Raw genomic sequence first — 53,182 nt, 5'->3', positions numbered from 1 at the left:
GGGCTGGGTGCTCGCCGCCGCCCCCCCACCCGGCGGCGCGCGCCCCCCGGCGCCGGCGGCCCGCCCGCCCCCCCCCCCCCCCCCCCCCCCCCCCCCCCCACTTCACTGTGTGGGTAGGGCTAGGCGTCGCGCAGCGGTTCGTGGGCGCGGTCCTTGACCGTGCTGACCGCGATGAGCGTGCCGAGCGCGGTAATGACTGCGTAGAAGGCCGGCATGTAGATGTTGCCGGTGCTGCCGATCAGCCAGGTCATCAGCAGCGGTGCCGTGCCGCCAAAGAGGGCCGAAGAGATGTTGTAGCCGAGGCCGTAAGCGGAGTAGCGGACACGGGTGGGGAACAGTTCGACGATCAGGATGTGGATGACGGCGGTGTGGCCGGCGAAGACGATGGCCATGATGCAGGCACCGAGGATGGCCAGGCCCATCTCGCCGGTGGCAATCAGGGCGTAGGACGGGATTCCAAGGACTGCCATGGCGATGGCCGAGCCGGCGATGACCTTCTTGCGACCGACGCGGTCGGACAGGGCTCCCATGAACGGGATGGCGATGCAGATGACAACCAGGCTGCAGGCGGTGACCAGGAGGGCTTCACCGATGGTGAAGTTCAGTTGCTTGCCCTTGAGGAACGTGGGCATGTAGGAGAACAGGACGTAGTAGCCGGAGCCATTCATCAGCGGGATGAAGAGGGCCAGGAGCATTGCGCGGCGGTGCTCCTTGGACTGGAAGGCTTCCTTGAGCGGGTTCTTGGAGAGACCGCCCTCTTCCTTCAGCTTCTCGAAGTTGGGGGTGTCGCTGATGGCCTTGCGGATGTACCAGCCGATGATGCCCATGGGGATGGCGACCAGGAACGGGATGCGCCATGCGAACGAACCGAACCCTCCGCCGTCGATGGCTGCCTGGGTGAGCCAGGGAGACATGGAGAAGGCCACCAAAGTGCCGGTAAGCAGAGCTGCGAAGGAGGCGATCTGTGCGTAGGAGGTGATGATGCCGCGCTTGCCCTCAGGGGCGTGCTCAGCGAGGAAGGTCATGGCGCCGGCAGCCTCGCCACCAACGGAGAAGCCTTGCAGGAGGCGCAGGAGGACCAAGAGGATGGGCGCCGCGACGCCGATGGCCGCATAGGGAGGCAGCAGGCCGATACCGGCAGTGGCCACACTGATCAGGAGGATGACAAAGACGAGAAGCTTTTGCCTGCCGATCCGGTCTCCAAGGTACCCACACACCACAGCGCCAAGCGGGCGGACGAAGAACGACACCGCGTAACCGGCGAACACGAAGAGCAGGGCGTTGTCCGGGTTGCCCGGCGCGAGAAAGACGAGGGCCAGTGTTCCCGCCATGAAGGCGAAAATGCCGTTGTCGTACAGTTCCACGAAGATGCCAACACAACCTGCGGTGACAACCTTGCGGGTTTGGCGGCTGGTGAGCCGCTCATGCTGCACTGGCGCAGCGTTGGTGCTTGCGGTCATGACTTTTCCTTACTGGGATGAGCGTAGCAACGCCTACTGGTCTGACGACAGGGTTATTAGCTGCATGCCGCAACTGGTAGGTCCTGCCACTGGGGACGGCATCCGATGCCGAGGAGTCCGAAGACGGTGTTGACGGATTCGCGGAGGGTTTCAAGTTGGGCCCGCGAGCGCCTGTGGGTGGCAGTTGCTTCTGCCACTGTGGTTTTCCGAAAACGGACTTTGTCCCCTGGCCTCGCTTGGGCCAGGACATCCAGTCCGGTGCTGGTAACTACTGCGAGTACGGGATACCCGGCGGTGACGCCGCGGCCCCGGTGCAGTACCAGCAGCTCTTCCCTTGAAGGAACCTCGACGGCGCCCACTGGCACTCCGCGGGAAAGGACTTCGCCGCTTGAGGTTCTTTCCGGAAGTTCCCCGCCGAGCCGCAAACCGATGTGGTTGCTGCGGCCACTGACGGCGTATTCCGAGGTAAAGAGCAACTCGCCGGATTCACCAAACTCGGCGACGTCCGGCCCGTCGGTCACGTCGACCAACAAGTCTGAGTCCATGCGGGGCCGTTCAAGGCCCAGCCGGAAGAGCGGAAGATCAAAATACGGCTGACGAACGGGGCCAACACTCTTGCGGGCCAGGAGGCTGGTCCCTTCTTTGAGCTGAAGCCCGAAGCCCACCACGGTGTCCGGGGCGACGCTGCCCAGCAGTGTTTCTGCCTCGATCGAGCCGTGGACGGCCAGGTACGCGCGGAGGCCGTGGTGGATCCCCCGGATGGACACTGTTTCACCTGCACGGACCGAGACGGGTTCCCACTGGGTGGAGGGGCGCCCACCAATAGTGAGCGTGAGCGGAGCACCAGTGACGGCGATCAGGATGTCGGTGGTGGCCTTCATCCGGAAGTCGAGGGCGGTGATCTCTACCAAGGGATGGTTGTCCAGGTTGCCGGCCAGGATGTTGGCGGCACGGGCCGAGTACTGGTCCAGGGCACCGTTGACGGGAAGTCCGAAACGGGGGCCGCGGGTCCTTCCAAGGTCCGTGACAACCGAATTGCCGGGCTGCTGGATCAGGATTTCGCCGCTCATGGCAGGGGCTCCAGTTCCATGCCCACGAAGTCGCTGAAGTCCTCGGAGCGGATCTGCCGGAACCGCAGGATGTCGCCCGGCTTGTAAGGGACCAACGGTTCACGACGGATGTTCAGGACTGACAGCGGGGTCTGTCCAATGACGCACCAGCCTCCGGGGGCCACCGCCGGAGCGATGACAGCTTGTCGCCCGGCTACGGCCACTGCACCAGCGGGAACGCTGAGCCGTGGGTCCTTGAGGCGCGGCACCGGTTTGGGGAACGCGGGGCCATCCATCATGGGCGAGCCTGCGGGCGCGCCCAGGCAACGAACGGTGTAGGTCTTTTCAGTGTGGAGGCGGATGACTTCGTCCGCAGCAATCCCTTGGTACTGCGCAACGCGCTCCAGGTCCGGACCGTACTCGCCGCCATAGGCCACGGGAACGTCGAACTCGCGGGGTGCGTTGGCTGTCTCGCCGGAATGGGCGATTTCCAGGAGACCGAGTTTGACGAAGGCGCGCACCTGGCGTGCCGAAACGAGGATCGGATCGAATTCAACCAGCACGGAGTCATAGGTAGGAACTGCTCCGTGCAGGCCTTCAGCGCCGCAGCTTTCCAGCCAGTCGGCCAGTCCGTGCACGGTCAGCCAGTTCTGTTCGCCCGCTTCGGAGATAGCAACCACACGCAGTGCGGAGTCTCCGGATTCGTAGATCTCGGTGGGAGCCGCTGTGAGCACGGGCATCTCAGGCCGCCTTCCTCTTGGCGTCCATGACCTCCGTGAGGGGGGAGATGGTGACGCCGGCGGAGATGAGTGCGGAACGGATCCGGCGGGCCAGTTCCACGGCGCCGGGGTTGTCCCCGTGCAGGAGGAGGGTGTCGACGTCGATGTCCAGGTCCACACCGTTGGCGCAGCGGATCTTGCCCTCAACCACCATGCGGAGCGTGCGCTCAACAATCTCCGTGGGATCGTGCAGCACAGCACCTGGCTGGCTGCGGGGAACCAGCGTGCCGTCTTCCTGGTAGGCACGGTCCACGATGCCGACGATTGCGACGTCGAGCCCGGCGTTGCGTGACGCTGCAGCCAGTTCGCCTTCCTGGGCCACCACGATGAGCTCGTTGTCCACGCGGGCCGCAGCGTCAGCCACAGCCTGGGCGTAGTCGGCGCGGACAGCGACGAGGTTGCCGAGCCGGCCGTGTGGAGCGATGTGCGTGACCTTGGTGCCGTGGAAAGACGCGAAGCCGTTGAGGGCACCCAGTTGGTACAGGACATCGTTCTGAACCTCGCTGGCAGAAAGTCCCATGTCACGCCGACCAAACCCACGCAGGTCCGGGAAGCTCGGGTGAGCCCCGATGCCTACTCCGCGGCGAACGCATGCGGCAACAGTGGCGGCCATGATGTCGGGGTCACCGGCATGGAACCCGCATGCGATATTGGCACTTGTTACGATCTCCAGGAGTTCGGAGTCGTCGCCAATGGTGTAGGCGCCAAATCCCTCTCCAAGATCCGCTACAAGATCAATTGTCGGGTTCACGTGGTTCTCTTTCCGTGGGTTTTTTCATTGGAATTTAATTCCGAGGAAACGGCAGGCGCTCCTGGAATCCCAAAGCGTCGCCTGAAGTTCTTTCCAAAAGTCTCGCATCGGTCAACCACGTTGCACAAAGACCTAATAGCTATCCCGTGATAGCTCTCCGTTATGACCTGCACCACCCTGTACTGTGTCTTGGGTCCCACAGGCGCCCGGATAGAATTTCCCTAACGCATGCCACCCGGGGACGTGGCCCTCCAGGAAGGCAGACCGATGGATACGCGCAAGCTCTCATACTTCGTGCAGATCGTTGATTCAGGCAGCATCACCAAAGCCGCGGCCGCGCTCCACGTGGCCCAGCCGGCCTTGAGCCAGCAGGTATCAGCACTGGAGAACGACCTCAAGCAGCGCCTGCTGATCCGTAGCAAACAAGGCGTGGAACCCACCGCTGCCGGGCACACGCTCTACCGCCACGCACAGTCGATCCTGCGGCTGGTGGAACAGGCCAGGCAAGACGTCGCATCCTCGGGGGCCGCACCCTCCGGCCGCGTCTCCATAGCGATCGCGCCTTACAGCATGGCCTCCAGCCTGACACCCCAGATCATCAGCGAAGTTGGCCGGCGCTACCCGGACATCGTGGTCCATCTGACGGAGATCTTCGGCGGCGTATTGAGCGAGGCCATCAAGAACGGCCGCCTGGACATGGCACTGATCTACGAGCCCGGGAAGATCCGTGGGGTTCAGTTCACCACCATGATCGTGGAAGACCTCCACTTGGTGGTGCACCCTGATGTGGACATCGACCACGGCAGGGACACCATCACCCTTGCCGAAGCCAGCACCGTGGGGCTGTTCCTCCCGGAAAAGAACCACACCCTGCGCCAGCTCATCGAGAAGGGTTTGGCTGATCAGGACCTGCCGTTGAAACTGGTGGGCGAAGTGGAATCCGTCCCCTCCCTCACCCGGCTCATCCGCGCCAACCTCGGCGGCACGGTGTTGCCCAAGTCGGCCGCGGATGCGCTCTTCCCGGACCAGGACTTCAAGGTGCTGCGGATCGTGGAACCCGGACTGCAGAGCAAAATCGCCCTCTGCACCCCGGACCACGAGCCACTGTCCGAGGCTGCCTCTGCCGTGCTGCTGGTGGTCAAGGAGATGCTGCATCAACAATTGATCAACAAGTATGGGACCGACCCCGTGCAACTCCCGGCCCATCCATAACAAAGCCTTATCCGGACAGACGGCTTTGGTCTTATTCAAGACCGTATTAATTTCCTAATATCGAATTAACAAACAATTCGAAACCAGCTCACGGATTCCGCGGGCAAGTTCAAAGGAAACAACGGTGAAAAAGATCAGCACAGCCGGATGGGTATCAAATCCAACCCGCGGAACGGTCAGCGCACGGACCGGATTCCATTGCCCCCGGAATGGTTTTTGGCGTCCGCTCGGAGGGATCGGCGAGCCGCTGTTCGTCTTTGAAGGCAGCCTGATGCCCACGCACGCCGGCAACAGCATCGAATGGCATTTGGTGGACACACGGCCCGGGCACTCCGGACTGGACTGAGCCAGCCCCCGCGACCCGGCCACCCGTCGTCGAACGTCAAGCAGAGCTGCAGCATCCTAAGGCGCCATGCCCCCCGTAGAGACCTAAGAGTCCTAGTGACCCAGGAGTCCTAGTGACCCAGGAGTCCGGGCAAGGCGCCTTTCCCATGCCCAAAAACATGCTGGGAGGCACGCCGAAAGGGCCGGCCCCGCGCCCTTCAAGACGCGGAGCCGGCATTGGCGCAAGAGCCTAGTCTTCGACCAGGAGGCCCTTCTCCTTGAGCTTGTCGGTGAGGCCGCACAGCTCGATGGTGTTGCCACCGTCGTGGTAGAGCTTGATGAGTTCGCGCTCGTGGTCGTCGCGGGCCTGGGACAGTGCGATGACTTCCTCCGCCTCCTCGCGGCGGACAACCACCACGCCGTCAGCGTCACCACGAAGGATGTCGCCGGGATAAATGATTTCGTCGCCGAAGACGATCGGGTGGTTGATGGGGCCGAGGGTTTCCTTGACAGTGCCCTTGATGCTGACGCTGCCGGAGAAGACGGGCAGGCCGAGTTCAATCAGGTCCTGGGTATCGCGCACGCCGGAATCAGTGACCATCGCGGCGATGCCCTTGGCCTTCATGGCGTTGCCCAGGACGTCACCGAACGTGCCGGCTTCCGCCATTTCCTGGGCGCCGACCAGCACCACGTCGCCGGCCTGTGCGTAGTGGATGGCGACCTGGAGCATGAGGTTGTCCTGGGGTGCGCAGGCGACCGTGACGGCGGGACCGCAGAAGGACATGGAACGGTCGATCGGCTTGATCCTGGAACTCAAGGCGCCACGGCGGCCCTGTGCTTCGTGGATCGTGGCGGAGGAAAAGGCCGCGAGGCGGCTGACGACGTCCGCATCGGGGCGCTCGAATTTGGTCTTGACGTGGATCATGGTCTGAATCTTTCTAGTTGAGGGCGTTGACGGCATCGCGGATGGAGTCCACGCCGGCGTTGATGGTCTCCAGCGAGGTGGCGAAGGAGATCCGGAAGTACGGGCCCAGGCCGTAGGCCGAGCCTTGGATGACGGCCACGCGTGCGGCGTCCAACAGGTAGAGCGTGAAGTCCTGGTCGTTCTCGATGACCTTGCCGTCGGGCGTAGCCTTGCCGATTACCCCTCCGCAGTTCACGTAGGCATAGAAGGCGCCTTCAGCCGGCGCGACGGACAGGCCGTTGATGGCGTTGAGACCCTCGACGGCGGTATCCCGGCGCTTGCGGTACACCTCCACGCTGTCGCGGACGAACGACTGATCACCGTTCAGCGCCGCCACTGCGGCGGCCTGGCTGATGGACGACGGACACGATGACGTCTGGGATTGCAGCTTGTTCATGGCCGCAATCAGGGGAGCCGGTCCCACGCCGTAGCCGAGCCGCCAGCCGGTCATGGCATAGGCCTTGGAGACGCCGTTGACCAGCAGGATGCGGTCCTTGAGCGCCGGCACCGCCGTGACCAGGCTGGTCACGCGGCCGTCGCCGAAGTGGATTTCGTCGTAAATCTCGTCAGTGAGGATGAAGACTTGCGGGTGCTGCTCAAGGACCGCACCGAGTGCCTGCAGTTCCTCGCGGGTGTACACGGCGCCGGTGGGGTTGGACGGCGCGTTGAGGATGAGCCACTTGGTGTTGGGGGTGATGGCCTTTGCAAGGGCATCCGGGGTGAGCTTGAAGCCCGTATCTTCGCCGCAGGCAATGATCACAGGAGTGCCGTCGTTGGCGAGAACCATGTCCGGGTAGGAAACCCAGTACGGCGCGGGGACGATCACTTCATCGCCCGCATTAAGGGATGCCATCAGGGCAACGTACAGGACCTGCTTGGCTCCGCCGCCGATGGTCAGCTGGTTGCGCCCATAATGGTGGCCGGTGTGGCCCTCGATTTTGCGCAGGATGGCGGTCTGCAGCTCCGGCGTGCCAGTCACCGACGTGTACTTGGTCTCGCCGTTGTTGATCGCCTCGATGGCGGCGGCTTTGATGTGGTCCGGGGTATCAAAGTCCGGCTCGCCGACGGTCATGTCGATAATCGGGATGCCTTCGGCTTTGAGTTCGCGGACGCGGGCGGCCGCGGCGACGCTCGCTGAGGACTTGATGCGGGTGACCCTCGACGCCGGCAGGTAGTCGGACATGTCTCCTCCAGGAATGTGGGACTCAGGACGCGCGGATTCGCGTATCCCCTTTTTCGAGACTAGGGATCCGTGGGCGCTGTGGATAAGACCTAATGTGCGTGGATCTATAAGGGGGTCTTATGACGTGGATCCCGCTGTGGGGTTTCTGCAGGCATTAGCTGGACAGAATCCGCACAGACGCGCCTTGGGACACTTCTTCCATGCACCTTGCTTATGGGTTCACGCGGTATTGGTATTTCCTTGCACCGGTGAACAGTGCCTAGATTCGAAGGGTCAGAAGCGCTGTTCCGGAACCGAAAGGGAGCCAATGCCGGCCCAAACCAGCTCAGCCCGCGGCGTTTCACTGCAAGGTCGCGCAGCCACCGGACGGTACGCCTACCGGGCGAAGGCAACGCGACCGCAGGCCCCGGACCACGCTGAACGTGCCAAGCTCGCGCAGGCCTTAGGGATCCATCGGCAGGTCCTGTCCCACGCAACGGCCGCCATCCGCACCCTTACTGCTGCCCGAAACGAGCTGATGGCCCAGGCGATTGAGGACGGGCTCACCATCGCCACTGTTTCAGCGGTCACCGGGGAAAACATGAAATCAGTCAGGACCATCGCTTTGGCTTATGACGATCTCCATCCGAGCGGCCTCCCCCGCAGCACGCAGGTGGCTGCGTTGAAGCAGAAAAGCGGGGAACTCAGGACAGCCGAACGGCATCGTGACCAGATCACGGAACGCCGCGGGGCACTGATGGTGATCGCCCTCCGAAACCAGGTCTGCGATGACTTGGAGCTCGCCTCGCTGACCGGACTCACTCCTGACCACATCCGCCGGGCAACGCGGGGAATCGCCCGGCCGGCCTAGTGTCTCCGGCCCTCACCGTTGAACCCGCCGGCCCCGGAAGGTAGAACGGGTAGATGAGCAATGATGTGAATTCCTGGATGGACAAGTACGAACGCGCCTGGACGTCGAATGAGCCCGACGACATCCGGGCGCTCTTCACGGAAGATGCCGTCTACAACGACCGGCCCAACACCTCGAAACCCTGGAACGGCCACGAAGAGATCGTCAAAGGGTGGGCCGACGCCGGTGACCAGCCCGAGGATTGGACCTTCGAGTGGACGCTCCTGGGCAGGGAAGGCGATACTGCCTTCGTCCAAGGCCTCACCACGTATCTGAACGGGGACCCCACCTACGACAATCTGTGGGTGATCCGCTTCGCTGAGGACGGCCGGGCACGCGAGTTCACGGAATGGTACATGGCCCGCAAATAGCTAGCGGGGTTTGTACAGGAGGTTGGGGTGGACCTGGGTCCATCCGTCGTATTTCGACTGGCCGGCATCCACGCCGTCGTTGATGAGCTTCGCTTGTGAATCGTCAAAGTTAGTCAAGGTGACGATGTCCTCACCAGTCGCTACCGCTGCGCACCCCGCCCTCCACCGCCCCGGGAGTCCTACAGGCACCGTAATCAAGCAGGCAGACCCACCAGTGGAACTCTTGGCCGCGAAGTACTCCACATCGTCGTGGGTGGCCAGCAATCGGGCTGACCCCGCTTTGATGTCCGTATCCACACTGATGAGGCTCACGGTCTCCGGAAGCTCGTCCTCGGCCGTCGCTTCCCGCGCCAGGACATCCGGGCCAGTCGGCGACGAACAACCGGCCAGTCCGAGCACGGCAACAACGGACGCTACAGCTACAACACGACGATTCATGGCACTGCCCCCTCAGGCTCTCGTTCCGTCGAGCCTAGCCCACCGTCTACCGCGGACAAGAACAGGTCAGTAGCTTTCGCGCTCAGCCGTTTCAGACACGGGAATGAACGTTGACGCGAACCCTTCCGACGCGCGGGCCAGCACCGCGACATCGGCGCCGACCAGCACAAAGGAGGCACCGGCGTCGAGATAGGCCCGGGCGGTTGCCTCGTTGAAGGCGTTCACGCCGGCCGGTTTCCCAGCCGCTTTCGCGGCTTCAAGGCAATGCTCGACGACGGCCCTCACCATGGGATTTTCCTGCTGTCCCAGCAGGCCCATGGAGGCTGCGAGATCCGAGGGGCCCAGGAAGATGCCATCCACGCCGTCGACGGCCAGGATCTCCTCCACCGCGGATGCTGCGGCTTCGGATTCGATCTGGACGGTGAGGCTGATGGTCTCCGAGGCGGTAGCCAGGTAGTCCGGGACGCGGTTCCAGCGTGCGGAACGGGCCAGTGCGGATCCGACGCCGCGAACACCGTGCGGCGGGTAGCGGACAGCGGCAACCGCAGTTGCGGCGTCAGAGGCCGAGTTCACCATGGGGATCATCAGGTTCTGCACACCGAGGTCCAGGTACTGCTTGATGACCACGGTGTCGTTGACCGGCGGGCGGACCATAGCCTGCACGGGGTAACCGCTGACGGCATGGAGTTGGGCGAGGATCGACTCGAGGCCATTGGGACTGTGCTCGGCGTCGATCAGAACCCAGTCCAAGCCTGAACCGGCGCAGATCTCGGCGACCAGTGGGCTGCCGGAGCAGACCCACATGCCCGCCAGGGGCCGGCCGGCCCCGGAGAGTGCCGAGTAGAAGGTGGGGCTTAGTCGAATTGGCATGTCACCACTCCCAACGGTCCGTAATCCGCGTGCACGGTATCCCCTTTGTACACCCACAGCGGGCGCGTAAACGAGCCCGCCAGGATGATGTCTCCGGCCTTCATCGAGTCCCCATGCGCGGCGATCTTGTTGGCCAGCCAGTGGACACCGTTGGCCGGGTGGTCGAGTACCCCGGCGGCCACTCCGGTCTCCTCCACGGTCTGGTTTTTGTACAGGATGGCGGAGACCCAGCGGAGGTCGACGGCGTCCGGCCGCACCGGACGTCCGCCCACCACCATGGCGCCCATCGCGGCGTTGTCCGAGATGGTGTCCACGATGGTCCGGCCCTCCATCTCGATCCTGGAGTCCAGGATTTCGAGGGCCGGAACCACGTAGTCCGTGGCGTTAAGGACGTCGAAGATGGTGCAGCCTGGCCCCTTGAGGCCGGACTTCAGCACGAAGGCCAACTCCACCTCAACCCGGGGATGCGTGTATTTGTCCCACTGCACCGAACACCCGGTATCCAGGACCATGTCATCGAAAATGGCTCCATAGTCCGGCTCAGTGATTCCCGTAGCGGCCTGCATGGCCTTGGACGTCAGGCCGATCTTGCGCCCCACCAACGTGCGCCCGGCTTCCTCATTCCGCCGACGCCACAACTGCTGCACGGCGTAGGAATCCTCCACCGTCATATCGGGGTAGCGGGCAGTCAACCGAGGAACCGGCGTACGGGAGCGGCCGGCCTCGAGGAGCTCGTCGGCAATGGCTTCGATCGTCTTCGCGTCCAACATGGTCCTAGACCTGCGCCCCGAGCTTGAATCCTTCGGCAGCCTCGCCGGACGCCGCGTCCGGGCGGGTGTAGGAGAAGCCGTCGGCGCCCACGGTGACGGCCATTTCGGATTTGTCCTCGCGTTCGATGATGGGCTGTGGGTTGCCGTCGAGGTCCAGGACCAGGGAGGCCTCGGTGTACCAGGACGGGACCACGGGGTTGCCCCACCAGTCGCGGCGCTGGTTGTCGTGGACGTCCCAGGTGACGGTGGGGTTGTCGGGGTCGCCGGTGTAGTAGTCCTGGGTGTAGATCTCCACGCGGTGGCCGTCCGGGTCCAGGATGTAGAGGTAGAACGCGTTGGACACGCCGTGGCGTCCGGGGCCGCGTTCGATGCGGTCGGAGATGCGCAGGGCGCCCATCTTGTCGCAGATCTGGATGATGTTGTGCTTCTCGTGCGTGGAGAACGCGATGTGGTGCAGGCAGGGTCCGTTGCCGCCGGTCAGGGCGGTGTCGTGCACGGTCTGCTTGCGGTGCATCCACGCGGCGTAAGTGACGCCGTCGGAATCCTTGATGTCCTCTGAGACGCGGAAGCCGAGGTCCTCCAGGTACTTGCGGCCGCGCGGGACGTCCGGGGTGACCTGGTTGAAGTGGTCCAGGCGGACCAGTTCGCCGGCGGAGTAGAGGTCGTAGCGCTGGGTGAGGCGTTCGACGTGCTCTACGTCGTAGAAGAACTCGTACGGGAAGCCCAACGGATCTTCCACGCGGACGGAGTCGCCCACGCCCTTGGTGAAGCCTTCCTTGCGGCGCTCCACCCGGCAACCCAGCTCGCGGTAGTACGCCTCGGCGGCGTCCACCTCGGCCGGGGACTTCACGCGGTATGCGAATGCTGCTGCTGCGGCCACCGGGCCCTTGCGGAGCACCAGGTTGTGGTGGATGAACTCCTCGAAGGAGCGCAGGTAGATGGTGTTCTCGTCTTCCTCGGTGACGTGCAGGCCGAGGAGGTCCACGTAGAACGCGCGGGATTTGGCGAGGTCCGTGACCACGAGTTCCAGGTAGGCGCAGCGGACGATATCCGGTGCCGGGACCGTGGGCGTGGGGATGGGGCCGGTGAAGTTGCTCATGGGATTCTCTCTTCGTTGAAAGGGGTCATTTGGATGGAGTTTTTGTACAGGTACGGCCCTTTAGAACGGGTTTTAGGGGCGTTATCTGTACAAAAACTCCGAGTTTAGGCGCCGAATTTGGGGGTATGAACGGATCCGAGCGTGATGTGCACGGCCTGCTGGTCGGTGTAGAAATCGATGGAGCGGTAGCCACCCTCATGGCCCAGGCCGGAAGCTTTCACGCCACCGAACGGGGTCCGGAGGTCGCGGACGTTGTGGCTGTTGAGCCACACCATGCCGGCCTCCACGTTTTGGGAGAAGTTGTGGGCCCGCGTCAGGTTCTGGGTCCAGATGTAGGCCGCCAGGCCGTACTTGGTGTTGTTCGCCAAGGCGAGGGCTTCGTCGTCGTTCTCGAAGGGCGTGATGGCCACGACGGGACCGAAGATTTCCTCCTGGAAAATCCGCGCGTCAGGCGCGACGTCGGCAAACACCGTGGGTGCGATGTAGTTGCCTTCGGGCAGGTGGTCGGGTCGGCCGCCGCCGGCCAGGAGCCGACCTTCAGACTTGCCGATCTCCACGTAGGACGCCACCTTGTTGTAGTGCTCCGGGTGAACCAAGGCACCAACCTGGGTCTTGGGATCGTGGGGATCGCCCACCACGATGTTCTTAGCCCGGGCGGCGTACTTTTCACAGAATTCGTCGTAGATGGCCCGCTCCACCAGGATGCGGGAACCGGCCGTGCAGCGTTCGCCGTTGAGGGAGAAGACCCCGAACAATGCCGAATCGATCGCGGCATCCAGGTCGGCGTCAGCGAACACGACGCACGGGGACTTGCCGCCGAGCTCCATAGACAGGCCCTTGAGGTTGGCTGCGGCGTTGCGGAAGATGGTCTGGCCCGTGGTGGTCTCGCCGGTGAAGGAGATCAACGGTACGTCAGGGTGCTTCACCAGGGCATCGCCGGCTTCTTCGCCCAGGCCGTTGACCAGGTTGAATACACCGTCGGGCAGGCCGGCGTCCTTGAAGATCTGCGCCCACAGGGACGCGGACAAGGGGGTGAACTCAGCAGGCTTGAGCACCACAGTGTTGCCCGTTGCCAAGGCCGGGGCGAGCTTCCAGGACTCCAGCATGAACGGGGTGTTCCACGGGGTGATGAGGCCTGCGACGCCGATCGGCTTCCGGTTCACGTAGTTGATCTGCGAGCCCGGGACCTTCATGGCGTCGTCGAACTGGGCCACGATCAGGTCCGCGAAGAAGCGGAAGTTCTCGGCTGCTCGGAGCGCCTGGCCCTTGGCCTGGGTGATCGGCAGGCCGGTATCGAACGTTTCGAGTTCGGCGAGGCGGGCTTCCTGGGCCTCCACGGCGTCAGCGATCTTGTTCAGCACACGGGCACGTTCGCGCGGCTTCATCTTCGGCCACGGGCCATTGACGAAGGCTTCGCGTGCCGCGGCGACAGCGAGGTCAATGTCTTCCTTCTGGCCTGCAGCCGCGGTGGCGTAGTTGCCGTTGGACACCGGATCCAGGACATCGAAGGTCTTGCCGGACACGGAGTCAACGAACTCGCCATTGATGAAGTGCTGGATGTGGGACGGCAGGTTCTCGGGAATGTAATGCTTGGCGGTCTCTACAGAGGTCGTCATCGTTGAAGTCCTAACTGGTGATCAGTGTGGCGGTTTACTGTTTGGCTTGCGCCAAGTACGCGTCCAGGGTGGCGGCGCGGTGCTGGCGGGCTGCTTTTTCAATGGTGTCGGCGTCGGCCGCACTCTCAATGAGCTGCAGCAGCGCCTCGTGTTCGCGCACCGATTCCTGCGCGCGGCCGGGGACAAATCTGAAGGTTGAGGAGCGAAGCGAGGCCAGCCTGTTCCAGCCCCTGTGGACGAGGTCAAGAATGTGAGGGTTGGGGCAGTGCTCAAACAGGACACTGTGGAAGTCCTGGTTCAAGGCCGTGAAGCGGACGGGGTCGAAGTGCTCCAGGCATTCGCGCATCTCCTCGTTCACCGCACGCGCCCGGGCAATGGAAACCGGATCAATCAGCGGAGCGGACAACGCCGTGGCCGCACCCTCCACGATGCTCAACGTCTGCATCGTGTACAGGTACTCCGTGGGGTCGATCCCGGACACCGTGGCGCCCACGTTCCGTTCGAACTTCACCAGCCCCTCGGCCTCCAGCCGACGGATCGCTTCCCGCACGGGAACCACGCTGAAGCCCAAATCCTCGGCAATTTTCGCGAGCACCAGCCGGTAACCCGGCGTGTACGTCCCTTCAATAATTCGAGCCTTCACGGCGGCATACGCCTGCTGTGACTTGCTTTGGGAGGCACTTTCGACGGCGGTACTTCCGACGGCGGTTTCAGTCACTGTGGGCTCCTTCCCCGGTTTGCCGGCGAGCGGACCATTCCGCGTACCGTGCCTGCCATTCCGCGTTCATGGGGTAGAGCCCATCCACGCTGTTGCCTTCCTGGACCATCTGGAAGATGAACGTCTCTTCCTTTTCCTGGGCGATGCAGTCATCCACCAGTTCCTCGGCGATGGCCGGCGGGATCACCAGGATGCCGTCGGAGTCGGCCACGATGATGTCGCCGGGCTGCACGGTCGCTCCGCCGCAGGCGATGGTGATGTCCGTGTCCCACGGAATGTGCCTGCGTCCCAGCACTGCCGGGTGCGGGTTTGCGAAGTAGGTGGGCATCTCCAGCTCGGCCACCGCCGAGTAGTCGCGGACGCCGCCGTCGGTGATGATCGCAGCAGCTCCCCGAACCTGGGCACGCAGTGCCAGGATGTCCCCCACAGTGCCAGTGCCCTTCTCGCCGCGGGCTTCCATGACCAGGATTTCGCCGTCGTTCACGGAATCGATCGCGCGCTTCTGGGCATTGAATCCGCCGCCATGGGTCTTGAAGAGATCCTCGCGGTTGGGCACATAACGCAGGGTCCTGGCCAGGCCCACCACCTTGCGGTCCGGGCGGGTGGCCTGCAGGCCGTCGATGCTCACGTTGTTCAGCCCGCGCTTGCGGAGCTGGGAAGAAAGGGTTGCCGTGGCGACGCTTTCCAGCTTCGCCTTCAGTTCCGGAGTCAGGACACTTGCGGCAGCGGCCGGTTCAGAAGGCAGTCCTGCCGCTTCCCTCGATCCGTACGCCTCTTCCCGCTGGGTGTCATCGGTCTGGGGCCGGGCACCAAAGTCCGCGAACGGCGTCGTACCTTCCGTGACTTTGGTGGCGAGGCGTCCGCTGCTGAAATCACCGCCGGTGACCTCAATTTCGACGACGTCACCCGGCTTGGCGACCGACGCACCGGCGGGGGTGCCGGTGAGGATGATGTCGCCCTCTTCGAGCGTGAGCAGTTGCGAGAGGTCGGCGACGAGCTGCGCGAACGGGAAGAGCAGATCCTCGGTGGTGTCGTCCTGGACGAGGTCCCCGTTGTGCCAGGTGCGGATCCGCAACTGGGTGGGATCGACAGCGTCGGCCGGGATGAGCGCGGGTCCAACGGGGGTGAAGCCGTCGCCGCCTTTGGACCTGACGTTGGAGCCCTTGTCTGCGTAGCGGAGGTCGTAGACGCCGAGGTCGTTGGACGCAGTGACCCATTCGACGTGGCTCCATGCATCGTCAAGGCCAACGCGGCGGGCGGACTTGCCGATGACCAAGGCGATTTCGCCTTCGTAGCCCAGCAGTTCACAACCCGCGGGACGCTCAACGGCGCCGGGAGAATCAGCGGAGCCGAGCGCCAGAGACGAGGACGGCTTCAGGAAGTACGACGGCTGCTCAGGAGTACGCCCGCGCTGTGCCGCACGGCTGGGGTAGTTGATGTGGACCGCAATAACCTTGCGCGTCCGGGCCAGCATGTCCTGGCTCAGTTCCTGGGTCCGGAACTCCAGTGTCACAGCGCCTCCTCTTCGTCGAGCTGCATCAGGTACGAAATCGTATACGATAACTATGACCCGCGATCAGCGTCCCGTCAACCCCCTCCCGGAACCCACCTGAGTCGCAACAGAACGCGTTTTGAGCGCTCATAACACCCTCTGCTGCGACCTACTTGGGGGATGCTGGTAGTGGGAAAGGGAGGTCCACGGTGGAGAAGAACGAGCCCGAGCTGCTGAGGTTTGCCAGCGGAGCAGACTGGGAGGGCTGGCTGGCTGTACACCACGACACTGAAGCCGAAGCCTGGCTGATAATCGGCAAGAAGAACTCAGGCGCCGGACTCATCAGCATCGAAGACGCCCTGGACGGCGCACTCTGCTTCGGTTGGATCGACGGCCAACGCCGCGGAAACGACGAGAAAACCTTCCTGCAGCGATACTCGCGTCGCCGGGCCCGCAGCTCGTGGTCCCAAGTCAACGTGGGAAAAGTGGAGGCCCTGATCCAGGCTGGACGCATGCAGCCGGCGGGCTTCGCCGAGATAGACGCCGCCAAGGCTGACGGGCGCTGGGAAGCAGCGTACGTTTCGCAAGCCAACGCCGAGGTTCCCGAGGACCTGGAGGCCGCGCTCGCAGGAAATCGCGCCGCCAAGCAAGGTTTCGAACGGCTGGGTAAGACCGGGCGCTACCTCATCATCCTGCAGGTACTCAAGGCCCGCACCCCGGAGTCCCGCGGCAAGATCCTGGCGAAGGTTGTGCAAAAGCTGGCCGACGGAGACTAACGGCCCCTACAAACTGTCGATGGGCTCCCGTAGGGTACCCGCATGGACATCATCCTTGTACCCGGTTTCTGGTTGGACGCCTCGTCATGGGAGGAGGTGACTCCCCCGCTGGTGGCCGCAGGACACACGGTTCATCCGCTGACGCTCCCTGGGCTGGAATCCGTCGATGCCTCCCGCGCCGGCATCGGCCTGCGCACACACATAGATGCCGTCGCGGCGAAAGTTGACTCCCTGGACGGCAAAGTCATCCTTGTAGGCCACTCAGGTGGCGGCGCCATCATCCATGGCGTGGCAGATGCCCGCCCAGACCGGGTGGCCCGTGCCATCTATGTGGACAGTGGCCCTCTCGGTGAGGGCGGGGTCATCAATGATGAATTGCCCGACGACGGCGACGACCTCCCGCTGCCGCCGTGGGAAGCGTTCGAGGACGAGGACCTGGTGGACCTCACCGATGACCTGAAGGAAGCTTTCCGCGCACGCGCCATCCCCGAACCCAAGGGCGTTGCCTTTGACCAGCAGCAGTTGAGCGACGTCCGGCGCTACGACGTTCCTGCCACCATCATCGCCTGCCAGTTCCCGTCGTCATTGCTGAAGGAGTGGATGGACGCCGGCCATCCCTTTACCGCCGAGCTCGCAAGGATCCACGACGTGGACTACATCGACCTGCCTACAGGACACTGGCCCCAGTTCACTAAGCCCAAGGAACTGGGAGAGGCAATTTTGACGGCCGCGAACCGCAGCATCTAGCTGGGAACTAGGGACGGGGCGGAGTATTCGTGGCTGGTCCTTCCGGCGCTGCGCCGCCCTCGTCCGTCCAGTCACTTCCGGTGGTGTCATCGAGGGCAGGATCCGACACTACGTCTGACTTGATGGTAGGGACGGTGGTTGCTGCCGGTTCATGCGTGGACGAACCCGTCCGCTGGCCCTCCTTCGGCGAGGTGATTCCAGGGAACATCGCCTCGGCCCTTTCCATCAGCTTTTTGCCGGCCTCATAGAGGTTGTCCAAGACATCCGGCACCGACTCCTGTACAGCTTCGGTGGCCTGGTGTACGTTCTCTTGGACGTCAGGGTTCTTCCAGAGCTTTTCCGTGCCTCCACGTACCCGCCGAAACACCTCCGGCCAGGACTTCGATCCCCATACGTAGCCGACGGCCACTCCAACGGCGAACAATGCTTTCCCTTTCACAGGAATCACTCCTTTCGAGGCGTTATTCCTCGACACTATCCCCGTAGCCTGCGCGCTGTCACCTGCGCATTGATCGCAGGCCGACCAACAAAGATTTGCTGGAATGGGACAAACGCCTAAAATAATGCGCCAAGCGGCGGATAATCGCCGGCGGCCCCCGAACCACGACCCGAGGAGTGAAAACCATGGGACTGGATGACTGGATGATGAATACTGCTGAGGAATCAGTTGGCAGGCCAAGGAGGCCGCCAAGGAAGTCGGAGACTCCCCGTGGATGACCAGCAGCCCCGTAATCCGGCCAGCTCGGGGCTCCATCCAAGGGCAAGTAGATAATCAGGTTACTTGCTACTGGTTCCCGGAGCGGCTAGCGTTGCAGTTGTAGTACTGAGCCCGACCCCCCATCGGCAGGAGTGCTTTACTGGCTGCATTTAACAAATTCATCGGGTTGCATTGGCTTTTCCGTTCCCGTACATCGCGCGGCCTCCAAGGGCCGCATTTCGGCGCCTTAAATGCGGAAAAGGCGCCCGATGAAGTGACCGCTTCAACACGTTCATGGAATTTCCATCGACAAAGAAAGTAGGAGCAAAAATGGGTTTCTTTGGTTTTCTTCTGCTCGGTCTTTTGGCCGGTGCCATCGCAAAGCTTATTCTTCCCGGACGCCAAGGAGGCGGCTGGTTCATAACCCTCTTGCTAGGCGTGGTCGGCGCCTTGCTGGGCGGCTGGATCGGCGGCCTGATCTTCGGCGAGGGACTAACGGAGTTCTTCGCCATCCGAACCTGGCTCCTGGCTATCGGCGGCTCACTCATCGTGCTGCTGGTCTACGGGCTGGTCACCAGCCGCAGGACGCACCATGGCTGATCACCCGAACCGCGACGCCAACGGCGACGAACTCGAAGGCCAGTACTCCGAGGGCGATTACGGCGAAACCGGAGTGTCCCCTGAGACCCTGAAGGACGACGCCGGCGGCGACTACACAGAGGGCGATTACGCCGAGAAGACTGTTCCCTCGGCCGACGCCGAACTCGACGAACACAATACGGAAGAGACCCCTGCGGACCGGCCCTTCTCATCCGAACCTGATGACGAGGCGTCTGGCTCCAGCCGGCCGTAGTACCTGAACGCCGGCTCCTCCACGAGATCCAGGAACCCGGAGTGCTGCGACTGCAGCCTCCGGGTTCTTGCGTTGTCCGGAGCCTGATAATTTCGGGCAAGGATTGTTGGGCCATCACCGCTGTGGCCCGCGTAGCGTCGGTGCAAGGAATGGAGGCGACTGTGCACGAATGGAACAGGGCCGTGGAGCTGATCGAGCATGACCTGACCGCGACCGTGGAGGTGAGCACCCTGGCCCGGACCGCGTTGACGTCCGAATATCACTTCCGGCGGATGTTCTCCTCCCTGGCTGGCCTCCCCATCTCGGAGTACATCCGCAGGAGGCGGCTAACGGCGGCCACTGCGGAAATCCTTGAGGGCGGAACAGTCCTGGACGTTGCGGTCCGCTACGGATACGGCTCAGCTGAAGCGTTCACCCGCGCCTTCAAGGCCATGCACGGGCTGACGCCGTCTGAGGCCAGACAGCCTGGCGCCGTCCTCCATTCCCAGCCTCAGCTGAGGTTCCATCTCCGAGTCGAAGGGAATACCGATATGAAGCACCGCATTGAGGACAGGCCTGCTTTCCGCCTTATTGGAATGAAAGCCCGCGTCCCCCTGGTCCACGAAGGACCCAACCAGGCCATCATCGATTTTCAAAGGGGCCTGGACCCCAGTGTCACCCAGCGCATGCTCGGGTTCGCAGACATGGATCCTGCCGGCCCGCTGTCTGTCACCGACGCCATCGATGAGCAGCGCACCGAGGGAAGCGAACTGGACTACTGGCACGCCGTGGCATCCAGCCAGGCCGCACCGGCAGGTTTGGACGCCCTTGAAGTGCCGGCAGGTCTGTGGGTCGTTTTCGAAACCGAGGGGAAGTTCCCGGAGGTCCTGCAAAACATGTGGGCGGACGCAGCAACGGAATGGTTCCCGGCCAACCCGTACAGGTGGGCGCCTGGACCTGAAATGCTCAGCGTCCAGGTGGAGGCAGGCGGCACGCACGGACGTGGGCAGTTGTGGATCCCCATCGAGAAGGAAGAAGCAAGGTGATGCGAGTCCACGTAGAAGCTAAGTCCGGAGCGTCCGTGCTTTGACCATCAGGAACAGGCCGTAGGCGATGAGCCCCAGCGCAACAGCTGCCAACAAGTACACCCCATACGGCTGTTCCCGCAGGGCTTTCAAGCTGCCATCGAGTCCGGTTGACTGCTCAGGCTCGGCACGGACCGTAGCGATAACCACCAGCAGGCCCACCAGGAAAAGGGCGATCCCCTTGGCTATGTAGCCCACCACGCCAACACCGAGCTGGAATTTGCGCACGGATTGGTGGGAGGACAGCGAGAGGTCCTTGGTGAATTTCTGCCGAAAGCCCCGCACTGCGAACACAATGCCCGTGATCGCGATGCCGGCACCGATGGCGATCAGCAGGAACATCCCGAACGGGGCCTTCATGAGTGTGACGGTGTAGTCGCTGGTGGACTCTCTGCTGTTCTGGCCCTTGCCAGCGACGAACGAGACGATGGTGGCGGCAAGGCCGGCGAAGACGATCGCCTGCCCTACGGCGGAGAGTCTCTTGGTGAGCTTGTTGCCCACACCGCCCCGGAAGCCGAGGATCGCGTTACCAAGTTGCCATAATGCCAGCGCCGCGCATGCTGCGAAGCAGGCCCAGAGCAGGAACGGACCGGCCGGTTGGCGGGCCAGCTCCGTCACCGCTCCGCTGACATCGGCCTCACCGCCGCGGCCCACTGCCAGTTGCAGGGCGATGACACCGATCAGCAGGTGCAGCAGTCCACTCACCACGTAGCCGGCCCGGGCAACAGCGGCAAAGGTACGCGAATTCGCGGCTTCCTCGGCCACACCAGCGGCCTTCCTCATCTCTTCCTTGATGACAAGCCTCCTTATTTTCGAGCTGGACTCCATCGTCGCTTAAACGACGCCGGGGGGGGGGGGGGGGGGGGGGGGGGGGGGGGGCGCCCGGCGGGGGGGGGGGGGGGGGGGGGGGGAGAGCGCGCACCGGCCCCCCCCCCCCCCCACCCCCCCCCCCCCCCGCCCGGTTCAAAGTTGTTGGGCCCTAGAACCCGACGACCGATTGCGGCCAGATGCTCCGAAGCCCCACGCCAAGGGGGTTGAACTGCTCACGAACGGCCACCACGGCACGGTTCTGGCCCAGGACCTCCCCAGCATGGCGGACTGCCTCGGCAGTTCCCGACAGGGAATCGCGGGCAATGCCGGCGTTTGCGGACTTGGTGGAGATCTGGTCAGTCATTTCGGTGGTCCTTCCTGGAAGCTCCCATCAGCAGATTGGCTGATGTTTCAACCATCGGATGGACTGCTCAAGAAGGACGCCGGGTCATCTCAAGATTCGCTCAAGATTCGCTCCCGCGCCTCAGAAGGCGAACGACACCTCCAAAACCTGTCCCGAACCCAAGGCAAGGCGCGCGCCGATGCGGCTGTCGTCGTCGAGCACGTCAAAAACTGGACGCCCGACGGCGGGAGGAACCCAGGCAGGAGGCTCACCACCGAGGTACACCAGTGAAGCGAAGCAGCTGCGTTTGCCGGACAGCTGGCCTTCCAGATAGCCGCATGCGGCCAGCTCGCCCAATGGCGACGCGCCTTCCGCCCGGTAGGTTCCGACGCCCGTATAGCCGTAAAGGGGCCATATGGCGGTGTGAAGCCGGCCGTCGCTGAGCACGCCATCCCGGTTCTCCACGGGGCGGCTACCGGCCAGCGCGTAGCCGCCATCGCGGACGGCCAGGCCAGAGGCAACATGGGACACCACGGCGTGGACCCGAAGTTCGTACCCGCCTGCCGCGGCCGTTCCCGTCGCGACCCGCCAGGGTGAATCGGCGGGGTCGTCGGTGTCATCCCACACGGGGGCATGCCAACTGGCTGCCTGTTGATGCCAGGCCTTGGGGCGGTGGGTCTTCGCCCGGCGGCTGGGCGTGCCGGAGTCATTGAGGACAGCGAAGTGGTTGTCGACCGGGTGCGTGGTGAATAGTGGCGCCGTGTGGCTTGAGTAGGCGAGGCGGCGGTACAGGGGATCGTCCGGACCCGGCGCGTAGTACTTGTCGCTGCCGTGGTTGAGCAGACGGGCAATGCCGTCAGCGGCAGTGGAGTGGAGCAGGTAGTTGGGCGCCTCTGCGTGCTTCAGGCCGTCATCCCCCTCGAACGGAGATGGTTCCTCGACGGCGGTCCACACCGGGTGGTCGGCGGGCAGGAGCAATCCTACGAACGCCTTGGACGTCCAGTACGGCGAGGCGGGGCCCGAGTATCCCTGGGTCATTGGCTCGAAAGCGCCGAACCACCCAAGTGACGGCAGGCCGTCGTCGTAAGCGCCGCCGTCGAGGAAGTACTTCGCCGCGCCGCTGGCGATCCTACGGGTCTGGCCGGGGTTGAGCGGCGTCGCGGCGATCGCCTCACCCATGAAGAGGGGCGCCACCGCGGCGTAGCGGTAGATCAGCGAACGGCCTTGGAAAATCGGGGCGCCGTTGGAACCGAAGAACCTGACGTGGTCCTCCAGGAAAGCCGCGAGCCGGGTCCGATAGAGGTCCAGGCGGCGGTCGGCTTCAGGGTACCGGCCGGCAGCGAATTCGGCCCACAGGATGGGGTAGAGGTGCATGGCCCAACCGCAGTAGTAATCGAAGAAATCGCCGGTACCGCCGTTGTCCCCGTCCCTGTACCACCCTCCGCCGGCGTACCAGTCCTCCAGGCGCTGCAGGCCGTGTTCGATCTGGCGTTCGTTGTGCTCGAACCCGGCACCGGCCAGGAACTCGGCGATCATCACTTGGAAGAGCACCCAGTTGTTGTCCACACAGGTGCTGCGCGAGGAGCCCTGCAGCCAGGCGGCAACCTGCGCCTGTTCGTCGCCGCCGAGGGTGTCCCACAGCCAGGCCTTGGTGATCTGGAGCCCAAGGACGATGGATGCAGCCTCCACCATGGGTTGCGAGCGATCAGTAATCGGCAACCACGCTTCAGGTCCGTCCCCTTGGGTCCCCTGAAGCAGGCCCTCGCGGTAAAGGTCCACATGGCCGTGGGGGTCATCGCCGCCCTCGCCCGCCACGCGGAAAGCCGCCAGCAGGAACGTTCGGGCGAAACCTTCCAGGCCGTCGGACACAACTCCCGACGACGACGGGCGGCCGCTCAGCCGGATTGTCGCCTTGCGGGGTGAAAAGTAGGGGCGAACCGCGAGCAACTGCTGATCCGCGAGGGCCAGCCAGTGCTCCCGCGTCCATCCAGTGATGGGGCTGAGGTCGAAATCCGGGGCGGGCATGGTGAAGCCGATGGCCATGAGTCTCCTGCGGGGGCGTAGTTCCAGCTTCATTACAGTAGGTTGTCCGCAGCTGGATCGGAGTGAGTTGAACAATAGTGAACGACTAAAGAGTGATGCAGCTCACACAAAAGTCACCGTGAGGATCCTTCACTTCGTTGCGTCCTCTTCATGACGGCGCAAAAGAACGCCGCACACAACGGACAGGAGTGATTGCCATGACGATCCAGACCCACACCCCCGCAGACGTCCCCGCAAAGAACACCCCGGCGCCCATCCAGGACAAGCCAATCCAGGACAAGGGCAAGGACGGCCGTGGCGCCACCACAGTGGCCGACGGCGTCGTAGCCAAGATCGCCGGCATCGCCATCCAGGAAATCCCCGGCGTCCATGCCCTGGGCGGCGGCGCGGCCCGGGCCATCGGCAACCTCCGCGAAAAGGTTGGCCAGAAGGACCTCACGCAGGGTGTCAGCGTAGAAGTTGGCCAAACCCAGGTGGCCGTGGACGTCACCCTGGTTGTTGAATACCCCCACCCGCTCCAGGAAGTCGCAGACAACGCCCGCGACGCCGTTTACACGGCCATCGAGGACCTGGTGGGCATGGAAGTCACCGAAGTGAACGTCACCATCACGGATATCCATGTGCCGTCCGAGGATTCCGACGCCGATGATGCCACGCGTGAGCCGAGGGTCGCATGAGCCCCACAGTTACGGGCATGGCCGTAGGAGCGGTCCTGGCACTGGCCGGCTTGGCCTTCGGATTCTGGGGGCTGCTGCTGACGGCGTTGTTCGTAGGAATCGGAGCCGTGCTGGGCCGCTCCGCCGAGGGAAAGCTTGACCTGGGCGGGGTGCTGGATGCCCTGCGGGGCAAGCGCTCCTCCTCATGATCAGCGAAGCCGGTGGCCCGGCACCGGAGAACAACGCCGGGAACGAAGCCGGGCACAGGGCCGGGCACAGGGCCGGGCACACCCGAATTGCCCGGACCGCGCTCCGCAAAACGGTGGAAACCATCACGGCCCGCGCTTTCCAGGTAGGCGGGAGCAACGTCACGGCTGAACTGGACGACGACTCCGGCAGGCTCGGCGTCAGGGTTTCAGTCCAGCTTGCGCTCCCGCCCCTGTTGGGGCCCCGGCCGGATGCGGGCACAGCCCTGGACGGCAAAGCAACGCATGGCACCGTGTTCGAGAAGGCCCAGGCCGCGCGGACAGAGCTGGTGGCCCGCAGCCTGGAACTCACCGGCATGGAACTTGGCCGCGTCGACATCCGGCTCACTGGATCCAAGCAGGCACAGTTGAAGGAAAGTCACTCCACGGAAAGGAGGGTGCAGTGAAGCAGGACCGAGTCATCCGGCGCATGATCCGCAGGGACACACATTCTTCAAGGTCCATCCCGTCCGTGGTGGCGGCCTCCCTTCTTCTGATCACGTTCCTCTGGCTGGCGCTGGAATCCGTGCTGTGGCTGCTCAAGGACCAGCCCTTGCTTGCCAGCCCCGCCCAGCTGCGGAAGTGGCTGCTTGACCTTCCCGCCAACACCATCCCGGCGGGCATGACCGCAGCTGGCGTTGGCTTGGGAATTCTGGGGCTGCTGATCATCGGCATAGCGGTCGGCAAGGGACGCCGCCCCAGGCGCGCCCTGGCCAGCGACCGCACGGCAACGGTTGTCGATGACGATGTCATCGCCGCAGCCGTGTCCAGCAAGGCCCGGCTTGCCGCGGGCTTGGCGCCAGGGCAGGTGACCACCACCGTCGGCGGACGGTCCGTACGCGTCCAGGTCCGTCCGACGTCGGGCGTTCCCCTGAACCTTGAGTCCATCAAAACAGCGCTCGACGGCGAACTGGCCGCCTATGCGCTGGATCGGCCGGTCAAGCACAGCGTACGGGTATTGAACGAAGGAGCAGTGGGGCAATGAGAAGGACCAACCGTGCAGTGAACCGCATCCTGCTCACCGTGGTGGGGCTGGCCCTGCTGGGCACCGGAGCCGCACTCATCGCGGCCGGAACCCTGCCGGGAGCAGCGGATACCTGGCGGGCCATTGGTTCTACCCTGACGGATCAAGCCCGCACCCTCTCCAGCACCGCTCTCTTACCTGAACCGGCGAGAAGCTGGTGGCTGGTGGCCGGCGTTGCGGCGCTGCTGCTGGGCGCCGTACTCAGCGCCGCTTGGCTGGCATCCCAGGGCGGCGGCCGGACACCCCGCCTGGCAGAGCAAGCCGACGGGAGCAACGGCCGAACCGTGGTGGACGTTGGACTCATCTCCGCAGCAGTCCACCAAGCCCTGAACGGCAACAAGAACGTCCTGGCTGCTTCAGTCTCCGCTTGGGAATCACGGAGCGGGACGGCGCTGCGGCTCCGCATGCAAGCGCGCAAGGGAACCTCACCCAGGGAGCTTGCCGACACCGCCGAAGAACTCATCCAAGGAATCGACGCCTGGCTGGGCCATCCAATACCGGTCCTGGTCCGAATCACCAGCGGCGCCCGGACCCGGGTGTCCGGTTCCCGTCGTACCCGGTGACCGTCTCTCATCAGTCACCGCAGTGAAACAGCTTTCCACCGAATAAAAACCGGCACGGCCCTCAAAGGCCGCGCACAACAAGAAAAGGGAACACCATGGGTATCAACGACAAGATCAACAACGCAGCCACCGAGCACCTCGGTGCCGCCAAGGAAGGCGCAGGAAAGCTCACGGGCGATCAGGCGCTGGAGCGCGAGGGCCAGCAGGACCAAGCACAGGCCAAGCTCCAGCAGGCCGGCGAAAAGGTCAAGGACGCTGCAGCGGACATCAGCGAAAACATCAAGGATGCCGCCCAGAAGCTCAAAGAGGGTTTCACCAAGAAGTAAGACCGGGTCGGGACGGTTCCACCGGCATACGGAACCGTCCCGAACCTACCGCCTCGATTCACTATCCAAGATTCAGACTCAAGTCCACCGTGTACTGGGAAGGCAGGAAACGTGACTGGTTCACCCGCGGCGCAGCACCAACTGGACCTGGTTCCCGATGCTTTGCTGGCAGGCAGGGCCGCAGATGGTGACACGGCCGCTTTCGAGGCCCTCGCCAGACGCCACGGCCCCCTGATGCGGGCCACGGCCCGTCGGTTGACCGGCTCACTGGCCGACGCCGACGACGTCGTCCAGGAAACACTCGTCCAGGCCTGGAAACAACTGGACAGCTTGCGGGACCCGGCTGCGGTAAAGGGTTGGTTGCTTCGCATCGTTGGCAGCCGCAGCATCGACCATCTCCGGAAGCGCCGCAACCACGCGGACCTTGGCGACGTGGAAAACACAGTGGATTCCAATTCCCCGCCCAGGAACAAGGACCCGGAAACCAACGCCGTCAACAGCTCCCGAATCGAGGCCCTGAAGGCGGCGCTCTCCAAGCTTCCAGAGGAGCAGCGGCGTTGTTGGGTGCTCAAGGAGTTCAATGACCAAAGCTACGAGGAAATTGCGCTGACACTGAACATCAGCCCAGCCAGTGTCCGCGGCCGCCTGGCCCGGGCACGGATCACTCTTGCGCGCACCATGGAGGAATGGCGATGAACACCACCAGCGACACCCTCGAATGCGGCCACAGCCTCGCGGAGCTGAGCGCCTACTTGGACACTGGACAGATTGCAGATCCGGTCCACCTGGAAACATGCCCCGAATGCCAGGCCGGCTTGGCCTCGCTGCGTCACCTCTCCGAGCTGGGACGTGAACTGCTCAGCTCCGACGTGGCGGATGCCGGCTCCGGCACGGACGACTGGATGCAGTCCATCCTGGACAACCTCCGGCTGGAGTTGCGGCCGGGACGGAGCATTCCTTTGCAGTCCGGGAACCCCAACGACACTCTGTGGGAAACGGAAGGATCCATCTCCGCACTCATCCGTTCCGTAGCCGACGCCCTTCCGGGTACAGCCGCCGGCAAATGCCGCCTGCACGGAGACGTCACCACACCTGGAGCCGGGATCACCGTGGACGTGGAAGTAGCAGTCGTTTACGGACACCCCATGGAAGAACGTGCCGCCACGCTTCGCCAGGAGCTGGCAGAAACCCTGGCCGCCCATACTGAACTGACCATTCAAGCCATCAACATCACTGTCACCGATGTGCTGGAGCCGCCCAAGCCAGCAAGCCCTGCAGATGCCACTACCCCTGCAGATCCCATGACCGAGGAGCAGCCATGACCGAGCCTTTGGAAGTCGGGGATGCCGCCCCCGCAAGTGTTTCGGGCACCTGGGCAGAGTTGGGCGGTTTGGCCGAACAGCTGCTCGGAGTGGTTCAGGCGGTGGAAGGTGTCAACGCGGTCTACCCTGCCCAACCGCTGTGGCAGTCCATTGCCGGCGCCGCGTTGTCCGCCTTGACCGGGGAGACTCCTTCTCTGATCAGCCTCACTGACGATGCCGGGGTGCTCGCAGTAAAGATGCGGATCGCGGTGGCCACGTCCCGTCCGGCCCCGGTTGTGGCCCGCGAAGTAGCCGAAGCCGTGCGGCGGCACCTGCTCCCCCGGCCGGCCGCCGTCGAGGTCTCAGTGGTGAAGGTCGGCACATAAGGCGTCGTCGATCCGCGTCCGCACTCTGTTCTGGTTCATAATGAACAAACTGAACATAAGTGAACTTGATAGGCGGAGACCTGCATGCTGTCCGAGGATCGTCAACAGCTCATCCTGAGGGAGCTGGCTCTGCATGGCTCCCTCAATGCCGGGGAATTCGCGGCCAAACTGGGGACATCGGGGATGACTGTCCGGCGTGATCTCGCTGTGCTCGCCGAGCAAGGCCTGCTGGAGCGTGTGCATGGCGGCGCTGTCTCCACCGGCGGTAAGCCCGCTGGCCCCGCGGCCCCGCAGTCGACGTCGTGGCGTCCCGGCGGAAGGCGTCCGTTGGCGACGATCGGCATGATCGTTCCATCGGCGTCGTACTACTTTCCGGGCGTGATCCGCGGCGCCGAAGCCGCCGCGCAGGAAGCCGGCGTGCGGTTGGTGCTGGGGGTTTCCAACTACTCGGCTGCCGAGGAGCGACGGCAGCTGCGGCGGCTCTACGATCACGGGGTCGACGGAATCCTCATCACCCCCAGCGAGCAATCGTTGGCCAAAACCGAAACGCTGGACCTCTTGGCGGAATCGGAGGTGCCAGTGGTGGTGGTGGAGCGGTCCATCGACGACGCACTGGACTTCGGCCGGCTCGAATCAGTCCGGAGCGACCATGTGCGCGGCTCGGAGATAGCGGTGAACCACCTGCTGGGACTCGGCCACCAGAGGATCGCCATCTGCCTGCGCGAGAACAGTCCTACCGCGTCGCAGCTCATTGATGGATTCCACATCGCCATGCAGCGCGCCGGACACCCCCACGACGACTCGATGGTGCGTGCCATGTCCCGTGCGCAGAATGATCCGCAAGCCCATCGTGAGCTGATGAACGGGATCCTGGATTGGTGCGCCTCGACGGGAGTGACGGCCGCTGTTGTCCACACCGATGAGGATGCCCTCCAGTTTGTGAGCGCATGCCTGGAACGGCAGGTCCGAGTGCCGGAAGACTTCGCGATCGTTTCCTACGATGACGAGATCGCCGCGCTCGGGGCCGTCCCGCTCACCGCCGTGGCACCGCCGAAATACGACGTCGGCCACCAGGCGTTGGTGATGTGCCTGACCCGGATAGGGGGAAGGCGTGGGAGCACTTCAGCGCTTCAACGCGTGAACCTGTCCCCCGCCCTGGTGGTGAGGGACTCAACGCAGGCCTAGTCCCCGCCAGGACGGCGGGCTCAGGATTGTTTACTTCTGTTCACTTCATTGCTGATGTTCATTTTTGTGGATTTCATGGTGCGTAGTCCAAAGGTGCCCCAGAGCACACCACGACTTCGCATCGTGAACTTCAAAGGAGAACAGAATGAAGCGTCGCCAGCTTCTACTCGGAGCAGTCAGCCTGATGGCAAGTGCTGCCCTCATCACCGGCTGTGGCAGTTCCCCGGCCGCCACACCAGCCCCCACCGAAGACCCCTCCGGCACCATCACCTTCTGGTCGTCCATGGCGGGCATGGACAAGGTGGCCGAGGCGTTCAACGCCAGCCAGAACAAGATCAAGGTCACCTTCGAAACCATCCCCAACGGCGGCGCTGGCGGCTACGCCAAGCTCTCCACCGCCATCACGGCAGGCAACGGCCCGGATGTTGCCACGATCGAATACCCGCAACTGCCCCAGTTCGTCAGCAATGGCCAACTGCAGCCTTTGGACGGCTTCATCAACAAGGCCGAAACCGTAGACAAGCTCACTGACGAGACCAAAGCTTTGGTCCAGTTCGGCGACGCAACCTACGCACTCCCTTACGATGCCGCGCCCATGATCATGTGGTACCGCAAGGACATGCTGGACAAGGCCGGTGCAGGAGTCCCCAAGACCTGGCAGGAATTCGAAGAAGCCGGCAAGAAGATCAAGGCCGTAGCACCGGAAGCGCACCTCGCCAGCTTCAACCCGAACGAAGCCGCGCTGACCGCAGCCCTGTCCTGGCAGGCCGGCGCCAAGTGGTTCGGCACTGAAGGCGACAGCTGGAAGGTAGGCGTCAATGACGAAGCCACACAGAAAGTGGCCAACTACTGGCAGAAGCTGATCGACCAGAAGATCGTCAAGGTCCAGCAGTCCTTCAGCGACGAGTGGTCGGCAGACTTGGCGAGCGGCGCCGTCGTCGGCGTCCTTGGTGCCAACTGGAGCGCAACCGGCATCCAGAAGCGCACGGAAGCCAGCGGCCAAAAGGGCCAGTGGATCGCGGCCGAGGTGCCCAACTGGGGAACACCGGCAGACGCTTTCTACGGCGGTTCCAGCTTCAACATCACCAAGAGCAGCAAGAACCCGGCCGCTGCGGCCAAGTTCATCGAGTTCCTGGCCACCAGCAAGGACGCCATCACAGCCCGCGGCAACACCGGCTCCGCGTTCCTTGCCTTCCCGGGCCTGACGCCAGTAGCGCAGAAGGCGTTCGATTCCAGCTACTTTGGCAACGACATCTACTCGGTCTTCGACAAGGCCTACGCCTCCATCACTCCTGGCTGGCAGTGGGGCCCCAACTGGGACATCACCAACACCGCCCTCAAGGACGCCTACGGAAAACTGACCAGCGGCGGCAAGGTCCTGGAAGCCGTGGACACGGCGCAGAGCGCCACGGTGGCCGGACTCAAGCAGAACGGCCTCTCCGTCAAGGAGTAGGCCCGCACGGTGGGGCGGCTTCGTGACTGCGATGCCGCCCCGCCAGCGAGGAGATTAATCATGGTCACCCAAGCACCCACCAAGCCGTCCATCACCGGCCAACCCAAGGTTCGGACACAGCGTAAACCCCGCGCCATGTCCGGAACCGGGGGCCGCACCGCCGCACTGTTCCTGACACCCTTCTTCACGATTTTCGCCCTCGCAATGGTTGCGCCGGTCATCTACGCGATCGTGCTCAGCTTCTTCGCACAGCAAAAGTCCGGATTGGGCTTTGGCGAGGCCAAGACGTCGTTTGTGGGCTTGGAAAACTATTTGCAGGTCCTGCAGTCAGAGAGCTTCGTCGGCGGCATTGGCCGCCTCGCCTTGTACTGCCTGCTCTACATCCCCTGCATGGTGGGTGGTGCCCTGGCGTTTGCCCTCCTGATGGACGCAGCAGTCGCCCGGGCACGGAAGCTCTTCCAGCTCCTGGTCTTCCTCCCCCACGCAGTGCCCGGCGTCATCGCAGCGCTGATCTGGGCATACCTCTACACGCCCGGCGTCAGCCCGATCGTCTCTGTCCTGGAAACCGGCGGAATCTCCCTGAACTTCCTGGACAACCAGATGATCCTGCCTTCCATCGTGAACATCGCCGTCTGGGAGTGGACGGGCTACAACGTGATTGTGCTCTTCACCGCGCTGCAGGCTGTTCCGAGGGAGATCCTGGAGGCCGCCCGCGTGGACGGCGCCGGCGAAATCCGTGCAGCCATCAGCATCAAGTTGCCCCTGATCCTGCCTGCGTTGAGCGTGATCATGCTCTTCACGGTGATTGGCACGCTCCAGCTGTTCACCGAGCCGTCCATCATCTCCAAGGCCACGGCGTCAGTCACCAGCACCTGGGTTCCGAACATGTGGGCCTACGACGCCGCCTTCAACCGCCATAACCTCAACCAGGCCGCGGCCGCCTCCATCATCATCGCGCTCATGGCCGCCGTACTGTCCTGGGCCGTTACCCGCTTCAGCTCGAGGAACAAAGCATGAGTACCTCTACGATGTCCCGCGACCACACCTCAACACCGGCACCCACGCCCAGGCGCCGCCGACCGATTGCCCGGGCCGGCGGCTTCGGAAGCACTTTCACGGTAAACGCGTTGCTGATCCTGGGCTGCGCCTACATGGTCCTCCCCGTGGTGTGGCTGTTCTTCGCTTCCACCAAGAACACCGCGGACCTCTACGGCACAGCTGCCTACGCCTTGGGAGAGCCGGCGTTCCTTGAGAACATCATGGCGGTCCTGAACCAGGATGGTGGCATGTTCCTCCGCTGGATGGCCAACTCCATGTTCTATGCAGCATTCGGAGCGATCCTTGGCGGCCTCATCTCCGTCATGGCCGGCTATGCCTTCGACAAATTCCAGTTCCGCGGCAAGGATTCCTTCTTCGGAATCGTCCTGGTGGGCGTGCTGATTCCTAACACGGCAACTGTGCTCCCCATGTACCTGCTGGCCTCGGTCTTCGGCATCACCAACACCATCTGGGCCATCCTCATCCCTGTGCTGTGCAACCCCTTCGGCGTGTACCTTGCCAGGGTCTACTCGGCGGCGTACGTTCCGGCGGAAACGCTTGAGGCCGCGCGCGTTGATGGCGCCGGACCCATCCGGTCCTTCTTCTCCCTGGGGCTTCCCATGATGATGCCCGGCTACATCACCATCGCCTTGTTCCAGTTCGTGGGCGTATGGAACAACTTCATGCTTCCGCTGGTAATGCTCCAGGACCAGAAACTGCTGCCCGTGAGCGTCGGCATTTCCATCTGGCAGGGCTACTCCATTCCCCAACCCGAATTCACGCCCATGGTCATCACGGGTTCTCTGCTGTCCATCATTCCCTTGCTGGTGGCCTTCATCATGCTGCAGCGGTTCTGGAAGTCCGGACTGACAGCGGGGAGCGTCAAATGAGTTTGAATGTTGCCTTGGCCATGCCGTCCCACACGGCGCGGGCGGTGTTTCCGCCGCGGAGCCTGGACCCGTTGGAGCCCGCACTGACGCTGTTGAGCCGGGAACCCATCCAGGACTTCACCTCAGCGGAGGGCCGCTCCATCCTGGCAGAGGCAGACATCCTCCTCACCGGCTGGGGCTGCCCGGTGATCGACCACGCCGTCCTCGATGCAGCACCCCGCCTGCGCTACGTCCTGCATGCCGCAGGCAGCGTCAAACACCATATCGGCGACGCCTGCTGGGAACGCGGCATCCAGATCAGCTCCGCGGCCGATGCCAACGCCATCCCGGTGGCCGAGTACACCGTGGCCATGATCATCCTGGCCAACAAGCGGGTCCTCCAGATCGCCCGTGCCCTGCACACCACCCGGACCGATGTCCTGGCGGAGCAGCTGTTCCCGGACATGGGCAACTACCGCAAGCGCGTGGGCATCATCGGCGCCTCAAAAATCGGCCGGCACGTCATCCGGCTTCTAGCCCCCTACGATCTGGATGTCGTGGTTGCCGACCCCTACCTCTCCCCCGAGGAAGCCAGCGTTCTGGGGGTCGGGCTGGTCACGCTGGATGAACTCGTGGCGGGCAGCGACGTGGTCAGCCTCCACGCGCCGTCGTTGCCGTCCACCAAGAACCTCGTAGATGCCGGACTGATCGCACGGATGCGGCCGGGCACCACGTTCATCAACACGGCACGCGGTGAGCTGGTCGATCAGGACGCGCTGCTTGCCCGGGTGGAGAAGGGCGACCTTTACGCGGTCCTGGACGTAACAACACCCTGGGTACTCCCCTCTGATTCCCGGTTCTACACGCACCCCAACGTGCTGCTCACTCCGCACGTTGCGGGGTCCCTCGGCAACGAGCTTGAGCGTATGGCGGCGAGCGCCGTGGAGGAGGCATTGCGTCTGTCCCGCGGCGAACAGTTGCAGTTCCGGGTGAAGCTGGAGGACCTGGCGTTCACGGCGTAGGTGACCCGGGAGCGTCCTGACGCAAGGGCACGACGGCGACCTCCCGCCGTCGTGCGCTTGTTTCGTTGTGTTTGGTGCGGCTTAGCGCGCGTCCTTCTTGGCTTGGCGTTGGGCACCCTGCGAGCGGCTGGACGCGTCCCGCTTCACTCCGCCCGTGGTTTTCTGGTGCGACCGGGCCCGCCCCGAACCAGTGCCGGACTTGGTACCTGTTCCTGAGCTGTCCGGCCCGGACGATTTGCCTGCGCTGGCGCGTTCCAGCCGCTCGTCCTTCAGCTCCTCGGCGGCCTCGTGGGCCACGCGGGCAAGTTCTGTGCTGACGATCGAGAGCGCTTCTTCGAACACAAAGGCCCGGGCCCGGGCTTTGTCTGACTTGTTCGCCGCGGCTCCACGTCCACCAGCCTCCAGGACTTCATCGGCCGCTTTGCGTCGATAGTTGGTGGTGTATTTGTTCCGGGCCCGCCGTACCCGTTTATGCAAACCGAGCAGGCCTTCTTCGTCGAGCAGCTCAAGCCTGGCCGGCTCCAATTCGCGAATCAAATCAAGTTGATCTTGCTTCAACACCCACAGATATTGGTCCATTCGCCGATAATTCCATACCTCCCTTCCATGGGATAGGGAGTTGGGGAGTTCTCACTCGAAGAGGGGGATGAATCCCGTGTTACTCGAAGAGCTCCGGCGAGGCGGTGAGTGCAACAAATGCACGCTAAACAACCGCAACGACGCTTCCTCAACAGAAACATCCGGCCACAGAGCATCCCTATCCGACTCAGGCACCTGAATGCGATCCCATAACTCATCCGGCTCCAGGGGCATCCTGAAAGTTCTGGAACTCCCGCGATCATCGGTGAATATAATTTCGAATTCCCGGTTAACTTCGTTGAAGTTCGCCGTCAGTTCGCGGTCGCTCATTTTCGCAAGCAGGGCAGTGAGACGTTCAGCTGGGGTGGTCAACAGGCATGTCCTCGCAACTAGTGGGCAGGGAACGCCGCAATAATTCGCTCGTTCCAAGCCTTATGGAAACGACTGGCCTGTAGGTTGCAATGACCTGGACCTCTGCCTGGACCTCTGGGACGACCATTAGTCGTTGCCGGTGGCGAGGGCGTCGAGCAGGCGGATGAAGACGGCGATCCAGCCGTAGATGATCACGAAGGCGATGAGTTCAAAGGCTGTGAGGTTGAAGTAGCCCACCGGGAAGAAGAGCACGAGCGAAACGATGAGGGCGGCCAGGAACGCGCCGCAAAGAAGGAAGAAGCGGCGCGGCAGGCCTCTCAGAACAAACGGCGAGGCCAGCAGCAGGAGGATGAACACAACCGCCATCCCGGAAGCGAACAGCGTATGCACCAGGAAACTGACTGACAACGGAACCACGCCCACCCCGGCGAGGAGAAGGCCCATGGCCACAAACGCGCCGGAGCAGACGCCTGCGCTCCACGTGTTGACCAGCACGCCCCGCGCTATGAGTGAGCGAAGGTCGCGGTCCAGGTACACGGCGAAGGTGGTGATGAAGAAGCCCGCGACGATCAACGAGAGGTTGAACAGGCCACTGGATGCTCCACCCAACGTGCCGAGTTGGCTGAAATGGTACTCCCACCATTGGGGGTCCTGGGAGGTGGCCATGCTCGCCACCGTGCTCATCACCATGAACAGGACCAGAAGGCCGGACAACTTGCGGGTGCTGATGTCATACACCGAGAGATAGATCCAGTACACGGCCAGTCCGGATCCCACCGCCATTCCCACGGTCGCCGCGTAGATGTCCACGGTGAGTCCTTGGAAGCTGCGCTGCAGGAGGAGGAAAGTGGCGATAGTTGCGATCGCCGCGATCAAGGCATGGACCAGGGCCACGGTGGAGGAGTCAACGATGAACTTCCACGGCGGAAGGTTGAGCCGCCAATGCTGCTCCGGGAGGTACCGCGAACGCCAGTAGCCCACATAGGCGGCGGACAATCCGAGCACCAGAACCGCGCCCGCCGTCGTTATTCCAAGGGACACGCCTCCCCACAAAGGCGGGGTGCGGCCGAAGAAGATGAGCAATGCGGCCACGCCGGCCACGACCGCCGCCGAGGACGCCGCCAGAAGGGCTTCGGACTCGTTGGCCACCCGATGCTGCCGGGTTGAACTCCCGGGTGCGGGGGCAGCAGTTTTGGTAGCGTCCGACGCCGGTTCCGTCATGGTGCGGCTCTTCCGCCGGAGCCGCTCCGGTCCTTGTGCTCCTCGTGTTGCAGGTCCTCGGAGGAGCTCCGGAGCCAGGAGATCGCTTCCGTTTCGGAGGTGAAGAAGCGGGTGGGGCACGGAGGTTCTTGAACGGCCAATTGGTAGTCGGCGAGCATGCGGTCCACGGGGTTGTTTCCCAACAACGCGATCCTGGAGGCAGCGCAGGGTTCAACGAACACGTCCCGGGCTGCGCGGCTGAGATGAGCGGTGTCGGCCATGGTGACCAGCAGGGGATACCTGCTGCCCGCGGCGAGGCGGTTCACTGCCTCTACCGCTGCGCGGGCATTGGCGGCCTCGATGCGGACACCGGGTTTCCACGCAAGGAACATGACGTCCCCGGCCTTGAAGCCGATGAAGTAATCACTGGGGTCCTTCTGAGCCATAGAACCGTCTCCATCTCTGCAGGACCGCCCGCCCACCACGAACTGACTCCACCCTGCACCTGCAGGCAATCACCCGGTCTCATCCGAATAGAGTGATTTTTGCGGTCTCTCAGTTCGGGGACGCCGTGTCCACGTTTTCATTTTCCGGTTCTTCTGCAGCCGACTCCGCATACGAGGCGGAGACCCGCCGGTAGACCGGAGACAGGAAAGCAATCAGCGCCACGGCGATCATGATGAGGCCCGCGGCCAGGAACACCAGGGCGATGCCCCGCGAGATGCCTTCACCCAGCAGCGGTTCCAGCTGGGCCGCACCTTCCTCGGACCGGGCGTAAGGGATGAGCCAGAACTGGGCGATCGGGGCAATGAGGAAAGCGGTGATGGGTGCCGCCGCAGACTCGAACGCCATGGCGAAGCCAAACACCCTCCCTTGCCGGGGCAGGGGGACCACCTTTTGGATGACGGTCTGCTCTGCTGCCTCCACCACGGGAACCAGCGCCATGTAGAGCCAGATCCCGACGATGTAAAGCCACGCCCACTCCCGCACGGTGAACAGGGCCCCAATGAGCCCCATCAACGCAACAGCAATGAGCATGGTGCGCAACGGGTTGGAACCGAGCCCGAATTTTCCGATCAGTGCGCCGCCCAGGATGAAGCCCGTAGCGCCTATCGCGAAGACAGTTCCCCACATCTCCACAGAGAACATCTCCAGGCCGTAGGGATCCATCAGGGCCATATAGACCCCGCCGATGAAGTTGTTGAACGTGGAGAACAGGATCAGCGCGAACAGCCCGGAAATAGCCATGACGGCAGCCCATGAACCGCGCAGGTCGAATCCACCCTGGGCGTCGGAGGCGGCTGCCCGTACTTCCTCCGGCAGGCGCAGCGTGAGCAGGTGCCCGAAGGCCAAGGCCGTGAGGACCAGAGCCACAACCACGGTCCATCCCATGCCCAGCAATCCCACCGACAGCCCGGATAGCACCGAGGTGACAATGAACATAAGTCCCTGCACCATGCCCACCAGCCCGTTGGCGTTGGCCCGCCGGTCAGGCTCAATGAGGATGGTGACGGTGGTTGAAAGGGCAATGTTGCGCATGTTCTCCACCACCGCGCCGATCAGGATGATCATGGTGAAAACCCAGAACCAGGGTTGTGTCAGGTCCAACAGCGCCTGCTCCGGTGTCAGCAGGAACATGACTCCGGACAGGACGAACATCACGAGCGTGAAGGCGGCGGCGAAGCGCATGACCGCCAGCTTGCGGTATCGGTCAACGAAGGTGCCGAAGCTGATGCTGGAGAGGGCGATCAACAACATGTACGCACCGCCGATGACACCCGTGGCGATCACGTTCCGGGTCTCCAGGTACACCCAGAATGTCAGGGCGAACCACAGATAGCTTGTGGTGATGTTGGCGAGCGCGGTATTGATCAGGATCCCGGTGAAAGTGCGGGATCTCTGCGCGGGAGTTCGCACGGAAAGGTCGATGTTGTCGGTAGACGCAGCGGAGGCAGGTTCCTGCTCGGTCATGCGTCCCAGTAAACCACCGGGGCCAACCTGCCGGTAGTATCGGCAGGGAATTCACGAGACTCTTGGGGGATTGTTTTATGACGGAAATTCAGGGGCAGTTGTCCTTCACGAAGGACGCCGGCCGGGACTTGGAACTCCAGGAGTATGGCCTTAACCCGGCTGTGGATTCCACCCTTCTTCCCAATGCCGCGGTCCTGAGTGCCCTGCAGAACCTCGTGAGGCTTGCTACTGAGCTGTGTGGCGCACCGTTCGGCGTGGTCAACATCATCAGCGCCGAGTACCAGCACCAGATCGGCGCCTGGGGCGTCGACCCCGGGGTGTGCTCGCGTGAGGATTCCATGTGCGCCAAGGTGTTCCTCTCGGGTGAGAGGACCGTGGTGGCGGACGCCTCCCAGGACCCCCGTTTCGCGGACAACCCCTTTGTCACCGGCGAAATCGGCAACGTCCGCTTTTACGCCTCCGTACCGCTCCACACCGAGTCGGGATTCGTCCCCGGAACCCTGTGCGTTTTCTCCGACAAGACCAAGGAGCTGCGTCCGGAACAGGTCGGCATGCTGGAGGTCCTGGCCAAGCAAGTTGTGGAACTGCTTGAACTGCAGCACCGCACGGTCCAGTTGGATCGGACCTACTCCGAGCTCAGGGAAAGCAACGCCAAACTCGCCGGATTCGCCGGCCGGGTGAGCCACGACCTCCGCATCCCACTGACCACCATCCTCGGGTACGTGGAGTTGGTGGAAGATGACCCGGATGTAGAGCCGGAAAGCACCGCAGCACGATACCTGGACCGCATCGGCGCCAGCGGCCGGCGGATGCTCGGCATGCTTGAAGACGTCCTGAGCTACTCGCGCGTGGGTGGCGGCATCCGGCCCGCCGAGGTGTCCCTGCGTGAGGTCACCGATGAGGTTGTCCGCGACCTTGGAATCGAAAGCCAGAGCATCGTTGATGTTGAGGACCTCAGGCTCCACGCGGACCGAGGCCAACTCCGCACTCTGCTGCAAAACCTCCTCTCCAACGCCATGAACTACCGCAGCCCGGATCGCGGGCTCCGCATCCGCATCAGCGGCGTCTCCAACTACCACGGGGCCACAATCTTCGTCGCCGATAACGGCAAGGGCATCAACCCGCAGGACCGTGCCAAGGTCCTGGAACCTTTAGTGCGCCTGCGCCGGCAGGGCGACGGCCCCGGCTCCGGCCTCGGACTTGCCACCTGCAGCAGCATCGCCAAAGCACACGGCGGCGAACTCACCCTCGGGGAAACCCCCGGCGGCGGAACAACAGTCGCGGTCAGCTTTCCCTCTGGAAGCTAGGCTCCCCGGGGTGTCTCCGGTTCCCTTGGCGTTGCACCTGCCATTATTCGAGGCATGACGACGTCGCATTTCCGCTAGGGCACCTGTGATGCGGTCCGCCCCAGTCCGCTCACCGTTCACGATCCTCCTCATGGGCATCGTGCTCCTAACAGCCGCCTGCGTCCCGATGACGGTTCAGCCCTCTTCGCTGGCCCCACCAACGCTTGCGGTCATCGGGACGGCACCTCAGAAGATCATCCCGGGCCCGTCCATTGTTGATATGACCACGCGTACGGCCGGGACCTCTCCGACGGTCGCCACGTGGCAATACATCAGCGGCGCAGAGACTTTCAACAGCAGGCTCGATGCCCGGCTGCTCAGCATTTTTGATGCCCGTGCCGGCGGGCGCCACCAACCCGAGGCCCTGCCACCCACTCCTTCGGCGCTCCTGTCCGACGGAGTTTCGATCACCCACGAAATCATCCTTGCCGCCGGAAGTGTTGTTGGGTCCAGATTTGTTCAAACAACAATGGTTGGGGGCGAGCGGGTCGGGCTCGTCGACGAGATCATCTATCAGGACCTCAGCACCGGAGATGTCACGGACAGTGCCGCTTTGATCAGCCCGGCCATGACCGGCACCTTACGGGCAATACTCGGGGAAAACGGGGGGCCCGCGCACCCAGAGCCGCCACCAGGTTCAGCTGTTGACCCCGGGGTGCTGAACGCCATCGCGTTCACCGCCGAGGGGAACCTCAGCGTCACCCTCCACCACGACCCCCTCACAGGTGCGCCAAGGCAGCCTGTCACCATGATCGTGAACGCCGAAACCACTGGCGAGGTCCTTTCGCCTGCAGGCCAAGCCCTTCGCAGCTCAATCATGGCGAAAACACCGCCCCACTTCCCCGCGCCCGCCCCGATGGGCCTTGAACATATCGACTGCGACCTCGTCGCCTGCGCGGCCCTTACGTACGACGACGGACCCAACGCCCAAACCACCCGGCTCCTGGGGATACTCGAAAAGCACAAGGTGTTTGCGACGTTCTTCCAACAGGGCGGATATGTCAGGGCCAATCCGAAGGTGGCCGCGTCAGTGGCAGCAGCGGGCCACACGGTCGCAAACCACACCTTGAGCCATCCGAACCTGACAAAGCTTTCATCCGCGGGCATTGAGGGCGAGATCAACGGCGCCCGGAAAGAAATCGAAAAGGCGACAGGGGTGGTGCCGGGCTACTTGCGGCCGCCCTACGGTGCAAGCAATGCCTCGGTCGCCGATGCCGTGGGGTTGCCGCAGATCCTCTGGGATGTCGATTCCATGGATTGGCAATCAAAGGACAAGGCGGTCTACCTCCCGCGGATCATGAGGCTGGTCAAGCCCGGATCAATCATCCTCCAACACGACGTTCACGCGTCGACGGTGGACGGCCAGGATGAGCTGATCACGCAACTCAAGGGCAAAGGCCTTTACCTGGTGACCCTCCCGCAGTTGTTCGCCGGCATCGACCTGAAGCCCGGGGCAAGCTACAAATGCCGGGGCACCACAGCGGGTTGTGTTCCCGGCCGCTGAACTTCCGGAACCGAGCGCACGACGGCGGGAGGTCGCCGTCGAGCGCTGGCCACCGCGTCCTGGACTACTTGTCGGAGCCCTTCAGCTGGTCCTTTTCAGACTTCTTGTCGCGTTTGCCTTCACTCTTTTTATCGCCGGCATCCTTGCCCGTTAGGGGCGCTTGGACGGCGGTTTCCTGGACGGCGGTTTCTTCGAGGGCGGGCGGCTGGAGGGCAGGGGCTGGAACCTGCTCCGGCAGGGTCGTCTCCGGAAGACCGACCACTTCTGCCGGCACGGCCTCCGCGGGCTCCGGGCCAACGGGTGAAACCGGGACGTCGGGCACGCTGGGCTGCGGTTCTGCCTGTGAGACGCCGGGATCAGCAGGCTGTGATGGATCCGCTGTGTTGTTGCCTGTCGGAATGATGCCCTGGGAGAAGATCAGCAGGGCGAGCGGAATGGTCACCGCGGCAGCCGCGACGCCCCGGACCGTCTTGGGCCGCCGCTTGGTCAAGGCGCGGAGGCCGGTAACGGTCGCCTGCTTCCGGGTCGGCGGCCTAAGCGGGGGCCGGGACGGCACCGACGGCAGAACCGCAGTCCTTCGTCCCGACTGGATCCCCTCAGCAGAAAGCGCCTGCTCGACTTCATGCGCCCCCGGGCGGTTTTCGGGATCCATGTCCGTCATTGCCTCAAGGAGCGACCGCAGCGGGGCGGGCAACTCCAACGGGATCTGCGGTGCCCGGTGCAGGCGGGCCGATGCGGTTTCAATAGGTGTCCCCGGAAACTCGGCCCTGCCCGTGAGGCATTCCAGGAGAACCAGGCCCAGCGAGTAGATGTCGCTCGCGGGAGTCAGCGCCAGGCCCTGTGCCTGCTCCGGGCTGAGGTACTGGGCGGTGCCAACGGTGAAGCCGGTAGCGGTAAGGCGGTTGTTGTTCATCACCAGCGCCACGCCGAAGTCCGCCAGTTTCACCGACTCGCCCAGCCCGTCGTCGTCGGATACCAGGATGTTGGCTGGCTTGATGTCGCGGTGGATGACTCCCTGCGCGTGAACCTGCGACAGCGCTCCGGCAAGCCGGATCCCGATGCGCGTGGTCTCAGGAACGGTGAGGGCTCCTTCGGAGAGCACGGCCCGCAGGTCCCGGCCTTCGGCCAGTTCCATGACCAGATACGCGCGTTCTTCGTCGTTCCTCGTGTCGACGCCGGCATCCAACGCCGCTACCAGCCCTGGATGGTCAAAGGAAGCCAGAAGCCTCATTTCGGTTTCTTGGCGAGCGCGGAAAGAGTCGTCCCCCGAGCCGGGCAGGAAGATTTTGATGGCCACCTCGCGGCCGAGCAGCAGGTCTGTCGCCTGGTACACGGCGGACATGGCCCCCCTGCCCAGGATTGCGCCCAAGTGGTAGCGGCCGTCCAGTGTTTCGTCGATGGAATCGGGGACGCGGGAGTCCACGGCCTCGTCATTGTTGCCCACGAATTGTCACGCCCTTCAGGCCCACTTGGGTGTCACGGACCTGGGTGCTGTCCGTCGTTACCAAGCAACGCCGTCATACAAACTTCACGGTAGTCGCCCGGCCGCCTGCTTCAGCCACTGCGACTTGAGCAACCCCCAGCCCGATACAGCATCATCCGGTTTCGCCGGATCAGTCATCAGGATACTGATTAAACGGCCGGAAGGACAATGCGACGGCCCTTCATCAGGCCCCCCGCAGCCGGTCAACGGCCGCACGGAGCGTGCCCGCGCGCACGCCCAGCGACCATTCGGCCACATCCGTGACGAACCGCGTGAAGGCTTCATAATCGAATGAACCCGCATTGTTCGCATAGGAACCCACTCCGTCGATCGCCACCCAGATCCGGATGCAGGCCGCGAAGGGATCCTCCACCACGAAGTCGCCGGAGGCAACACCATCCTCGATGAGGGCGGTCAGCCGGGTGCGATCCAGGTATTCCTGGGCCAACATTGCCTCCCCCAGGGCCGGAGTAAACCGGCAGAGGTGCCTTGCGTTGAGCCACAACCGGGTGAGCTCAAGGGCGCCACTTCCTTCGATGCGCGAAATCAGGTGGGCCATGCGCCGGAGGGGTGTCCCGGCGTCGGGAAACAGCTCTTCCCGCTCCTCCGAGACGGCGCGGACGAAGGCCGCGATCACCAGGTCCTCGGCGGCGGGATAGTAATGGCTGATCAGCCCGGGCCGAACCCCCAGCTTGTCAGCTACGGCACGGAGGGTTATCCGCTCCAGCCCCTCATTCAGGGCGATGGAAGCGGCCTCGGCAAGGATCTCGGCGCGGCGCTCGTCAGGTAATTTTCGGACGCGTTGGGATGTGGGGCTTGACACCATGCCCCACATTCTATTGGATAAGTGACCAATAGCACGTTGGTCGCATGACCAATAGCGTCGACGGACCGGTATCCCAGCGTTGCGAGCCGGTCCTTGCCCGAGAGGAACAGCGTTGTCCCAGCCCCATTTGACCGATCCGGCCAGTTATCCGGAGCCACTTGCCCACCCCGAGACCCGCGGCATTGAACTCATCGAAGCCTCAGAGCGGCACGGCCGCGCCCGCGATCTCTTCCCTGTCTGGGCGGCCCCCAACGTCAGCGTCCTGAACTTCACCGTTGGTGCATCGCTGATCCTGCTTGGCCTGGATCTTTGGCAGGCCCTCCTGGTCATCGTCGCCGGCAGCCTCCCCTGGATCCTTACCGGCATCGTGGCCACGAGTGGCCCGGCCGCAGGAACATCCGGGTCCGTGATTACCCGCGCCATCTACGGAATCCGCGGCAACAGGGTGATTGTCGCCTTCTTCGGCTGGTTCATTTCCGCCGTCTTCCTGGCCCTGAACTGGCTCGCGTCATCGTTCATGGGCGCTGAACTCCTGGCACAACTTGGCTTCACGGATCCCGTGGCCGGGCCAGTGCTGGTCACCATCGTCGTTGCCGCAATCACGGTGCTGGTGGCGGTATTCGGTCACACCCTGATCCTGCGCAGCTACCCCGTAGTGGCCTCGGTCCTGTTGGCCGTATTCCTGCTGGTCACGGCCTTCGTCCTGCCGCACGTGCAATGGGGCTACACGGCCCCGGCACCCTTGGAAGGCGCACCGCTCTGGTCTGCGATGACCATCGGTTTCGCCATCCTGGCCTCCACTCCGCTCTCCTACACCAACAGCCCCGACCTCGCGCGCTATCTCCCACAGTCCACCAAACGGTCACACATCATCGCGGCCACGGCCCTGGGCGGCGCCCTTCCCTGCATGTTCTTCACGGCCGTGGGTGCACTTCTGGCTACCGGCGTCAGCGCAGCGGCCATGGACCTCGGCATCGAATCGGCACTCCTGGCCCTGCTCCCGGCATGGCTGGGTCCCATCTTCGTGGTGGGGGTCATCATCAACACCATCTCGCTCAACGGCATGACCACCTACACGGCGAGCATGGCATTCCAGTCCATCGGCGTACCGATCCGGCGCATCCCGTCCGCGATGGTGGTCGGAGCGATCGGCACAGCGCTGACCATCTACCTCGTGATGTCCACAAGCCTCCTCGATGCCGTCAACCTGATGTTGCAGCTGCTGGTCCTCATCTCCGGGCCCACCATGACGATCTTCGCCGTGGACGTCATTCTTCGCCGCAACCGCTACGACGGCGAGGAGCTGTTCAACGAGAAGCCCGGCAGCCCCTTCTGGTACAGCGGAGGCTGGCACATCCCCGGCTTGCTGGCCGTCATCCTCGGCGCCGCCGTCGCGTCGCTCTTCCTCACCAACGCCGTGTTCACCGGCCCCATCGCAGCGGCCATGGGCTTGCTGGACCTTTCCGTGCCGGTGTCCGTGATCGTCACCGCCGGGGTGTACATCGCCTTGGTCCCCGCCCTGCGCCGCACCCGCGGCAAAACACCCGTCCCCGAAGGAGCCCGAGCATGACCACCACTGGAACCCATCCCGCGCGATACCCCGGCGCCGCCGGCCAACCCACCCTGGACACCTGGCAGGAGGGACCGCACAACCGCTGGACGTTCGCGCACCTGGGCGAGCTGCTTCCGACGGCGTCAGTCTCCCGCCGCTTCCCGGCCGCCCCTGTTGAGGCTACTGACAGATTGGATGCGTTGGCGCTCCCGGGCCTGAGACGCCGGCTCGAAGAGACGTTTACCGACGCCTTCCTGGTCCTGCACCGCAACCGCGTCATCGCGGACTACTACAGCCCCGGCTTCGCCCCCGATGACCGACATTTGGTGATGAGCATTTCGAAGTCGATGTGCGGCCTGGTTGTCGGTGCATTGATTGACTCCGGAGAGATCGTCCCCTCCGCCCGCGTAGTGGACTATGTTCCCGAGCTCACCGGATCGGCCTATGACGGACCCACCATCCAGCACGTGCTCGATATGGCCATCCACCTCAACTACAGCGAGAACTACGTGGACCCGGCCTCTGAAGTGCAGACCCACGACCGCTCCGCCGGGTGGCGAACCCGCCGCCCGGGCGACCCCGAGGACACCTACGCGTTCTTGGCCACGCTTACCGGCAACGGCACCGTGGGCGAATTCCAGTACTGCTCGGCCAACACGGACGTCCTCGCTTGGATCATCGAGCGGGTCACCGGCCTCCGCTACCCGGAAGCCCTCTCAAAGTATCTTTGGTCCAAGCTCGACGCGGATCGGGACGCCACCATCACGGTGGACACTGCCGGCTTTGGCTTCGCGAACGGCGGGGTCTCCTGTACCGCCCGCGACCTCGCCCGGGTGGGGCAGTTAATGCTCGACGCCGGAAACGGTCCAGGCGGCAGGGTGGTGTCCGAGGGGTGGGTCCACAGCATCCTCGAGGGCGGGGACCCCCAGGCCATGATGGATTCCTCATTCACCGCGATCCACCCTGGCGGTTCCTACACCCGGCAGTGGTGGTGCACCGGCAACGAGCGAGGCAATGTGACGGGGATCGGAATCCACGGCCAATACCTTTGGATCGACCCCGCCACGGATACCGTGATCGCGAAGCTCTCCACCTGGCCGGAGCCGGAAAGCGACCAGCTTCACGAACGTCAGAACCAGTTGCTGCTGGACGTCAGCCGATCCCTGGACCAGCCCTCCGCAGCAGAAGAAACAGCACCGGAAAGCAAGGAAAACGCAGCGTGACCACCCAGCTCTACACCAATGCCCGCATCTTCACCTCCGATACCCGCCGCTGGGCCGAGGCCTTGCTGGTCCAGGACGAACGGATCCTCTACGTCGGTGACGCGGACACTGCCGTACGCCTGCGCCCGGACGCCGATCGCCTGGACCTTGAGGGCCGCTTGGTGGTGCCCGGGTTCGTGGACGGCCACGCACACGTGGTCGGCACCGGCGAAGCCTTGGGGCAGGTCAGCCTGTGGGGTGCCAAGTCCGTGGAAGAGATCCAGCAACGGATCAAGGCACGCGATACCGGACACCCGGACGTGGACCGCATCCTCGCTACCGGCTGGCTGCATGGCGCAATCCCGGGCGGTGTACCGGACGCAAGGATGCTCGACGCCGTCGTCCCGGACAAGCCCGTCTATGCCTTTGCCTACGACTTCCACTCCGTGTGGGTGAACACTGCGGCGCTGGCTGAACTCGGAATCGATGACCACACGTCCAACCCCCACGGCGGCACCATCAAGCGCGACGCCCACGGTCACGCCACGGGCTATATCGACGAGAACGCCTTCTATGACATGGTGCTGCCATTCCTTGATGCCCAGGTCAGCGAGAGCGAACACACGTCCAGCATCACCGCCGTCCAGCAGGCCTATCGAGAGACCGGCGTGACCACCGCCTGCGACATGGGCTTCAACGAGACCGACCTTGAAGCGTTCAAGCGTGCTGACAAGGACGGCACACTGACCAGCCGCCTCATCGCCTACTGGCGGGTGAACAACACCGGCTCCGTGGAGGAAAACCTCGCCCAGGTCCAGCGGGCGGCGAGTCTCGCCGTCGAGCATGAATCGCCTTTCCTGCGCGTGGTGGGGATCAAGGTGATCATCGACGGCACCATCGATGGCTGCACTGCCACCCTTGGCATGCCGTACGCCGACGGGTCGAACGCTGAACCGATCTGGAGCCTCAAGGAACTCGCGCCCGTGGTTGCCGCGGCCGACGCTGCCGGCTTGAAGGTGGCGATGCACGCCATCGGGGATGAATCGGTGCGGATCGCCATCGGAGCCGTGGAACACGCCGTGGCGGAGAATGGCCCCCGCGAACGCCGTCACCGGATTGAGCATCTTGAGTTGGTGGACAGGGCCGACATCGATCGCCTCGCCGCGCTGGGAATCACAGCCAGCATGCAACCGGTCCACGCCGATCCTGCCATCAGCGAAAACTGGGCCGCCAAGCTGGGCGACGCCCGGGTGGAGCGCGGATTCGCGTGGCCGTGGATCACGGATGCCGGCGCCCGGCTCGCTTTCGGCACGGACTCCCCCACGTCCCCCCACGCCCCGCTTCCCAACATGTACGTGGCCACCACACGTGCGTCGGCCTTGGATGCCTCAGCGGGCACCAACGTCCCGGAATTCGCACTGCCCCTGGCCGAATCGATCCAGCACGCCACCCGTGATTCCGCGTGGACGTGCGGAGCGGAGAATGACATCGGCCGTCTTGCCGCCGGCCTGTACGCAGACTTCGTGGTCCTGGACACCGACGTTTTCGCCGCAGACAATGCTGGAGCGCTCTTGGAAGCAAAGGTCCTGCGGACGGTGGTGGGCGGGCGCACGGTCTACGAAAAGGACCAGTCAGCAGGCTAGGAAGGCCCTGCCGATCCAGGACGCCCGCTGCTCCGAATCACGGTCAAAGGGTGAGGAGCAGCGGGTGGTCACGGACGTTCTGCAGGAAACGGCGGCATCGCGCAGCGCAGCAGTATCGCGCAGCGCAGGGTTTCACCGCGAGGTGATCGATACCGCACTGGGCCCGTGCGCTGTCCGCGTACAGGAAGCCCCCGACGCACGCAGCCACATCGCCGATGTGTACCTTCATGGCGCTGCGGGATCCTGGACAACGTTCCTGCCACTGCTGTCCGACTCCCCCGAACGTGACCGCGTCCTCATCGACCTGCCCGGCTGGGGCGACTCCACCGAAGGTGCGCGGCTTGGGCCCGCCACCGTCGAGGCCATGGCAGGGACCGTCGTCGAGGTCTTGAACGGCCTCGGATACCGCAAGTGGAACCTTGTGGGCCATTCCATGGGCGGCGTCATTGCCCTGCACATTGCTGCGGAGTGGCCCGGGCAGACCCTCAGCGTAGCGGCGGTTTCGGCCACCATGCTTGGAGTGGCCGAGGCGGCCCGGCAACCATGGCGTGGGCTGTTCCGGATACCGTTTTTTGTCGTCATGATCCTTCTCATGCGCTCCACCGCAGTCTTCGGAAAGGCAGGGAGGGCACTGATCCGGTTGGTGGGGAACACGCCATTCATGCGGCTGCTCCTGTCGCCGCTGTTCGCGGACCCTGCAGCCATCCCCGCGCACGTCATCCGGAGGCTCGCACGCGAGGCCCGTCCCGCTGCGTTCTCCGCGGCGACGCGGGCCGTCGCTCAGTACGATTTTGCCCAATGGCGCAGGATCAGCTGCCCGGTCCTTGCCACCCGCGGAGAGTGCGATGCGTTCACGCCCCAGTCCGACCTGGATCAGTTGGCTTCCCTTGGATCCCATATCCGGACAGTGACAGTGCAGGGCTGCGGACACTTCGCGATCGCCGAGCAGACCGCCGTCGTTCAGCAACTGCTGGATGAGACGTACGGCGACGTGACATACGGCGACGTGACATACGGAACTGCGGCCGGGCAGGCCCGCAAGGCACAATGGACAGCATGACCCTCACAACTTTCGCCCTCGTCCGCCACGGCCAAACCGACTGGAACGCCGAGCGCCGGTTGCAGGGTTCCACCGATATTCCGCTGAACGACGTCGGCCGCGGCCAGGCGCGCGACGCCGTCGCCGTCCTGTCGGATCGCCAGTGGGACGCAGTAGTGTCCTCACCGCTGGGTCGCGCTGCGGAGACGGCGGAGATCATTGCGGAGGGACTGGGCCTGAAGGTTTCCCGCCTGGTACCCGAGCTCACCGAACGCAGCTTTGGGCCCGCAGAGGGACTGCAGGCAGGTCCCGAACTGGAGGCCCTGCGCATCCCCGGCGGTTTCCGCGGCGGCGAAAGTGACGAAGCCGCCGCCGATCGGGGCATTACTGCCCTGGAAGAACTGGCCGAAGAATTCGCCGGCAAGCGTGTGCTGGTGGTTGCCCACGGCACGCTGATTCGTTTGACGCTCAACCGCGCTATCGGCCGGACCCTGGACGGTGTCCAGAACGCCGCCCTCAACCTGGCCCACCACGATGCTACGGACGGCTGGCAGCTGGAGTACTTCAACGGCGAGCGCGTCACGGCCGACGTCGGGGCGTAGCGGCGCACCGGCAGTCAGCGACGCGACGGGGCTAGCCGTTGGTGGGGCTCTGGACCTGCCCGCTCAGAGTTGCGGCCAGCAACCGGTCAAAGCTGGCAATTCCGTTGCGTGGGGAGACGGCCGTGATGACCGCACGCCATCGCTCGGGAGCATCGTCCTCAACTGCCAGGACCCGTTGCACCTGGAGTCGCAACCCGGGCATCCCGCTGACCAACAGCGGAAGGGCCTCGCCGCTCCTGGCCAGATGGCGGAGTTGCTTCGCTGACAGGTCTTCGTGGGTGCTGCCCGTGACCTCATGGATCGTGTCATTGATCCGCGTGGTGAGGCGCCGCATGAAGGTCCTCCGGGCTGCCACCGCGGGGACCGTGAGGATGCCGGCGAAGGCCACCGTGAACAATGCCACGGAGCCGACGTTCCTGAGTCCCGTCATGAAGACCATCATGGTCAGCGCCACCATCATGCCGAGAATGCTGAAGAGGACAAACCTGATAACCGGGTTGTCGCCAGGCTTCCTCTCCTTGTCCACCGAACGGAGCCGGGTGGTGAGGCTGGCTGCGGCGTCATCCAGCCGTTCGAGGAATGCAGCACAGTTGTCCGGGGGCGGAACGTGGTCCTGTTGGTTCATGGGCCACCCCGCCCACCTCGAGGATGGCGCTGCGCCTGCCCGCCGGAAGGTCCGGCCCCGCCAATGAAGCGGGAGCCTGGCAAGGAAAACCCTCCCCGAACGCCCATGTCACGAGGATAGAGGCTCCGGGACGGTTCTCATAGGCCCGGGCGTACGCCTGTGGTGGTCCGAGCCAACTCCCTACCTGGCTTCGAGACGCGCCTTCAGCTGCTCCGTGTAATCCGGGTAGGCGGCAGCGATCTCTTCGAGGTCAACCGTCTGGGGGAAGTCGATCACCGGCTGGTGTTCCGCCAAGTACGTTGTGGTTTCGCCAACAACCAGTTGCTCATCGAATCCGTCCAGTCCCGCTTCCGCGAGGAATTCCGGGTTGGTGTGGACCAGGGATTCGCCGGTTTGGCCTTCCGATGCCCAGCGCACCAAGTATTCGTTGTGATTCACAAGTTCAATGTCGAACGTCTTCTCCATGGCAGCAGCCTACGCCTTTACGTGGTGCGGGCTGGCCCGCTCCGGAGGCCCATGAGGTCCAACAGGGTCTCGGTCTTCAACCCCAGGAGCGAGGCGGCGAGGCTCCCCATCAGGTCCAGTACGTACTCGCTGCTGGCACTCCCGGCCAGCACGTCCATCACCAGGCCGTCTTCCTGGGCAACCAGGGTCCGGGCGATCTTGTCCGGGTGCAGAAGGGGCGAGAATTCGCCCGAGCGGGTTCCGGCGTCGATGATTTCCCGGTAGACGCGTTCCTGGGCGCTGGTGAGCTGTTCCTGGATCCGGCGCTGCTCGGGGTCGCGCAGCATGTGGGGCCAGTACTCGTAGAGGATGCGGGAGACGTCGTCGTCGAGTCCGGCGGTGGTTCCCGCACTGATGACGGCGGCAAGCCGGGCTGTGGGGTCCATTCCCGGATCAACAGCTTCTGCGAGCTTTTCCAGGAACCTGTCCGAGGATGCGTGCACGGCGGCAGCGATGATCTCGGCGTGGCTGCCGAAATAGTAGAGCACGGCGTTCGCGGCCATACCGGCTTCGGCGGCGATGGCGCGCAGGGTGGCCCCCTCGGCGCCGTCACGCGCGGCCACGGCCTGGGCTGCAGCCACGATTTCCTGTCGCCGGATTTCCTTCTTGTCGACCCTCGCCACTGCCGCTCCCCTGTGGACCCTTGAAGATTTCTGTTGACATTGACTCTAGACGGGTATTGAATGGCATTCAAATTTGAATGTGATTCAAATTACTGATTCAACGAGGAGTCTCCGTGTCACATCCCCCTTCCCCACCCATGGTCACCAAGGACCCGGCACCCAAGGACCCCGTCCCTGGGGATCCAAGCTCCAAGGGCCTCAAAGCCGGGTCCATCGGCATCGGCCCCACCGTCGCCCTCGGCCTGGCTGCCGTCGCCCCCGCCTACAGCTTGGCCGTCACGCTCGGATTCGTAGTCCTGGCCGTTGGCGCAAGCACCCCCGCTGCGTTCCTGCTGGGATTTGTCCCGATCCTTTTCACGGCGCTTGCCTTCAGGGACCTGAACAAGGAGATGCCTGACTGCGGCGGTGTTTTCGTCTGGATAACCCGCGTTTTCGGCCCAGCGGCAGGCTGGTTCCTCGGCGGCTGGGTTCCCCAGATGGCCACCTTCATTGCGAGCGCGGCGCTGGCCCAGGTGGCCACCACCTATCTGCTCAACTTCTTCGGCCTGGCGTGGATCGCCGCGGAGCCCATAGCCGTTTCTGCCATTGCGTGCGGGCTGGTTGTCCTGAGTGCATGGATCGCGGCGAGGGGGATCGAGCTCTCCGCGTGGGTCCAGTACGCGCTGATTGCCCTGCAGCTGGTGGCTCTCGGCGGATTCTGCGTCGCGGCCTTCACCGCAATGGCCGCGGGGACCTCCGCCGGAACGGCAGAAGGCGGCAGGCAGCCAAGCCTGGCCTGGTTCAATCCGTTCGCATCCGGCGACATGTCCGGACTCGTGTCCGGAGTCATCCTGTGCCTGTTTATCTACTGGGGCTGGGACGCGCTGATAGCCGTGAATGAAGAAACCACCGACCGCAAGGGAACACCTGGCAAGGCCGTTGTCATCACTACCGTCATCCTGCTGTTCTTCTACGTCGTGACCGCCACGGCCGCCGTCGGATTCGCCGGAACCGCGGGGATCACCGACCCGGAAACCGTCTCGGACGTCCTCTCGGTCCTCGGCCCGCAAGCTGCCGGCGAGGTGTTTGGCCACGTCATCATCCTGGCAGTAGGCGTCTCAGCGTTGGCGGCCCTGATGACCGTGGCAGTCAGCACGCCCCGGACCTGGCTGAGCATGGGCACTTACGGTGCGCTTCACCGGGCAACCACGCGGATGCACGCCAAGCGCGGAACCCCCACCACCTCCATCATCTGGTGGGCGGTCATCACCATGGCAATATCGCTGGGATTGACGGCCATCAGCGCCGACTTCATCGGACTGGCCATCCTCTCGGTGGGGCTGATGATCGCGGCCTACTACGCAGCCACCGCACTGGCCTCGGTGGTGTACTTCGCACCGCTGATGCGCACCTCCGCATCCGCCGTGATCCTGAAAGGCATCCTCCCCGGCCTCGGCGCCATCCTCATGATCGGCGCGTTCGCGTACAGCGCCGTGGACATGCTGTCCCCGGAGTACGCCGGCCTGTCCTGGCTGGGCATCGGCTCGGTGTTCTGGATCGGCATCGGCGCCTTGGCCCTCGGCCTTGTGGTCACCGCGGTCTTGAGGCCCAGGCTCCGTCCCTTCTTCTCCGGCAAAACGATTCCCCGCGGAAACGTCACTACCCGCCACCAACTTCTATCAATTCTCAGCAACGATACCGAGGCATAAATGCGCATCCTGTCCATCGCAGCAATCCAGACCAACCCCGTCCCGCACGACCTCGAGGCCACGTGGGCACGGTTCGAGGCCCAGGCCGAGTCGGCCAAGAGGCTCGGCCCCGACGTGGACGTCATCGTGGTTCCAGAGCTCCTGCTTTCGGCACCGGGCGAGTTCCTGATGCCGGACCCGGAAGGCGAAACCCGCTCCGCCGCTCCGATCCCCAGCCCGTTGACCGACCGCATTTCGGCACTGGCCCGCAGGCTTAATGTGTGGCTCGTGCCAGGCTCGTTGCTGGAAACAGACAACGGGAACACTTTCAACACAGCCATCGCCGTTTCACCGCAAGGCGAGATCGTGGCCCGCTACCGGAAGCTCTTCCCTTGGCGGCCGTTCGAAACCACCACGCCCGGAGATTCGTTCGTCACGTTCGACATCCCCGGCTGCGGACGCATTGGCCTGGCCATCTGCTTCGACGGCAGCTTCCCGGAAGTGGCGAGGCAGTTGGCCTGGCTGGGCGCCGAAGTCATTATCCAGCCAACCCTCACCACCACACGGGACAGGGCCATGGAGATTGTCATGTCCCAGGCCAACGCCTTCGCCAACCAGGTCTACGTGGTGAACGTCAACGGCGCGTCCCCGTCCGGGGTTGGCGAGAGCGTCATCGTGGATCCCGAGGGCACCATCATGCAGCATGCCCGGGGTGGGGAAGAGATCCTCTTTGCCGTCCTGGACCTGGACCGCGTTACCCAGCTGCGCCGTTACGGAACCCACGGCATCAACCGCCCGTGGACCCAACTCCGTGACCAGGAAGGCCTGTTGTCCTTCCCGATGTTCGGCGGCGCCCACTTCCAGTCCCCGGATTGGAACGAGCCCAGCACGGCGGGCCAGCGGAGCACGGCTGCACCGGCCTGACCAGCCCCGGCTTTAACTGGAGAAGCGGGGGGGGGCGGGGGCCCGCGGCGGGGCGGGGGGGGGGTGGGTAGCGGGTGGGGGGGAGGGCGAGCGGATGCACGACCCGGGGGGCGGGGCCGCCCCGGAGGGGGGGG

The 53,182-nt window shown here is 63.9% G+C and carries 58 protein-coding genes; 32 read left to right on the top strand and 26 right to left on the bottom strand.

Going from position 1 to position 53,182, the window contains the following annotated elements; all coding sequences use genetic code 11:
- Positions 1-119: 119 nt before the first annotated feature.
- From LN996_RS13490 to LN996_RS13475, 4 genes are read right to left on the bottom strand one after another with little or no spacing between them, the layout of a single operon-like run.
- A complete protein-coding gene (locus LN996_RS13490; protein WP_231340885.1) occupies positions 120-1,460 on the bottom strand; it encodes an MFS transporter in 1,341 nt (446 codons plus the stop codon).
- 56 nt (positions 1,461-1,516) lie between these two features.
- Entirely contained in the window at positions 1,517-2,530 is a 1,014-nt protein-coding gene (locus LN996_RS13485) for a biotin-dependent carboxyltransferase family protein (protein ID WP_231340884.1), read from the bottom strand.
- Positions 2,527-3,249: an allophanate hydrolase subunit 1 gene (locus LN996_RS13480; RefSeq protein ID WP_231340883.1), complete on the bottom strand. Its 723-nt coding sequence runs from the start codon at positions 3,247-3,249 to the stop codon at positions 2,527-2,529. The genes LN996_RS13485 and LN996_RS13480 overlap by 4 nt, the downstream gene beginning before the upstream one ends.
- Position 3,250: 1 nt before the next feature.
- Complete coding sequence (locus LN996_RS13475; protein WP_231340882.1) at positions 3,251-4,039, bottom strand: LamB/YcsF family protein; 789 nt, start codon at positions 4,037-4,039, stop codon at positions 3,251-3,253.
- Positions 4,040-4,306: 267 nt separating this feature from the next.
- Here LN996_RS13475 and LN996_RS13470 point away from each other — a divergent pair, with 267 nt between their 5' ends.
- Together LN996_RS13470 and LN996_RS13465 are read left to right on the top strand one after the other, a co-directional pair.
- Entirely contained in the window at positions 4,307-5,251 is a 945-nt protein-coding gene (locus LN996_RS13470; protein WP_231340881.1) for a LysR substrate-binding domain-containing protein, read from the top strand.
- Between the two features lie 124 nt (positions 5,252-5,375).
- Positions 5,376-5,597 (top strand): hypothetical protein, encoded by a 222-nt coding sequence (locus LN996_RS13465; protein WP_090824211.1) that lies wholly within the window; start codon positions 5,376-5,378, stop codon positions 5,595-5,597.
- A 228-nt stretch (positions 5,598-5,825) separates the two neighbouring features.
- On the opposite strand, the gene LN996_RS13460 is transcribed toward LN996_RS13465, so the two are convergent.
- Both LN996_RS13460 and LN996_RS13455 read right to left on the bottom strand, forming a co-directional pair.
- Complete coding sequence (locus LN996_RS13460; RefSeq protein WP_231340880.1) at positions 5,826-6,500, bottom strand: 4-carboxy-4-hydroxy-2-oxoadipate aldolase/oxaloacetate decarboxylase; 675 nt, start codon at positions 6,498-6,500, stop codon at positions 5,826-5,828.
- A 13-nt stretch (positions 6,501-6,513) separates the two neighbouring features.
- Entirely contained in the window at positions 6,514-7,722 is a 1,209-nt protein-coding gene (locus tag LN996_RS13455) for an aspartate transaminase (RefSeq protein WP_231340879.1), read from the bottom strand.
- Positions 7,723-8,029: 307 nt separating this feature from the next.
- On the opposite strand from LN996_RS13455, the gene LN996_RS13450 reads away from it, so the two are divergent.
- Both LN996_RS13450 and LN996_RS13445 read left to right on the top strand, forming a co-directional pair.
- On the top strand, positions 8,030-8,572 hold the full coding sequence (locus LN996_RS13450; RefSeq protein ID WP_231340878.1) for a hypothetical protein: 543 nt from the start codon (positions 8,030-8,032) through the stop codon (positions 8,570-8,572).
- A gap of 53 nt (positions 8,573-8,625) precedes the next feature.
- The gene (locus LN996_RS13445) at positions 8,626-8,982 is read left to right on the top strand and encodes a nuclear transport factor 2 family protein (RefSeq protein ID WP_231340877.1); all 357 of its coding nucleotides are present in this window, start codon (positions 8,626-8,628) and stop codon (positions 8,980-8,982) included.
- Here LN996_RS13445 and LN996_RS13440 read toward each other — a convergent pair whose 3' ends face one another.
- The 7 genes from LN996_RS13440 to LN996_RS13410 form a co-directional block, all read right to left on the bottom strand.
- On the bottom strand, positions 8,983-9,420 hold the full coding sequence (locus LN996_RS13440) for a hypothetical protein (protein WP_231340876.1): 438 nt from the start codon (positions 9,418-9,420) through the stop codon (positions 8,983-8,985).
- Between the two features lie 66 nt (positions 9,421-9,486).
- On the bottom strand, positions 9,487-10,290 hold the full coding sequence (locus tag LN996_RS13435) for an aldolase/citrate lyase family protein (RefSeq protein WP_231340875.1): 804 nt from the start codon (positions 10,288-10,290) through the stop codon (positions 9,487-9,489).
- The gene (gene hpaH, locus LN996_RS13430; RefSeq protein WP_231340874.1) at positions 10,275-11,060 is read right to left on the bottom strand and encodes a 2-oxo-hept-4-ene-1,7-dioate hydratase; all 786 of its coding nucleotides are present in this window, start codon (positions 11,058-11,060) and stop codon (positions 10,275-10,277) included. Before hpaH ends, LN996_RS13435 begins: the two co-directional genes overlap by 16 nt.
- Before the next feature lie 4 nt (positions 11,061-11,064).
- On the bottom strand, positions 11,065-12,159 hold the full coding sequence (gene hpaD, locus LN996_RS13425; RefSeq protein ID WP_231340873.1) for a 3,4-dihydroxyphenylacetate 2,3-dioxygenase: 1,095 nt from the start codon (positions 12,157-12,159) through the stop codon (positions 11,065-11,067).
- A gap of 104 nt (positions 12,160-12,263) precedes the next feature.
- Positions 12,264-13,775 carry a 5-carboxymethyl-2-hydroxymuconate semialdehyde dehydrogenase gene (gene hpaE, locus LN996_RS13420; RefSeq protein WP_144652317.1) on the bottom strand — a complete coding sequence of 504 codons (1,512 nt, stop codon included), beginning with the start codon at positions 13,773-13,775 and terminating at the stop codon, positions 12,264-12,266.
- Positions 13,776-13,809: 34 nt separating this feature from the next.
- Positions 13,810-14,493: a GntR family transcriptional regulator gene (locus LN996_RS13415; RefSeq protein WP_231340872.1), complete on the bottom strand. Its 684-nt coding sequence runs from the start codon at positions 14,491-14,493 to the stop codon at positions 13,810-13,812.
- Positions 14,486-16,006: a fumarylacetoacetate hydrolase family protein gene (locus LN996_RS13410; protein WP_308102723.1), complete on the bottom strand. Its 1,521-nt coding sequence runs from the start codon at positions 16,004-16,006 to the stop codon at positions 14,486-14,488. Before LN996_RS13410 ends, LN996_RS13415 begins: the two co-directional genes overlap by 8 nt.
- A gap of 188 nt (positions 16,007-16,194) precedes the next feature.
- Between LN996_RS13410 and LN996_RS13405 the strand changes: the two genes are divergently transcribed.
- Together LN996_RS13405 and LN996_RS13400 are read left to right on the top strand one after the other, a co-directional pair.
- Positions 16,195-16,761 carry a YdeI family protein gene (locus LN996_RS13405; protein WP_231340871.1) on the top strand — a complete coding sequence of 189 codons (567 nt, stop codon included), beginning with the start codon at positions 16,195-16,197 and terminating at the stop codon, positions 16,759-16,761.
- A gap of 42 nt (positions 16,762-16,803) precedes the next feature.
- Positions 16,804-17,508, top strand: coding sequence for an alpha/beta fold hydrolase (locus tag LN996_RS13400; protein ID WP_231340870.1), 705 nt, complete (start codon positions 16,804-16,806; stop codon positions 17,506-17,508).
- Positions 17,509-17,515: 7 nt separating this feature from the next.
- Here LN996_RS13400 and LN996_RS13395 read toward each other — a convergent pair whose 3' ends face one another.
- Entirely contained in the window at positions 17,516-17,947 is a 432-nt protein-coding gene (locus LN996_RS13395; protein WP_231340869.1) for a DUF4555 domain-containing protein, read from the bottom strand.
- 588 nt (positions 17,948-18,535) lie between these two features.
- On the opposite strand from LN996_RS13395, the gene LN996_RS13390 reads away from it, so the two are divergent.
- The 3 genes from LN996_RS13390 (at position 18,536) to LN996_RS13380 (ending at position 20,083) form a co-directional block, all read left to right on the top strand.
- Positions 18,536-18,805 (top strand): GlsB/YeaQ/YmgE family stress response membrane protein, encoded by a 270-nt coding sequence (locus tag LN996_RS13390; RefSeq protein ID WP_231340868.1) that lies wholly within the window; start codon positions 18,536-18,538, stop codon positions 18,803-18,805.
- Complete coding sequence (locus LN996_RS13385) at positions 18,798-19,058, top strand: hypothetical protein (RefSeq protein WP_231340867.1); 261 nt, start codon at positions 18,798-18,800, stop codon at positions 19,056-19,058. The genes LN996_RS13390 and LN996_RS13385 overlap by 8 nt, the downstream gene beginning before the upstream one ends.
- A 161-nt stretch (positions 19,059-19,219) precedes the next feature.
- A complete protein-coding gene (locus tag LN996_RS13380) occupies positions 19,220-20,083 on the top strand; it encodes an AraC family transcriptional regulator (RefSeq protein WP_231340866.1) in 864 nt (287 codons plus the stop codon).
- 18 nt (positions 20,084-20,101) lie between these two features.
- Here LN996_RS13380 and LN996_RS13375 read toward each other — a convergent pair whose 3' ends face one another.
- The 3 genes from LN996_RS13375 to LN996_RS13365 all read right to left on the bottom strand — a co-directional run bounded on the left by LN996_RS13375 (position 20,102) and on the right by LN996_RS13365 (position 23,351).
- Positions 20,102-20,905 (bottom strand): DUF1206 domain-containing protein, encoded by an 804-nt coding sequence (locus LN996_RS13375; RefSeq protein ID WP_231340865.1) that lies wholly within the window; start codon positions 20,903-20,905, stop codon positions 20,102-20,104.
- Between the two features lie 196 nt (positions 20,906-21,101).
- Complete coding sequence (locus tag LN996_RS13370) at positions 21,102-21,296, bottom strand: hypothetical protein (protein WP_231340864.1); 195 nt, start codon at positions 21,294-21,296, stop codon at positions 21,102-21,104.
- Positions 21,297-21,416: 120 nt separating this feature from the next.
- On the bottom strand, positions 21,417-23,351 hold the full coding sequence (locus tag LN996_RS13365) for a DUF2264 domain-containing protein (RefSeq protein ID WP_231340863.1): 1,935 nt from the start codon (positions 23,349-23,351) through the stop codon (positions 21,417-21,419).
- A gap of 164 nt (positions 23,352-23,515) precedes the next feature.
- Between LN996_RS13365 and LN996_RS13360 the strand changes: the two genes are divergently transcribed.
- The 14 genes from LN996_RS13360 (at position 23,516) to LN996_RS13295 (ending at position 33,386) form a co-directional block, all read left to right on the top strand.
- On the top strand, positions 23,516-23,995 hold the full coding sequence (locus LN996_RS13360; RefSeq protein WP_231340862.1) for an Asp23/Gls24 family envelope stress response protein: 480 nt from the start codon (positions 23,516-23,518) through the stop codon (positions 23,993-23,995).
- Positions 23,992-24,183, top strand: coding sequence for a DUF2273 domain-containing protein (locus tag LN996_RS13355; RefSeq protein WP_024818603.1), 192 nt, complete (start codon positions 23,992-23,994; stop codon positions 24,181-24,183). Before LN996_RS13360 ends, LN996_RS13355 begins: the two co-directional genes overlap by 4 nt.
- Complete coding sequence (locus tag LN996_RS13350) at positions 24,180-24,626, top strand: hypothetical protein (protein ID WP_231340861.1); 447 nt, start codon at positions 24,180-24,182, stop codon at positions 24,624-24,626. Before LN996_RS13355 ends, LN996_RS13350 begins: the two co-directional genes overlap by 4 nt.
- The gene (locus tag LN996_RS13345) at positions 24,623-25,204 is read left to right on the top strand and encodes a hypothetical protein (protein ID WP_231340860.1); all 582 of its coding nucleotides are present in this window, start codon (positions 24,623-24,625) and stop codon (positions 25,202-25,204) included. The genes LN996_RS13350 and LN996_RS13345 overlap by 4 nt, the downstream gene beginning before the upstream one ends.
- Positions 25,201-25,806 (top strand): hypothetical protein, encoded by a 606-nt coding sequence (locus LN996_RS13340; RefSeq protein ID WP_231340859.1) that lies wholly within the window; start codon positions 25,201-25,203, stop codon positions 25,804-25,806. Before LN996_RS13345 ends, LN996_RS13340 begins: the two co-directional genes overlap by 4 nt.
- A gap of 95 nt (positions 25,807-25,901) precedes the next feature.
- Positions 25,902-26,132: a CsbD family protein gene (locus tag LN996_RS13335; RefSeq protein WP_231340858.1), complete on the top strand. Its 231-nt coding sequence runs from the start codon at positions 25,902-25,904 to the stop codon at positions 26,130-26,132.
- Positions 26,133-26,243: 111 nt separating this feature from the next.
- Entirely contained in the window at positions 26,244-26,828 is a 585-nt protein-coding gene (locus LN996_RS13330) for an RNA polymerase sigma factor (protein ID WP_231340857.1), read from the top strand.
- A complete protein-coding gene (locus tag LN996_RS13325; RefSeq protein WP_231340856.1) occupies positions 26,825-27,454 on the top strand; it encodes an Asp23/Gls24 family envelope stress response protein in 630 nt (209 codons plus the stop codon). Before LN996_RS13330 ends, LN996_RS13325 begins: the two co-directional genes overlap by 4 nt.
- Positions 27,451-27,819: a hypothetical protein gene (locus LN996_RS13320; RefSeq protein WP_231340855.1), complete on the top strand. Its 369-nt coding sequence runs from the start codon at positions 27,451-27,453 to the stop codon at positions 27,817-27,819. The genes LN996_RS13325 and LN996_RS13320 overlap by 4 nt, the downstream gene beginning before the upstream one ends.
- An 84-nt stretch (positions 27,820-27,903) precedes the next feature.
- Positions 27,904-29,004 (top strand): substrate-binding domain-containing protein, encoded by a 1,101-nt coding sequence (locus LN996_RS13315; RefSeq protein WP_231340854.1) that lies wholly within the window; start codon positions 27,904-27,906, stop codon positions 29,002-29,004.
- A gap of 145 nt (positions 29,005-29,149) precedes the next feature.
- Positions 29,150-30,457 (top strand): sugar ABC transporter substrate-binding protein, encoded by a 1,308-nt coding sequence (locus tag LN996_RS13310; RefSeq protein WP_231340853.1) that lies wholly within the window; start codon positions 29,150-29,152, stop codon positions 30,455-30,457.
- Between the two features lie 60 nt (positions 30,458-30,517).
- On the top strand, positions 30,518-31,474 hold the full coding sequence (locus tag LN996_RS13305; RefSeq protein ID WP_231340852.1) for a carbohydrate ABC transporter permease: 957 nt from the start codon (positions 30,518-30,520) through the stop codon (positions 31,472-31,474).
- Entirely contained in the window at positions 31,471-32,385 is a 915-nt protein-coding gene (locus LN996_RS13300) for a carbohydrate ABC transporter permease (RefSeq protein ID WP_231340851.1), read from the top strand. The genes LN996_RS13305 and LN996_RS13300 overlap by 4 nt, the downstream gene beginning before the upstream one ends.
- Positions 32,382-33,386, top strand: coding sequence for a hydroxyacid dehydrogenase (locus LN996_RS13295; RefSeq protein WP_231340850.1), 1,005 nt, complete (start codon positions 32,382-32,384; stop codon positions 33,384-33,386). Before LN996_RS13300 ends, LN996_RS13295 begins: the two co-directional genes overlap by 4 nt.
- A gap of 81 nt (positions 33,387-33,467) precedes the next feature.
- On the opposite strand, the gene LN996_RS13290 is transcribed toward LN996_RS13295, so the two are convergent.
- The 4 genes from LN996_RS13290 to LN996_RS13275 form a co-directional block, all read right to left on the bottom strand.
- Positions 33,468-33,947 (bottom strand): hypothetical protein, encoded by a 480-nt coding sequence (locus LN996_RS13290; protein ID WP_231340849.1) that lies wholly within the window; start codon positions 33,945-33,947, stop codon positions 33,468-33,470.
- A 516-nt stretch (positions 33,948-34,463) separates the two neighbouring features.
- Positions 34,464-35,558, bottom strand: coding sequence for a DUF998 domain-containing protein (locus LN996_RS13285; protein ID WP_231340848.1), 1,095 nt, complete (start codon positions 35,556-35,558; stop codon positions 34,464-34,466).
- Entirely contained in the window at positions 35,555-35,983 is a 429-nt protein-coding gene (locus LN996_RS13280; RefSeq protein WP_231340847.1) for an STAS/SEC14 domain-containing protein, read from the bottom strand. Before LN996_RS13280 ends, LN996_RS13285 begins: the two co-directional genes overlap by 4 nt.
- A 109-nt stretch (positions 35,984-36,092) precedes the next feature.
- Complete coding sequence (locus LN996_RS13275) at positions 36,093-37,508, bottom strand: MFS transporter (RefSeq protein ID WP_231340846.1); 1,416 nt, start codon at positions 37,506-37,508, stop codon at positions 36,093-36,095.
- Between the two features lie 77 nt (positions 37,509-37,585).
- Between LN996_RS13275 and LN996_RS13270 the strand changes: the two genes are divergently transcribed.
- Both LN996_RS13270 and LN996_RS13265 read left to right on the top strand, forming a co-directional pair.
- Positions 37,586-38,815 carry a GAF domain-containing sensor histidine kinase gene (locus tag LN996_RS13270; RefSeq protein ID WP_231340845.1) on the top strand — a complete coding sequence of 410 codons (1,230 nt, stop codon included), beginning with the start codon at positions 37,586-37,588 and terminating at the stop codon, positions 38,813-38,815.
- Between the two features lie 88 nt (positions 38,816-38,903).
- Positions 38,904-40,358 carry a polysaccharide deacetylase family protein gene (locus LN996_RS13265; protein ID WP_231340844.1) on the top strand — a complete coding sequence of 485 codons (1,455 nt, stop codon included), beginning with the start codon at positions 38,904-38,906 and terminating at the stop codon, positions 40,356-40,358.
- A 64-nt stretch (positions 40,359-40,422) separates the two neighbouring features.
- On the opposite strand, the gene LN996_RS13260 is transcribed toward LN996_RS13265, so the two are convergent.
- Positions 40,423-41,802, bottom strand: a complete 1,380-nt coding sequence (locus tag LN996_RS13260) for a serine/threonine-protein kinase (RefSeq protein ID WP_231340843.1) — start codon at positions 41,800-41,802, stop codon at positions 40,423-40,425.
- A gap of 223 nt (positions 41,803-42,025) precedes the next feature.
- A complete protein-coding gene (locus LN996_RS13255) occupies positions 42,026-42,667 on the bottom strand; it encodes a TetR/AcrR family transcriptional regulator (protein ID WP_231340842.1) in 642 nt (213 codons plus the stop codon).
- 112 nt (positions 42,668-42,779) lie between these two features.
- Between LN996_RS13255 and LN996_RS13250 the strand changes: the two genes are divergently transcribed.
- From LN996_RS13250 to LN996_RS13230, 5 genes are all read left to right on the top strand, one after another.
- Positions 42,780-44,237, top strand: a complete 1,458-nt coding sequence (locus tag LN996_RS13250) for a cytosine permease (protein ID WP_231340841.1) — start codon at positions 42,780-42,782, stop codon at positions 44,235-44,237.
- Complete coding sequence (locus tag LN996_RS13245; RefSeq protein WP_231340840.1) at positions 44,234-45,442, top strand: serine hydrolase; 1,209 nt, start codon at positions 44,234-44,236, stop codon at positions 45,440-45,442. Before LN996_RS13250 ends, LN996_RS13245 begins: the two co-directional genes overlap by 4 nt.
- On the top strand, positions 45,439-47,064 hold the full coding sequence (locus LN996_RS13240; RefSeq protein ID WP_231340839.1) for an amidohydrolase: 1,626 nt from the start codon (positions 45,439-45,441) through the stop codon (positions 47,062-47,064). The genes LN996_RS13245 and LN996_RS13240 overlap by 4 nt, the downstream gene beginning before the upstream one ends.
- Before the next feature lie 64 nt (positions 47,065-47,128).
- Entirely contained in the window at positions 47,129-48,124 is a 996-nt protein-coding gene (locus LN996_RS13235) for an alpha/beta fold hydrolase (protein WP_231340838.1), read from the top strand.
- Positions 48,112-48,705 (top strand): histidine phosphatase family protein, encoded by a 594-nt coding sequence (locus LN996_RS13230; protein ID WP_231340837.1) that lies wholly within the window; start codon positions 48,112-48,114, stop codon positions 48,703-48,705. Before LN996_RS13235 ends, LN996_RS13230 begins: the two co-directional genes overlap by 13 nt.
- Before the next feature lie 31 nt (positions 48,706-48,736).
- Here the strand turns inward: LN996_RS13230 and LN996_RS13225 are convergent, their stop codons facing one another.
- The 3 genes from LN996_RS13225 to LN996_RS23800 all read right to left on the bottom strand — a co-directional run bounded on the left by LN996_RS13225 (position 48,737) and on the right by LN996_RS23800 (position 50,457).
- On the bottom strand, positions 48,737-49,330 hold the full coding sequence (locus LN996_RS13225; protein ID WP_231340836.1) for a hypothetical protein: 594 nt from the start codon (positions 49,328-49,330) through the stop codon (positions 48,737-48,739).
- A gap of 180 nt (positions 49,331-49,510) precedes the next feature.
- Positions 49,511-49,795 (bottom strand): hypothetical protein, encoded by a 285-nt coding sequence (locus LN996_RS13220; RefSeq protein WP_231340835.1) that lies wholly within the window; start codon positions 49,793-49,795, stop codon positions 49,511-49,513.
- Positions 49,796-49,812: 17 nt separating this feature from the next.
- Positions 49,813-50,457 (bottom strand): TetR family transcriptional regulator, encoded by a 645-nt coding sequence (locus tag LN996_RS23800; RefSeq protein WP_231340834.1) that lies wholly within the window; start codon positions 50,455-50,457, stop codon positions 49,813-49,815.
- Between the two features lie 113 nt (positions 50,458-50,570).
- Between LN996_RS23800 and LN996_RS13210 the strand changes: the two genes are divergently transcribed.
- Positions 50,571-52,145, top strand: coding sequence for an APC family permease (locus LN996_RS13210; RefSeq protein ID WP_231340833.1), 1,575 nt, complete (start codon positions 50,571-50,573; stop codon positions 52,143-52,145).
- Positions 52,146-53,048, top strand: a complete 903-nt coding sequence (locus tag LN996_RS13205) for a carbon-nitrogen hydrolase family protein (protein ID WP_231340832.1) — start codon at positions 52,146-52,148, stop codon at positions 53,046-53,048.
- Positions 53,049-53,182 lie beyond the last annotated feature (134 nt).

It is taken from the genome of Arthrobacter sp. AK01, assembly GCF_021109375.1.
Classification (GTDB): Bacteria; Actinomycetota; Actinomycetes; order Actinomycetales; family Micrococcaceae; genus Arthrobacter.
Note: the sequence above shows the minus strand (reverse complement) of the source record. Positions and strands in the feature narration are given on the sequence as shown.

Coding starts and splice junctions, on each gene's coding strand:
- LN996_RS13275 (WP_231340846.1), bottom strand. CDS start 37,508: ATGACCGAGCAGGAACCTGCCTCCGCTGCGTCTACCGACAACATCGAC.
- LN996_RS13460 (WP_231340880.1), bottom strand. CDS start 6,500: ATGATCCACGTCAAGACCAAATTCGAGCGCCCCGATGCGGACGTCGTC.
- LN996_RS13385 (WP_231340867.1), top strand. CDS start 18,798: ATGGCTGATCACCCGAACCGCGACGCCAACGGCGACGAACTCGAAGGC.
- LN996_RS13310 (WP_231340853.1), top strand. CDS start 29,150: ATGAAGCGTCGCCAGCTTCTACTCGGAGCAGTCAGCCTGATGGCAAGT.
- LN996_RS13490 (WP_231340885.1), bottom strand. CDS start 1,460: ATGACCGCAAGCACCAACGCTGCGCCAGTGCAGCATGAGCGGCTCACC.
- LN996_RS13360 (WP_231340862.1), top strand. CDS start 23,516: ATGACGATCCAGACCCACACCCCCGCAGACGTCCCCGCAAAGAACACC.
- LN996_RS13285 (WP_231340848.1), bottom strand. CDS start 35,558: ATGACGGAACCGGCGTCGGACGCTACCAAAACTGCTGCCCCCGCACCC.
- LN996_RS13350 (WP_231340861.1), top strand. CDS start 24,180: ATGATCAGCGAAGCCGGTGGCCCGGCACCGGAGAACAACGCCGGGAAC.
- LN996_RS13230 (WP_231340837.1), top strand. CDS start 48,112: ATGGACAGCATGACCCTCACAACTTTCGCCCTCGTCCGCCACGGCCAA.
- LN996_RS13335 (WP_231340858.1), top strand. CDS start 25,902: ATGGGTATCAACGACAAGATCAACAACGCAGCCACCGAGCACCTCGGT.
- LN996_RS13315 (WP_231340854.1), top strand. CDS start 27,904: ATGCTGTCCGAGGATCGTCAACAGCTCATCCTGAGGGAGCTGGCTCTG.
- LN996_RS13435 (WP_231340875.1), bottom strand. CDS start 10,290: ATGCCAATTCGACTAAGCCCCACCTTCTACTCGGCACTCTCCGGGGCC.
- LN996_RS13300 (WP_231340851.1), top strand. CDS start 31,471: ATGAGTACCTCTACGATGTCCCGCGACCACACCTCAACACCGGCACCC.
- LN996_RS13225 (WP_231340836.1), bottom strand. CDS start 49,330: ATGAACCAACAGGACCACGTTCCGCCCCCGGACAACTGTGCTGCATTC.
- hpaE (WP_144652317.1), bottom strand. CDS start 13,775: ATGACGACCTCTGTAGAGACCGCCAAGCATTACATTCCCGAGAACCTG.
- hpaD (WP_231340873.1), bottom strand. CDS start 12,159: ATGAGCAACTTCACCGGCCCCATCCCCACGCCCACGGTCCCGGCACCG.
- LN996_RS13255 (WP_231340842.1), bottom strand. CDS start 42,667: ATGGTGTCAAGCCCCACATCCCAACGCGTCCGAAAATTACCTGACGAG.
- LN996_RS13355 (WP_024818603.1), top strand. CDS start 23,992: ATGAGCCCCACAGTTACGGGCATGGCCGTAGGAGCGGTCCTGGCACTG.
- LN996_RS13440 (WP_231340876.1), bottom strand. CDS start 9,420: ATGAATCGTCGTGTTGTAGCTGTAGCGTCCGTTGTTGCCGTGCTCGGA.
- LN996_RS13305 (WP_231340852.1), top strand. CDS start 30,518: ATGGTCACCCAAGCACCCACCAAGCCGTCCATCACCGGCCAACCCAAG.
- LN996_RS13270 (WP_231340845.1), top strand. CDS start 37,586: ATGACGGAAATTCAGGGGCAGTTGTCCTTCACGAAGGACGCCGGCCGG.
- LN996_RS13480 (WP_231340883.1), bottom strand. CDS start 3,249: ATGCCCGTGCTCACAGCGGCTCCCACCGAGATCTACGAATCCGGAGAC.
- LN996_RS13455 (WP_231340879.1), bottom strand. CDS start 7,722: ATGTCCGACTACCTGCCGGCGTCGAGGGTCACCCGCATCAAGTCCTCA.
- LN996_RS13470 (WP_231340881.1), top strand. CDS start 4,307: ATGGATACGCGCAAGCTCTCATACTTCGTGCAGATCGTTGATTCAGGC.
- LN996_RS13370 (WP_231340864.1), bottom strand. CDS start 21,296: ATGACTGACCAGATCTCCACCAAGTCCGCAAACGCCGGCATTGCCCGC.
- LN996_RS13325 (WP_231340856.1), top strand. CDS start 26,825: ATGAACACCACCAGCGACACCCTCGAATGCGGCCACAGCCTCGCGGAG.
- LN996_RS13485 (WP_231340884.1), bottom strand. CDS start 2,530: ATGAGCGGCGAAATCCTGATCCAGCAGCCCGGCAATTCGGTTGTCACG.
- LN996_RS13265 (WP_231340844.1), top strand. CDS start 38,904: ATGCGGTCCGCCCCAGTCCGCTCACCGTTCACGATCCTCCTCATGGGC.
- LN996_RS13340 (WP_231340859.1), top strand. CDS start 25,201: ATGAGAAGGACCAACCGTGCAGTGAACCGCATCCTGCTCACCGTGGTG.
- LN996_RS13390 (WP_231340868.1), top strand. CDS start 18,536: ATGGGTTTCTTTGGTTTTCTTCTGCTCGGTCTTTTGGCCGGTGCCATC.
- LN996_RS13245 (WP_231340840.1), top strand. CDS start 44,234: ATGACCACCACTGGAACCCATCCCGCGCGATACCCCGGCGCCGCCGGC.
- LN996_RS13450 (WP_231340878.1), top strand. CDS start 8,030: ATGCCGGCCCAAACCAGCTCAGCCCGCGGCGTTTCACTGCAAGGTCGC.
- LN996_RS13280 (WP_231340847.1), bottom strand. CDS start 35,983: ATGGCTCAGAAGGACCCCAGTGATTACTTCATCGGCTTCAAGGCCGGG.
- LN996_RS13365 (WP_231340863.1), bottom strand. CDS start 23,351: ATGAAGCTGGAACTACGCCCCCGCAGGAGACTCATGGCCATCGGCTTC.
- LN996_RS13320 (WP_231340855.1), top strand. CDS start 27,451: ATGACCGAGCCTTTGGAAGTCGGGGATGCCGCCCCCGCAAGTGTTTCG.
- LN996_RS13220 (WP_231340835.1), bottom strand. CDS start 49,795: ATGGAGAAGACGTTCGACATTGAACTTGTGAATCACAACGAATACTTG.
- LN996_RS13205 (WP_231340832.1), top strand. CDS start 52,146: ATGCGCATCCTGTCCATCGCAGCAATCCAGACCAACCCCGTCCCGCAC.
- LN996_RS13295 (WP_231340850.1), top strand. CDS start 32,382: ATGAGTTTGAATGTTGCCTTGGCCATGCCGTCCCACACGGCGCGGGCG.
- LN996_RS13375 (WP_231340865.1), bottom strand. CDS start 20,905: ATGAGGAAGGCCGCTGGTGTGGCCGAGGAAGCCGCGAATTCGCGTACC.
- LN996_RS13445 (WP_231340877.1), top strand. CDS start 8,626: ATGAGCAATGATGTGAATTCCTGGATGGACAAGTACGAACGCGCCTGG.
- hpaH (WP_231340874.1), bottom strand. CDS start 11,060: ATGTTGGACGCGAAGACGATCGAAGCCATTGCCGACGAGCTCCTCGAG.
- LN996_RS13400 (WP_231340870.1), top strand. CDS start 16,804: ATGGACATCATCCTTGTACCCGGTTTCTGGTTGGACGCCTCGTCATGG.